Genomic DNA, 57,671 nt, shown 5'->3' with positions numbered 1-57,671 from the left:
GGGACTTGGGTTTTTGACGCCCAACAGAAAAAAGCCGATCAGGGCAAAGCCAATTCCGGCACCGATCAATGCCCACTTAGCGAGTGAAGCCGGATTCAGCGGTGGCTGAAGTTCGTTTTGTTTTTGCATCTTTTTTTGCGTTTTAAAGATCCTGAAATCGTAGTTTGGCTGAATCACTGCCAGCGTGAACCAACCCCTGTAAAAGTAACAATCATACTTATCACCAAAAGAACTTTGTATTTCAAAGTAAAAGGCAATTTTTGAAACTTTCAAGAGCCCGTTTAAAAAAATTATTGGGTGGTTACGGTTATCAGGACTGCTGTCCAGGAGAACCCTGTCCAGGAAGCAAATCACAGCTTATGAGTACGTTAATACGTGTTGATATGCGCTTTCGACCGGTCGAAATACGTGAAGCTGCTCACCATGCCGTCGGGCGTTACTTTCCGAATGCAATTGTTTTTGCTATCGGCAATATAAAGGTTGCCTTTGCTGTCGAAAGCCAGTCCTTTCGGGAAATTAAACAGCGCCAGACTGGCCTTGCCATCTTTGTGGCCTTCCTGAGCTCGACCGCCAATATTCTGCCCGCAGGGATCAATCTTGTTGTTTCCCGCTATGGTGCTCACCACGCCGTTGGCTATTCGGGTAATGCGGTGGTTGCGGTTATCGGAATAAACGATCGCGCCTTTTTTGTCCAGCTGGATAAAACCGGGATCGAACAATTCGGCTTTGCTCGTGTCGCCGGGGGTATAAACCGGACACCATTCGCGTTTATAGGGTTTCCCGGCAACGGTCTGCACCTGAAACGTTTTCACATTGAATTTCCGGATGGCCCGGCTAAAACCGCCCCCGCCATACAGAATATCTCCGCTGTTAGCCACCGCCATGCCACTCAGGTTGTTGAACAGGACATACTGGTCATTCGCATTCATTAACGAACGAACGCCATTTTTACTGACGCGCCGGATGTAACACCAGTAGTCGGATTTTCGGTATCTGGTCGGCACATTGGGTTCCGTCCAGGTTTTGCCGCTGTTGGTGCCCAGTTTGCTGATCAGGCGGGTGGCGTTGTCGGCCACGTAGAGTTCATCGTTTTGATCGAAATAAAGCGCCCTTATTTTGTAAAAATAGGCAGCTTGCAAATCGCCGTCTCCTGCCCCATCGTAATCGATATTCCCGGCGTAGAATTCGACTTTACACGCATCATTTTGATCGATGATCAGTTTCCGAATGCTGGAATTTCCGGCCAGGTAAATATTGTCTTTGCTGTCGATGGCGATCAACCCGCCCCCGGAAGTGGTGAGGATTTTGGAGCGGCCATCCGGGCTGATCCGCGCTATACCACCCTGAAACACGACGTAGAGATTATCCTTGCTGTCGATGGCAATGTGCTCAGGATTCTGCAGGAAACTGGAAGCGTCTTGCGCCAAAACAGCCGGTACCTGCAGCAGGAAAAGAAATAGTGCACTGAACCTGTTTCTCATTGATTCGATCATGATTAGTCAGCCTGGATTACTCACTGGATTTGCCATTAAAAAACGTTGGCAGACTCCCGTCTATATTCCCTAAAGCAGCCGCATCCCTTTTTCTACACATTACCTCGCCCGGCTATACCGGAAAAGGTTCTCCCAAGCCCAAAATCCGGAGTTGATTCTGGATCCGCCCTTCTGCATACAGCTTTTTCAACACGGGTGCCTAGCCAATCCGGCAGCAAGGTTGGTAAGGCCGGATTGGACGTATAGCGCTTGATGGTCGGAGCTTCTCTCTTAGAGAAAAACCGTTTGAGGAGTATGAGGAGAGCAGTCAGCATAGCTCTTAGAAATAAACAGGCGCTATTCTGGTCATCAGCTTTGGTCAGTGGCTTCCCGATTTTCCGATCAGGGCGGAGGGCGCATACCCAAACTGTTTTTTAAACGCATACGAAAAGTGCGACAGGTTTTCAAAACCGACTTCGTAGCAGACGTCGATGGGCTTTTTCTGCTTTTCGATGAACTGATAGTGCGCTAGTTCCAGGCGTTTTTTGGTGAGCCAGCGTTGGGGCGTGGTGTTGAAGGCTTTCCCAAAATCCCGTTTGAACGTAGTCAGGCTGCGCCCCGTCAGGTAGCCGAATTTTTCCAGCGGCAGATTGAACATGAAGTTCTTTTCCATGTAGCTGACCAGATCAATTTTCCCGGGCTCTTCAAAGTTGGCCAATATCGGATCGATGCTTTTGTCAATAGCCCGGAGGATGGTGATGGCTTCGGTAATCTTCAACGAAGCAATAGCATCGGGGAGGTCCGTCATGTCAAAATACGGAACCAGCGATGCCAGACAGCTTTCCAGCAGCGGGTGGTTGCTGAACGAATAGATTTTCGGTGATTCCAGCACCCTGGTTTGAATCGAACGGTTGGCGTAAAAAGCCCGGAGCCTCGTTTCGGACAAATGCATGACCACGGTTTTATGGGGCTGTCCGTTTTTCGGATAATTGATGATCGTAGCCAGCTGATTGCGGGGAATTAAAAAAATATCGCCCTGCTTGAAAAAGTACGTCGCATCGGCCTGCACAATTTTGGTTTCCCCCGATAGAAACCAGATCAGCATGTGGTGCTCGAACATAATGTCCGACTTGAAAAACTTGTCCTCGTAACAGGAGAGTTTGATATCCTCCGTGATGTATTTTGCCTGGTATTCCATAGTATTACCGACTTCATAAACCCATTAAACGCTGGACACTCAACCGTTTTGAACGAATGGCGAGCTTAGATCGACTGGCCGCCATCGATCAGGAAATTGGTTCCGGTGATAAACGAAGCACTGTCGCCCGCCAAATAGGCGATTAAATCAGCCACCTCGTTCGCCCGGCCCATCCGGGCCAGTGGAATGCTGTTGATCATTTGCTCCTCCACCGTATGATCCAACCCGAGTTTGTTCATAATTTCCGTTCCCACTGGCCCCGGACTGACGGCGTTGACCCGGATTTTACGGGGAGCCAGTTCCAGAGCCGCAATTTTCGTCACGGCATTGAGCGCGGCTTTGCTGGCCGCATAAACCGAGGCCCCCGGCGGAGAAATCGTGGCCGACGTAGACGACAACAGCAGCACGGACGCGTGGTCATTAAGAACCGGTTTTCCGTCATCTGCTCGATGGAAGCAAACGCCGTAATGCCCGCATTGATGAGCAAGATATCGATTTTGCCGACTTGTTCGGACACGTCCGTTGCCAACCGATCAATGTCGGTCAGGCTGGACTGATCGGCCAGCAAACCGGTTACCTGCAAGTCTGTGGCCGCTTTTTCGACGGCTTCTTTTCGTCGGCCGGTGATGATGACGGTGGCCCCCATGTCGCGGAGTACTTTCGCAGTGGCATACCCGATGCCGCTGTTGCCGCCCGTGATGACGGCAACTTTCCCTTTTAAACTTTTCATTGGTTAGCTGATTTTAAGGAGGTTACTCACTCAGGAAAGAAATACCGGTTGCTTCCTCGCTCCATTTCCACAGGCGTTTGGCACTGGCTTCGTCCAGGGAATACGGTTTTACGCCCGTTGAATGGGCCGTATCATCCGCCAGTTCGGCCACGTCGGCATCTTCGCAATACACCCCACCCAACGCATTGAGCAAGGGGCTGGTGGCGCACCAAACCGTGGTGGCTGCCCCCTGGGGGACGGTTTTCAGGGCTGCGGCTACTTCCGGCAGCAAATTGCCCTCGGCATCGCAGAAACCCATCTGCTGAAACAGTTCCAGGGGCGCTTCCCGGCCCAATTCCGTTCCGCCGATCGAACCGGGGTGCAACGAGTAGGCTCTCACTTTCCGGTCGCTGGCCCGGTTGTCGAGTTCCAGGGCGAATAAATTGCTGGCGGTTTTCGATTGCCCGTAGGCCTGGAGCGTTTCGTAGGCCCGGTTCTGAAAATTGGGGTCGTCGAAATTGAACGGCGCAAAGTGATGTCCGTGCGAGGAAACGTTGATCACCCGGGCGCCGTCGGCTTGCAGAAGGGCGGGCCAAAGCCGGGCGGTGAGTTGAAACTGCGCCAGGTAGTTGGTGGCCAGTTGCGATTCGATGCCCCGGTGGTCTTTGCGCAGCGGCACCCACATGATACCGGCATTGTTGATCAGCAGATGCAGCGAACGCCCCGACGCTCGGAATTTTTCGACGAAAGCATCAATTGAAGCCGGGTCCATCAAATCCAGGGCTTCCAGTTCAACCCCGGCGATGCCGTCCAGATTTCGCTTTGCTTTTTCGGTATCCCGGGCCCCCACGAGGACCGTCGCCCCGGCGGCTGCCAGTGTTTTGGTGGTTTCCAGACCGATGCCGGTGTTGCCTCCCGTTACGATGGCGATTTTTCCGGTGAGGTCGATACCCTTGATGACGTCGCTTGCCGTGGAGGTAGCGTTGAAGCCGGAGCCGATGGGGTGCTGCAAGGCCCCCTGATTATTCGTTTGTCCCATTTTTTAAACTGTTATGAGTTTGACTGGGACAAAGGTAGATTGGGGGCCGGGGAGCGGCTTTGTTCAAACGTCCGAATATGCTTTGTTTAAAAGGTCACTTTCTGACCCATTTCGGTTGACACAAAAAAGAAAGGCAGAGGGGCTATAAACCGCCTTCTGCCTTGCCATTCACTCCTTCGGCCCAAAGGCTGCATCGTCTTAAAGTTGGTATCCCAATTCCCAGGTATGCCCAAAAGGGTCCTGCAATTTCCCGATTCGCCAATCGTCTTCCGTGGTCATGGGGCAGATCTCGGTGGCCCCCTGTTGGAGTGCCCGGGCAAATAAATCGTCGGCTTTTTCCGTTTCCAGAATGATTCGGACAGCGTTCGCGGTTGTTGCGTCCGGGCTTACATTGCCGAATTGCGGCTCTTCGTCCGCAACATAAAACAAGGCCCCATCTACCCTGATTCGGGACGAAATCTTGTCATCGGGCAGCTCATACCGCGCTATTTCCTGCGCATCAAACGCCGACACATAAAAAGCGACCGCCTTTCGCGCGTCGCTCACCGTCAGAAAGGGAGTCAGAGTGGTTTTGGTACCGTTTGCCATGCGCTGTTTTCGTTAGTGAATTGCAGGTTCCGTCCCGTTTTCCAGAAGAACCTTTAAATTGTTTCCCAGCAGCATCTCCCATCCCCATTCAAACCGCTCCCGGTTGAAATGCGGATGTGGGGGAAAGCTTTCCAGATTGGTTTGCGTGACCCGCAACCGGGTTTGGTCGTTTTCCGGAACTAACTCAAACAGCACCTCCGACTTCCCCGCGTACCCTTTGTAAGCCCAGCTGTGGGCGAAGGTACGACCTTCGGTCACGGAAGTCACCACCCATTCCTTCCGGTATTCGGCACCGGCATCGTCAAATTGAAAGACAAAGCCGACCACCGGTTCAAATCGCCGAAGTTGCGGAAAATACCACTGCTTCATTTGCTCCGGCTCCGTTAGCGCCCGCCAAACCTGCTCACGGGGCACCTTATAATGAAACTCTTTAATAAGCGGATTCTTCATCGCATTTTATGTTGCTTCAACAGGGCAAAAAATCATTTGTAATACGGGTTTAATCTCATACCGTTCTAAATTGGCCATCTTGATTTCAGCTCGTTTTGTTCAAGGGCCCACCCTACTAGCTGCCTGTCTTTTGTTCGCTGAATCCTTCTTCAACCAATCCATAATATGTTGCTCCAGGAGGTTCAGTGGAACTGTTCCCTGATCCAGACATTTGTCGTGGAAGGTTTTGATACCAAAGCTTTTGCCCAATGCGGTTTGAGCTTTGCTCCGCAATTTTAAGAAAAGACTTTCACCAACGCCGTAGGTAGTCATCTGTCCCGGCCAGATTGCAATGCGGTCCACGTAGGATTCGGCCATTTGCCGGGTGTAGGTGGGCAGTTTTTCCAGGACGTACGAAATCGCCTGCGCCCTCGTCCATTTTTTCAGGTGAATGCCCGGATCGACGACCATGCCAATCGGTAAGCGCCCATAAGTCGCCAATCGATTGCGGTCGGAGCTGTATAAATTCATCTCATCCGCGAATGTTTCGGTATACCGCGCCCAGCCTTCCGCAAAACCGCTATTTATGACATATTTGACAATGGGATGAGATTGCACCAGCTCTCTGGCAATGGCTAACTGAAGATGATGACCGGGATAGGCTTCGTGAAAAGCCGTCGTCTCCACATCGCCCCGATCCTGTTTATCAAACTGATACAACTGGATGTAATAAGTGGCCGGGTGGCTGCCGTCATCCGGAACCGGATTGTAGTAGGAATACCCGGCCTTTTGATAATCCGCCATCGGCTTAATCTCCAGGCTGGCCGTCGGAATCAGGTTGAAATAAAGCGGTATTTTTTTCTTTGCCCGGCCAATCGCAGCGTTGGAGAAATCGATCAGTTCTTCTTTGGACGCAAACCGGTTGGTCGTATCGAGCCGCATTCGTTCCTTAATTTTTCCCAGGTCGGCGGTGCTGTACACCTTGCTTCCGATTTTTTTCATTTTCGCTTCCCGCTGCGCCACCGCTTTCAGGCCATCGGTATAGACAACTTCCGGCGAAACCGACAAGGTTGTGTTGCTTCTCAAAAGTGCTTTATAACAAGCGGCTCCGTTCGGCATTGCGCTCACAGACAGTTCCTCACGAGCTTTCTGAATGTACATATTGGTCAGAAAATCCCGGTACGCAGCCAGTTGGGGATAGATTTGCTCTTCAATGATTTGGTGCAATTCGCTGGCAAAGGAGGACGTGGAATCTTTTCGGGCGGGGGTGTAAAAATAGGATTGGTTAACGGGCTGTTTCAAAATATCATTCATCTGGTCAATAACCAGTCTGACATTTTGTTTGGGTGCGGTATATTTGATTTTCAATCCTTCCTTCAAATTGGCAATTTCGTTCTGAATATAGGGAGCCATCTGCCGCCATCGTGCCAACGTATTCGTTTGGTTTACGGTTGTTCCCACCGGTTGAATGTCGGCTAAATCGCTGAACATTACCTGCCACCCTCCCATTTGGTCGACGGCCCAAAGTTCCTTTTTACAGACTTCACAGCCCACATCACCTTCTACTTTCTCCCGCAGGATTTCGTACGTAATCACATCCCTTTTGCTCAGCCGGTTTTTATCAATTGTCTTTAGTCGGGCTACCAAGGAGTCCTCAAAAGCTTGCCATTTCTTTATCCCCTTGATTGAATTATCGGAAAGTGACGCATTATCAGCCTTTGCAATTCCGAAAAACGTGCCATACTCCGGATACTGGGCGAAATACCGGGTGATGTACAAATCTGCCAAGGTATTGACGTTGCCCAACCGGTCGTCTTGCGCAATCGAAGGAAGCGTTAAAAGCAAAAAGGGAAGCAGTAAATAAAGTTTGACGGGTTGCATGCAGGATAAAGGATTTCAGCAAATAGTTTGGGCTTGTTATGGGATGTGGATAGGATATTACATATTGTGCCTTTGGAGTTTATCTTCCCATTATAATAAAAAAGGAGCCCAATTCCTTGAGCTCCCGAATATTACAAAAATTCCTCCTTACTTTCCAGCCTCCGGCTGGCCGTATTTCTCGCGGTACATGTGAAACAGCCGCTTGTGCTTGTCATCGAGGTTGATATGACGGCCCTGGATATACGCGTGTTCGATCACGTTAGTGCGCATGTCCAGCAAATCGCCTTTTGAGACCACCAGCGTCGCGTGTTTGCCTTTTTCGAGTGTGCCTACCACGTTGTCAATGCCCATGATCCGGGCGGTGTTCGAGGTGAGCATTTTCAGCGCTTCTTCCTTGTCGATGCCCCCAAAACCGGCGGCTGTTCCGGCCTGGAACGGCAGGTTGCGGGTGCGCCACCATTCACCGTCGTAGCTCAGACTCACCATAATTCCGGCTTTTTGCAGGATGCCCGGCAGTTTGTACGGCATGTACACGTCCTCGTCTTCCCGCGTCGGCAGGCGGTGCATCGGCCCCAGAATCACCGGCACGTTGTTTTCCTTCAGAAAATCGACCACCCGACCCGCGTCCTCGGCCCCCACGAGCACCGGATTGCGGACACCCAGTTGTTTGGCAAACTTGACGGCTTCGATGATGTCCTTGCCGTAGTTGGCCCGGATGTACAGGCAACGCGTCCCGTCAAACAGCCCTTTCATGGCTTCCAGTTTGAGGTTTTTCGGGGCCGGATTCTTCAGATTCGCATAGGCTCGGGCGTCGGAGAACGTGGCGACCAACGCATTGATGGCATCCTGCCGCTGCTCGTTCTTTTTCAGACTGACCGCAAAGGTTTCGTAATCGAAACTCCGGGCAAAATACCCCGGCCAGCTCATCCACAAACCGTCGTCGGCTTTCAAAACCGCATCTTCCCAGTTCCAGCCGTCCGTTTGCATCACCGACGAACTCCCGGCAATGACGCCCCCATCGGGCACGGCCTGGGTCAGCAGCAACCCGTTGTTTCGAATCGTCGGAATGACTTCCGAATCGGTGTTGTAGGCAATCAACGACCGCACGTTCGGATTTAGCGAACCGACTTCCCGGTAATCGAGCGTAGCACGCACTGACGCAAATTCCTGCAAACCGACCGTGGCCGCCGGGGATATGAGCCCCGGATAAATGTGTTTGCCACTGGCGTTGATCACTTCCGCACCGTTCGTCGGAACACTGCCGTCACCCACGGCGGTAATCACACCCTTATCAAAAACGATGGTGCCGCTGGTAATCACCTGGCCATTGCCAACGTGGATGGTTGCGCCAGTCAGGGCTACGGCCCGCATCTGCGGGCCTGCCGGAGCCGGGTTTTGAGCCAACCCATTCAGCGATGCCAGGAGTAATATCGATAGTGTTATTTTTTTCATTTTGATTAGATTTTAGAGATGAGACAAGAGAGTAGGGACTTTCTTCGGGTTCGCATCTTGTCTTTATTCTCTTGTCTTACTTCTCATTTCTCTTGTCCAGACTCTTCTTCGCCTTCGGCCATAACGCCTTCCACGTCTTCGCAATGCCACATCCGCTGCCGCCGGAACGTGGGTCGCTGGGTCGAAGCGCCAGTAGCTTTTACCGTCAACATCTTCTGAATCAGCCGGGCGCGCTCCTTTTGCAGCTCGTCGCGTTTGCGATCGTCTTCCTGGGCATCGAAATAAACCGTACCGTCGATGATTGTCTTTTCGGGCCGGGCATACACTGCCAGCGGGTTGTTGTTCCAGAGCACCAGATCGGCGTCTTTCCCCGCCCGGATGCTACCCAGCTTACTATCGAGGTGGAGCAGCTTGGCCGGGTTGAGCGTCACCATTTTCCAGGCCTCTTCTTCCGAAATACCCCCGTATTCCACCGCTTTAGCTGCTTCCTGATTCAGTCGGCGGGCCATTTCGGCATCATCGGAGTTGATGGAAACCACCACGCCCGCCCGCGCCATGATCGCGGCATTGTACGGAATGGCGTCTTTTACCTCCATTTTGTAGGCCCACCAGTCGGCAAAGGTCGAGCCGCCCACCCCGTGTTTCGCCATCTTATCGGCCACTTTATACCCTTCCAGGATGTGCGTAAAGGTATTGACTTTAAAGCCCAGCGAATCGGCCACCTTTATCAGCATGTTGATTTCCGATTGTACGTAGCTGTGGCAGGTGATAAACCGCTTTTTGTTCAGGATTTCGGCCAGCGCGTCCAGTTCAATGTCCCGGCGGGGTGCTACGGTTTTCGCTTTCTCTTTAGCACTCATCGAGTTGTACGCTTTCCAGGCGTTGTCGTATTCGCGGGCGCGGGTAAAATGATCGAAGTAAACCTGCTCCACGCCCATTCGGGTTTGCGGGAACCGAATCCGAACCGCGTCGCCCCAGTTGGCCTGCTTGACGTTTTCACCGAGGGCAAACTTGATAAAACCGTCGGCCCCTTTCACCATCAGTTCCTGCGGAGCCTCGCCCCACTTCAACTTCACAATCGCCGACTGCCCGCCAATCGAGTTGGCCGAACCGTGGAGCAGTTGCGAGGTGGTGACGCCCCCGGCCAATTGGCGGTAAATATTAATATCTTCGGAATTGACCACATCGCTCATCCGCACCTCCGCCGAGCTGGATTGTCCGCCCTCGTTGATTGAATACAGCGCAATGTGCGAGTGTTCGTCGATAATGCCATTGGTCAGGTGCTTGCCCGTTCCATCAATGACCAGCCCCCCCGCCGGAGCCGCCAGACTTTTGCCTACTTTTACAATTTTTCCGTTCTGTACCAGCACGTCCGAACTCGCCAAAATACCGTCTTTTTCGTTGGTCCAGACCGTCGCGTTCCGAATCAGCAGCGTCTGCGCCTTCGGTTTTTCCGGATTGCCCATCCCGACAAACGGATACAGCAGTTTGCCAAATTCCGGGGCGGTTTTCTTCGCACGGTCCGTCGCTACGGTGTCCGGTTTGGCTGCCGAACCAGTAAACGGTTGCGCCAACGTCGCCGACCATTTGACGATTTTTCCGTCCGGCAATTCGCCTTCACCTTTCAAAGTCGTTGCTTCACGATAACCCGTTAGCCGAGTGGTACCTGCCTGTTTTTTATTGAGTTGAATTTGCAGCGAAACCAGGTCGTTCGTCAGCGATACTTTGGGAGTAATTTTGACGGTATCGGCCAGAATCTGGTACTCCAGCTTACCCGGTTTTCCGGTGATGTTCAGCTTCAGATTGCTCCGGTCACCGATGGTCAGGTTGTACGTGCCGCGCCAGTCGGGCGCATTTTTGTCCAGATAGACGTATTGTTTACCCCGCACCCAGTTTTCCAGGATCACATTGTCGGCGCTGAACAGGTTGTCGGATGTGATCAGAAAGTTGGCCAGCAAACCCGGCTTCAGACTGCCGACTTCGTTGTCGATTTTGAGCAGTTGCGCCGGTGTGGTGGTCAGGGCAGTGAGTGCCTGCTGCTCGGTCAAACCGTATTCGATGGCTTTGCGCAGGTTGGCCCAGAAATCGGTTTTGTTGCGCAGGTTGGCGGTTGTCAGCGCAAACGGCACCCCGGCTTTGGCGAGCAGGGCTGGATTGGCGGGTGCCATTTCCCAGTGCTTCATCTCAGCCAGCGTCACATTGTCGGCATCCCAGGCATCTTCCACGTCAAAAGGTTGCGGGTAGTTGAGGGGTACGATCAGCGACGCCCCCGTGGCTTTCACCTCATCCAGGCGCTGGTATTCGTCACCGGCGCTTTTGATAATGTATTGAATTCCAAACTCTTCTCCAATTTTATCCGCCCGCAGTACACCCAATTTGTCTGGCACCTCAAAAACCGAGGGCAGACTTTGCAGTTGGTTGAAGGCCTCGAGCGACAGGTTGGCCTCAACGGTTTTTCCGGCTTTTTTGTACCAGTCGGCGTCGTAATAGGTTTGCCGTAGCAGGGCCACTGCGCCCATCGGCGAGTTCGGGTAGGTTTGGGTGGATGTCCCTTTGCTGAATGAGTAGTGCGCCGAAACCCGGTTGCGGATCACCACGTTGTTTTCGCGGTCGTCGGCCAGCGTCACCAGCACCGAATTGCCACGCGCAATGCCGTCGTGCGGGTGTGTTACCACCGCGCCGAAGCCCAGCCGCCGGAGTTCGTTGGCCTGCGCTACATTGGCTTTGAAAATCGTTCCGGCATCAGCTTCCGGCTGGATGGCCTGGTTCCAGTTGTAGGCCCCTTTTTTATTGGAATCGTACTGCGGGGCTCCGCGCCCACCGCCGGGTGCGTTTCGTTGCAGAGCAGGCATTCCGTAATCCGATTCAATATCGACCAGAGCCGGATAAATCCGGCGACCGTTCAGATCCGCGACGACCGTTCCGGCCGGAATTGAAACGGTTTTGCCTACGGCTTCGATCCGACCGTCGCGGATCAATAGCGTAGCGCCCTTGAGGGTGGTTTTAGGATCAATGATGATGGTGGCATTGGTGAAGGCATACAACCCCGGTCGTTCGTCGTAGACGCCGTTCCGGGGAAACGTAACCTGCGACCAGCTAACCTGGGCGAGTCCCCAGGCCAGTACGCCGGTCAGGAAAAGTTTCCGCATGTAGGAAGTTAGTTAGGTGATGATTCCGCAAATTTACAAAAGGAGCCTCTTTATTGGCCTAGCAACCAAATTCTATTTTGTTACCCTGCAGTTTGTACATCTAAAAATTTTAATTTTAGCAAGAATTTAACCATGTTTCTTTAACAACATCCTATGAGAACGATGAATCCTATCTACCACTTCTGCCGCCTGGCGGTTTTTGCCGCCTTTGTTTTTCTTTCTACCCGGGCCACAGCCCAGCTTCCTAACGTAACCCGGGATGCGCTGCTCCAGAACGCGCATTTCACCGCATCCAACTTCGACATTATACCGATTTACACGATGGCGGGGCCGGAAGGACAAATTCTGGGGTATCCGTACCTGGATACGGCTTTTGCCAAAACCACCGTTGCGTTTTATCAGAACATGGCCAGTCCCGGCCATAAACCGCTGCTGGAAATCATCGATGCGCCGGTTCGGTTTAACCTGCAGGCGAATACGCTGGAGTTTCTGGTACAGCCCAAAATCGTGAAAGCCGTCGATGGCGAACGGGTAAAGCAATTTAAAATGGAGCGGGGTGGAAAAACCATGCAGTTCATCAACGCCACCGAAGCGGGGGCACCAGCGACCATGCGTGGCTTTTTCGAACAAGTAACCGATGGAAAGCTGAAGTTATTGGTTCGTCACCAGATTTACGTCAAGAAGCCAAACTACAACCCGGCACTCAGCGTCGGTTCTAAAGACACGGAGTTGATCAAAGAAGCAGTATGGTACACCAGCGATGGCAAAACCCTGACCAAATTCTCCCCCAGCAAAAAAGGACTCTTGGGCGTGATGAAGGATAAGGAGGAGCCGATCAACGCCTATCTCAAGGAAAGAAAGCCGGATCTGAAAAACCGGGCCGCTCTGCAAGACCTGTTCACGTATTACAACTCGCTGTAAAAACCGGTAGGTTTTGACCAAACTTTGCACGTAAATTGCAACGGTTTTGTCATACAACTCTCCTCATCAACAAGATTTGCCTTTATGAAAAGTCGGCGCTCGTTTCTCCGCTTAAGCTCGTTTTCCCTGCCCTTTTTTGGTCTGAATCAATGGTCCGCATTAGCCGAAAACCGGCTAGCCGGAAAACCCATTGTTGTTTCCACCTGGGACAGCGGCACCATTGCCAACGGAGCAGCCTGGCCCGTACTTCAGCGGGGTGGAAAGGCTATTGACGCCGTCGAACAAGCGGGTATTGCCATTGAAAATGACATCAATTGCTGCGTAGGCCTGGGCGGCAATCCCGACCGGGATGGGCGCGTGACGCTCGACTCCTGCATCATGGACGAAAAGTTCAACTGTGGTTCGGTAGCGTTTCTGGAACGAATCAAGCACCCGGTTTCCGTTGCCCGGAAAATCATGGACACTACGCCCCACGTTATGCTGGTGGGCGAAGGAGCCCAGCAGTTTGCGCTGGCCAACGGTTTTGTGCTCGAATCCGGAAAGCTGTCGGGCGATGCGGAGAAAACGTACCGGAAGTGGCTGGAAAAATCGGAATACAAACCGATCATTAATGTTGAATTGAATCAGAAAAAACCGTCTCAAAAAGAGAAAGGACCTTTCGCGCCCAATACCTTCGACGATGGTACGCCCAACCACGACACAATGGGAACCGTGGCACTCGATGCGTCGGGTAATCTGTCGGGGATGTGCACCACCAGCGGCATGGGTTTCAAAATGCGGGGCCGCGTGGGCGACTCACCAATCATTGGGGCTGGTTTATATGTCGACAACGAAGTCGGGGCGGTTACCTGTTCGGGCCAGGGCGAAGAAGTTATTCGCATGTGCGGCTCGCACCTGGTCGTGGAGTTCATGCGCCAGGGTTTATCGCCCAAGGAAGCCTGCCGCCGGGCCGTGGAACGCATCGTCAAACGCGATCCGGCCCGCGCCAAAGACTTTCAGGTGGGCTTCATTGCGCTGAATCGTCAGGGCGAGATCGGAGCATTTGCGGTTCAGAAAGGATTCAACTATACGGTTACTTCAGCATCGATCCAGCAGAAGATTTACGACGCGGAACATTACTTATAATCGTGTATTTCCGCACTAAAACGGGGTTACCCCGCAATTCGGAACAGGGCTGATCGAGACCGGGCGGTAGTTCCGCCCGGTCTCGATCAGCCTACTATCCAATACACCAACCACCGGCCATTCCGGGTAAAATTTACCTGATTTAAAGATTCCCCCCATTTGATCATCAGAAACGGCGAACTGAGTCCATTTTTATTTAGTAGCTTTGCGCTTTCAAATTCTGACTCGATTCACAGTGTCTTCTATTCTTCGAATTGCAATACAAAAGTCCGGTCGGCTCAGCGAGGATTCGTACCAATTGTTCAAAGAGTGCGGCATTCGCTTCGATTACGGCACCGGCAAGCTGAAATCCGTTTCATCGAATTTCCCCGCCGAGTTTCTCTTCCTGCGCGACGATGATATCCCGGGTTACGTCGAAGACGGCGTGGCCGATCTGGGCATTGTTGGCGAAAACGTGGCTGTCGAATCCCGGCATCAGGTCGAAACCGTTCATCGGCTCGGTTTTTCGAAATGCCGGTTGTCACTGGCGATTCCGCGCGGCACAGACTGGAACGGTATTCAGGATCTGGACGGAAAAAGCATTGCCACCTCCTACCCACGGATTCTGGGCAACTACTTGCAGGAACAGCAGGTGTCGGCCGCGATTCACGAAATCAGCGGGTCGGTCGAAATTGCGCCGGGTATCGGTCTGGCCGAAGCCATTTGTGACATCGTCAGTTCAGGAAGCACTTTGTTGAGCAACGGTTTGAAGGAGGTGGAAGTTATTTTCCGCTCCGAAGCCATTCTGATTTCCCGGGCCACGCTGGAGGATGAAAAACACACCCTGCTCGAGAAATTGCTGTTTCGCATCAAAGCCGTTCAGGCCGCTAAAAACAACAAGTACATTGTGCTGAACGCGCCCAACAGCGCGCTGGATCAAATCATGTCGCTCCTGCCGGGCATGAAAAGCCCTACGGTTACGCCCCTGGCCTCGGAAGGCTGGAGTTCGGTCCATTCGGTGATCAACGAAAACGATTTCTGGGAAAACATCGAAGCCATCCGCTCCGCTGGTGCGCAGGGCATTCTGGTGATTCCGATTGAAAAAATGATTTATTGATTTTTCGAAGAAGAGAGGGTAGACAAGAGAAAAGATTTCAACCGTTGCTGATCCTGTCTGTACTCTCTTGTCTTTTCTCTTTTGTCTAGCAATGCAAATTCTTTCCTTTCCTTCCCGCTCGGAATGGCCCCGGCTACTGGCCCGGCCCGTGCAATCGACCCAAACGATTGAAAAAGCCGTTGCGCCCATTCTGGAACAGGTTCGTCACGAAGGTGATCAGGCACTGGCTGCCTTCTCGAAAAAATTTGACCAAATTGAGTATACGGGCGCGCCCTTTCAGGCATCTGATTTTGAAGCCGCCGAAAAACAGCTTTCAGGTGAGTTGAAAGCCGCCATCCAGCAAGCCTATCAAAATATCCGTACCTTTCACGAAGCACAGCGCCAACCCGTCGAAAAGATTGAAACGATGCCGGGCGTGACGTGCTGGCGTCGGAGCGTGGGCATCGAGAAAGTGGGCCTGTACATTCCGGGTGGCACGGCACCGCTGTTCAGCACGGTATTGATGCTGGGGATTCCGGCGCAGCTGGCGGGTTGTAAAGAAATCATCCTCTGTACGCCCAGCGATCACCCCGCCATTCTGTATGCAGCTCAACTCGTGGGCGTTACGAGCGCCTTCCGGGTGGGTGGTGCCCAAGCCATCGCGGCTCTGGCGTACGGAACTCAGTCGATCCCCAACGTTTACAAAATATTCGGCCCCGGCAACCAATACGTTACAGCCGCTAAAATGCTGGTGGCCAAAGAAGGAATTGCCATCGACATGCCCGCCGGTCCGTCGGAAGTAGCCATTTACGCCGACAAAACCGCCATTCCGTCTTTTGTGGCGGCCGATCTGCTGTCGCAGGCCGAACACGGCGCCGACAGCCAGGTGCTGCTGGTTTCTACGGACAAGCACGTTGTCACGACGGTTCATCTGGCCCTGATGTCCCAACTGGAGCGTTTGCCCCGGCATGAGCTGGCCGCCAAAGCCATTGCCAACAGCAAAGCCATCCTGGTGGAGTCGGACGAAGATGCCGTTGAGCTGCTGAACGCCTACGCGGCCGAACACCTTATCCTGAGCATTGAAAACCCAGAAGCCGTGGCCGAACGGATTACCAACGCTGGCTCCATTTTCCTCGGAAACTATACCCCCGAATCGGCGGGCGACTACGCTTCGGGAACGAACCACACCTTACCGACCAACGGTTTTGCCCGGGCCTACAGTGGCGTTTCGCTGGACAGCTTCGTCAAGAAAATCACGGTTCAATCCATCACGGCGGACGGTATCAAAGCCCTGGGGCCAACGATTGAAGCCATGGCCGAAGCCGAATCGCTGGAAGCGCACAGACACGCGGTGAGCATACGCCTGGCGAGTTTGCAAGGATGAGAGCACCCAATTTGTTATCTTGCTAAAAGTCAACCGTGGCGTGAAATCGATTCGCAAGATTGGAATAAAACCGATTGCGGCTCAGAACGTAGGGCTGTTGCGAAAGCGTTTACCGGGCGACTCGATCATTGCCGCAACGGTTTTGTTTCATCATTTACCGTCACATACCAATAATACAGCCGATTTCGAAGATTTCCCGGGCTTGCGGGTTGTATCTTTGCCGTCGATTTCATAAGCATTTGATTTTATGTTTGACCTCACGACCATCCTTCGCCCCCATATTCTGACGCTGACCCCCTACTCGTCGGCCCGTGACGAATATACCGGGAAAGAGGGCATTTTTCTGGATGCCAATGAAAATCCGTTCGGCTCGACGCTCGACGGTTCGGCACCCCAGTCCGCTAGCCAGAACTCATTCAACCGCTACCCTGACCCGCACCAACTGGCCATCAAGGAGCAACTGGCTCCCATCAAAAACGTGCGGGCCACCCAGATTTTTATCGGTAACGGTTCCGACGAGCCGATCGATCTGCTCGTGCGGGCGACCTGTGTGCCGGGTCGGGATTCGATCCTGATCCTGCCACCGACCTACGGCATGTACGAAGTAAGCGCGGCCATCAACGACGTTGAATTGATCAAAGTCCCGCTGACCCCGGATTTTCAGCTGGATATTCCGGCCATTCTGGCAGCTATTCAGCCGCATACCAAACTCCTGTTTGTCTGCTCGCCCAACAACCCGACCGGTAATCTCGTTGATCCGCAGGATGTGGTCACGCTGTTAACAAATTTCAAGGGGCTGGTCGTGGTTGACGAAGCGTACATTGACTTTGCCCATTCGCCTTCTTTTACCCAGCTGCTCGACCAATACCCAAATCTGGTGGTTCTGCAAACCTTCTCAAAGGCCTGGGGGCTGGCGGCTCTGCGCTCCGGTATGTGTTTTGCGTCGGAAGCGCTGATCGAGGTGTTGAACAAAATCAAACCTCCCTACAACGTCAGCGGACCAACCCAGCAGTTGCTGCTGAATGCCCTGCAAAACGTTGCGGCCAAGGACGAAATGGTAGACCGAATTCTAAACCAGCGCGAACAATTAATTCAAAAATTGCTCAATTTACCGCTGGTTCGGCACGTTTACCCTTCAGACGCCAACTTTATTCTGGTCAAATTTGACGATCCAAAGACAGTTTTCAACTACCTGATCGATCAGCAAATCATCGTCCGCGACCGTCATCGGGTTAAGCTTTGTGAAGGCTGTCTGCGAATTACAGTCGGTACGGAAGCGGAAAATGATCAGTTGCTGTTCACGTTGAGGCAATACGCCAACCAACTAACCACAACCATTTAACAGTGCCTGTTTTTATGAAAAAAGCGCTCTCGCTGTTGCTTTTCTTAGGGATTAGCCTTGCCATTAATCACCAAACCCACGCGCAAACCAACAACTGGGCCATCGGTTTTCGCATTGGGGAACCTTCGGGTGTCAATATTCGCAAGTACTTTGGCGACAACCACGCCTTTGACCTGAATGTGGGAAGCTACGGCGGTATCTATGGCAACCGGCGCAGTTACCGCAAGGGGGTTTACAAGAGTGTCGGGCTGAGTGTTCAGGGGCACTACCTCTGGCACGGTGCCATTGCCAAATCACAAAGCCTGCACTACTATTATGGCTTCGGGGGGCAAGTGAACAGCCGACGGTATTATCCGGATATGTTCAGTACGGTCAATGCCTGGGACAACACCATTTCGGTGGGCGGATCGGGGGTTGCGGGTCTCGAGTATTTTCCGCCCAATAAATCGTTTTCCATCTTCCTGGAAACCGGTGCCTACGTGGAGGTGATCCCGGCCCCGTTTTTTCTCGGCCTTCAGTCGGGTTTGGGAATTCGGTTGAATTTATAACCGCGGAGGGAACGGGAACGTTCGGCTTCACTTCCCTCCCTCCTTTTTTCTTCGCGTTTCAAATGTTCAAGATTTTCAGTTCATCCGCCGGTTCGGGAAAAACGTACACCCTGACCAAAGAGTACCTTAAACTGGCGCTACGGGACCGGACCGACCTGCAAAAAACGTTTGAAACCCACCAGTTTAAGCACATTCTGGCCGTTACGTTTACCAACGCAGCCGCCCGTGATATGAAAGACCGGATTCTGGAACAACTTCAGAAAATTGCGTCCGGCGATCCCAACTCCCAATTAGCGATTCTGGTCAAAGAATTGAAAATTGAAGCGCCCGAACTGCAAAACCGGGCCCGGCAAACGTTCCACGCCATTCTGCACGATTACTCCGCCTTTTCGGTTCTGACCATCGACAGCTTCGTTCAGCGCGTCGTCACGGCCTTTACCGACGACCTGGAGTTGCCATACAGCTTTGAAGTAGAAATGGATACCGAGGGGGTGCTGCAAACGGCCATTGACCGGCTGATTGAAAAAGCCGGACAGGAAGACCACCCGTACCTGTCGGAAGCGCTGGAAGAGTTCTACCTGGAGAATGCCTCTGACGGCAAAAGCTGGCACGGTTTGGCCGGAACCCTCGCCGATTTTTCCAAAGGCCAGTTGGGCGACCGAAACTATGAATTTGTTCAGAAACTGAAAGAACTCAATCCCGACCATTTCCGGACCATCCGGCGTAACCTGCGGACCAAAAACCGGGAAGTTGAACAGTTGATCGAACAGCTGGCTCAGAACGGCTACCGAATCATCCGGGAAGCTGGTATCAGCGATAAAGCCTTTTATTACGGCGACAAAGGGGTTGGGACGTACTTCAAAAAACGGACATCGCTTGACGGTTTTCCGGAAGATCCCAATTCGTACGTCCGAAAGGCCATTGACGACGACATCTGGCATTCCGGCAAGAAAAACCTGACGCCCGAGCAGCTCCAGATCGAAGCAATCAAAGAGTCCTTGCGGCACTACATCGAACAGATTGAAGCCATCCGGCAGGAGCACCGGCAACGGTATCAGACGTTCGATGCCATTGAGCAGCATTTGCAGAAAGTAGCCCTGCTGAAACAAATCAAGCAGGAATGTGACGAATTGCTCCGCGAGCAAAACCGTATTCACATCTCGGAATTCAACCGCTTGATTTTGAAAGTGGTGACGGGCGAACCCGTGCCGTTCATTTATGAACGGCTGGGTGAAAAGTTTCACCACATCCTGATCGACGAGTTTCAGGATACCTCCAAACTCCAATTCACCAACCTGTTGCCACTCATTGACAACAACCTGGCCTACGAACGGTTTAACCTGGCCGTGGGCGATGCCAAGCAGGCCATTTATCGGTTTCGCGGGGGTGACATGGACCAGATTGTGGCCCTTCACAGTGGCAAGCTCGACCCGCTGCTGACGGCCCACGAAACAAGTGAAATCACCCAGGAACGCCTGGCCGGTTTGCAATACCACCTGCGCCCCGACCGGCTAGCAACCAACTGGCGCAGCGCCGAATCCATCGTTGAGTTCAACAACCGCTTTTTTCGGTTTATGGCTGATTTTTACGCCGATACCGAATTTGAGAAAGTAACGGAAGTCTTTGACGAGCAGTTTCGGCAGGCATCGGCCAAAGCAGGTGTTCAGGGGCATGTCCAGATCGATTTTATTGAGAAACCTGACCGGTTTTCGGCTAAAACTGAGGGGGAAGACGTGCCGGATTTCAATGCACAGATGGTAGAACGGACCCTCTCCCTGATTCGGAAAGCCGTGGCCGATGGGTACCAATACGGTGATATTGCGGTTTTGTGCCGGTTTAAAAAAAATGCCCGGCGCATTGCAGACTTTCTGGAAGACAACAACATTCCGCTGACGTCGGAAGATTCCCTGACCCTCCAGTCGTCGGAGCGGGTACGCTTTCTCGTCTCCCTGCTGCAATTGTTGCATCAGCCCGAAAACCGGATGGTGCGCTACGACATGTTGTTTCTGTACCACCGGCTCATCAACCCCAATCTGCCCAATGCCGACTGGATGGAGTTCATGGACAAGATGGCCAAAGCCGAAGACGAGGGTGATATTTTTGGTCTGATTTCTAAAATCGACAAAGCCCCGCTTGATCCGGAAGCCCTGCAACAGCTTAGTATCTATGAATTAGCCGAAAAATTGGCGGATTACTTCGATCTCTACGATCACGACAGCGCGTATCTGTTCCGATTCATGGATGAAGTGCTGTCCTACAGCAGTCGCTACAGCAGCCATCTTTCAGATTTTCTGACGTATTGGGAAACCGCGCAGGAAAAAGTGTCGGTGACAGCCCCCCCGGATCAGGATGCCGTGACGATTCAGACGATTCACAAATCGAAAGGGCTGGAATACCCCGTTGTGATCATTCCGTACGCGGATTGGTCGCACAAACCCCGCACCAACGAAACCATGTGGGCCGAACTGGACTCGCTCGGCGAACTGGAAGAGCTGGCGATTCCGGGTATTGGCGCGCAGGAAATCCGGCGGTTGCAAACCGCAACCATTACCCTGCGGAAAGACCTGGCCGACACCCCCCTGGCGAATCAATACCAGGACGAGCTATACCGTACGTTTGTCGAATGCATGAACCTGGTTTATGTGGCCTTTACCCGCCCCACCGACCGGCTTTACATCCTGGCCGCCAAGCAGGACTTCTCACCCGCTAAAGACGGCGGTTTTAAAAACGCCGGCGGCATCGACTTCTGGCTCTACACGTACCTCACCGATTTGCGGGGGGACTGCCGATGGGACGAAAACCAACTCAGCTATTCGTTGCATGATTGTTCGACGCAGCCCCAACAGCGTCAATCCCTGATTCACACGCCATTTTCGGTAACGGTTGGCAATCGGGAAGGAACGCAACCCCTGCGGCTCCGGCGCATCGAGCGCACCCTTGACGCAACGACTTTTGAAAAGAATCGGGCGTGGTGGCAAAAAGTCAGTACCGCCCTACTACTGATCCAGACACCCAACGATACAGAGCAGGCCATTCGGCGCCTGGTAGCGGATGGCCTCTTGCGGGCTTCGGAGCAGGAACCCATGCGGGCAACGCTGCAAACGTTACTGGCCCATCCGGAAATCAGCCCGTTTTTTATGCCCGGTCAACGGGTCGAAAACAACCGGCGTATTCTGGCCAGTCGTGGAAAACCGCAACGAAACGGTCCGAACCGGGTGATTTATTTTCCGGAAAAAACCGTCCTGGTCAATTACCTGGCCGAAACGCCGGACGAAAGCCAGTATACTAAAATGCGGTCTTTCTTAACCCTCTATCAACAAATGGGTTACAACTCCGTTGAAGGCCGGTTGATTGTTCTGGACGGTCCCGAAGTCCTTTCGTGCTGACCCGATTTCCAGAGGCTGCGCCAGCCGATCTTCACTTTTTCGATCCAACATATCCGCCACCTGGACGTTTTATCAATAACCTATTGGTATCAATCCATCTTGCTATCCTATGCTTCGTTTTATCTGGTTTGCAACCCTCTTTTGTTTTTCTCAAATCAGTTTTGCGCAGGAATACCCCATCACCGCCGTTCCGCTTTCCAGCGTAAAAATACCGTCGGGCTTCTGGTACGACCGGATGGAAACCGCCCGGATTACCAGCCTGCCGCACGCTTTTCACAAACTGGAAGAAACCGGCAAATTCGAGAACTTTGCCGTGGCGGGTGGCCTAAAAAAAGGAACCTTCAATGGCATCCGGTTTGACGAATCCGATGTGTATAAAATTGTGGAAGGGGCCGCTTATACGCTTCAGAACAGGTATGACGCCAAACTGGATCGTTATCTGGACAGTCTGATCACCCTATTTGCGGCCGCTCAGGAACCCGACGGCTACCTGTACACCATCCGGACCATTTTCAAGGACAGTACGGGCCTGAAAGACTGGATTGCCGGACCAACGCGGTATTCGTTTGAAAACGGCAGCCACGAACTCTACAACGTCGGCCACCTGTACGAAGCCGCTATTGCCCACTTTCAGGCAACCGGCAAACGTAACTTTCTGGACATAGCCATCAAAAATGCCAATCACCTGGTGAAGACAATCGGCCCCAAACCGGGGCAGATGATTGTGGTTCCGGGTCATGAGGAAACCGAAATTGCCCTCGTCAAACTTTACCGCGTTACCGGTACCAAAAGCTACCTCGATCTGGCCCGCTTTTTTGTTGACATGCGCGGACGCGGAGACAAACGGCCACTTTTTCAGGATGCCCATAACCTGGGACCGGCCTATTTTCAGGACCACAAACCTGTCGTGCAACAAACAGAAGCCGTGGGTCACGCCGTCAGAGCCCAATACCTCTATGCCGGAATGACGGATTTAGCCGCCATCCAGCACGACCAGGCCCTGATGGATGCGGTGCTCAAAATCTGGAACGATGCCACCACGCGCAAGCAATACGTAACGGGGGGCGTTGGAGCCCGCGAAAACGGGGAAGCCTTCGATGACCCGTACGTGCTCCCCAATGATGCCGCTTATGCCGAGACCTGCGCGGCTGTGGCCAACCTGCTCTGGAATCATCGGCTCTTTCTGCTGACGGGCAACGCCAAATACATGGATGTTTTTGAACGGGTTTTGTACAACGGTTTTCTCGGTGGTGTTTCGTTGGAAGGAAATAAGTTTTTCTACGTTAACCCGATGGCGTCGAACGCCAAAACCCTCAGCAACGGTTTGCCCGCCGAGCGTTCGCCCTGGTTTGGTATCAACTGTTGCCCCAGCAACGTTGTGCGGTTTTTACCTCAGCTGCCGGCTTACATCTATGCCCTGCGTAACAACGAGCTGTTTGTCAACCTGTTTACCGACAGCCAGGCCGACGTAACCGTTCATGAAACCGCCGTCAAGATTCAGCAACAGACCAATTATCCGTGGGATGGCGCAGTCAAACTGACGGTTTCTCCCAAGAAAGCGATTGCCTTTCCGCTGCTGATTCGCATTCCGGGCTGGACCAACAACCAGCCTATGCCGGGCGATTTATACCGGTACATCACTCAACAACCGCCGATGACTAAGCTGACCGTCAATGGCAAAGCGGTTTCAGTGACACCCGAGAACGGTTATGTCAAATTATACCGGACCTGGAAGCCCGGTGATGTCGTTACGCTGACCTTTGCCATGCCCGTGCGGGAGGTAGTCGCCCACGAGAACGTAAAAGCCAATAAGGGTCGAACAGCCATTGAACGGGGGCCCATCGTTTATTGCGCCGAGGGAGTCGATAACAACGGGCAAGCTCTGACCATCACTCAGCCGCTGCACCAAAAATACGAACCGACTTTCCGGAAAGATTTGCTCGGCGGTCTTACGGTTTTGAAAACCGCTGGCCCAAAGCCGGTCACGCTAATTCCGTATTATGCCTGGAACAACCGGGGTATGTCCGAAATGGCAATCTGGTTTGGCACCGCTCCAAAATAACCGAGATGAAAAATAGTTGAACAATTTTTCAATCATTTACAAAAAATTACTTAGACGTACCGTGGTTTAAAAAGTCACTTTATGAACGGTATTTTTTCTCAACCCTGGGAAGTCTTCCAACCCTCCCAGGTTTTTTTGTTGACGAACTTTTTCAGTGTAAAGTGACTTACGCTAACGTGATGCAGTTGATCGTTCAGGAGCCGCCCGATTCGCTCCGTTTGTTCGTCGATAAACTCTGGTACATTTCAGCCGATCATTTTGATCAGCAGGATCTTGGTTTGCCGATTTTGCAGCATGAACTTATCTTCAATACATCGGATCACTTTTCGGTTTATCAGGATCAGGAAAGCAACACTCCTGTGATTGAAAACAAGCCTAACTGGATCAGCGGGTTATATACAAAACCGCAACGCAGTAGTACCTGGGGACGGCACGAAACATTCGGGGCTTTTCTCAAACCGTGGGCATTGCAGGCCTTAACCCGAATCCCCGCATCAGAGCTGACCAATCAGGTAGTTCCGGGCGATACGGTTTTCCGGCGGACTATGGTGACCATCGACGAGCAGGTACGGAACGAGACCAGCCCAGTTGCCAAGCTGAAGCTCCTCGAACGGTTTTTAAGCAACCGGTTTGCCGATCAGGATATTCCGGCGTACGTTATCTACGCCGTTGAGTATTTACTGCAACGGCACTGGCACGACGGCATGATCCGCGATTTAACCCGTGAACTCCGAATCAGCCCCAAATCCCTGACGGCGGCTTTCAACAAGCACATTGGCATATCGCCCGGGCGCTTCCTGCGTATCCATTTGCTCCACAACATCGTCACCGATCTAGCGCAGCATCCAAACCAGTCGTTAACTAGCCTGGCCCATCGCCATCATTTCTTCGACCAGGCCCATTTCAACCACCATTTTAAAACCCTTACCAACCTGACACCCGGCGAATACCGTAACCAGGTGTTGGCCGGCTGCATCGACCCCGCTAGTCCGTGTTACATTCGCGCCGATGGCTTATAGGGTAATTTTTATACAATTTTTCACCTCAGGCGACAAGTATTTTTGCCAAAAATGGCTTATAGGGTAATTTTTATACAATTTTTCACCTCAGGCGACAAGTATTTTTGCCAAAAACCGACCACATGAGAAACGTAAAATTGTTTATCGCTACCAGTTTGGATGGCTACATTGCGGGGCCGAATGGAGAAATAGATTGGCTGTATACCGACGGCGATTTTGGGTATAAAGCCTTCATGGAAACCGTAGATACAACCTTGATGGGCAACGAAACGTATAAATTAATTGAAGGTTTCGGCGATTTTCCGTACAAGGCTCAGACTAATTACGTCTTTACCCGCACCCCAAAAGCCCAGCAAGCACCCTATGTAGAATTTATTTCAACCGACCCAGCAGCTTTTGTCAGTCAGTTGAAGCAACAGGATGGGAAGGCCATTTTTCTGGTCGGCGGAGGACAAATCAATGCGCTTTTACTCGAAGCAGGTCTGATCGATGAATTGCAGGTGTTTATCCACCCCATTACACTAGGCAGGGGCATTCCCCTCTTTCAGCCCACGGAAAAACCGCATTACTGGCAATTTGTGGAAAGCCGGTCGTTTGAGCGGGGCCTGACCGAATTGCACTACCAAAAGGCCTGATTTGGGTCAGCTACCCGTGACTACAAGCGGGTAGCTGACTGTTCGGTAGCGACTATACGGCTCGCTTTGCCTTCTGTTCCAGTTGTTCCTTCTCCTTGGCGGCTTCCAGACGGAGTCGGTGATTCTGCTTCTCAAAAACCTGGAACAAAACCATAAAATACGACAGCAGCAACGGCCCGATCACCAGTCCGAGAATACCAAAAACGGGTACGCCGAGCACAATACCAGTTAATGTGATAAAGGGGTGAACGTCGCCCATGCGCTTGGCGAGCACCACCCGCAACAGGTTGTCCACGTTGATGATGACCACCGCTCCCACCAACAGAATCCCGATACCGCTTCCGGTTTCGCCCTGCGAAAGCATAATAATTCCCGCTGGTGCCCATACGATGGGCGTACCCAGAATCGGAATAAAGGCGAAAAAGAACGCAACCGTACCCCAGAAAGCCGCATCCGGAACGCCAAAAATCCAGAGAGTCAGCCCCGTCAGAACCGCCTGCACCAACGACACCAGCGCCTGCCCTAAGATGTTGGCATTCACCATATTTTTCAAATCTTCACCCAGCTGGTCCAGCGTGTCATTTTCAAAAGGAAGGTATTTACGCAGTCCTTTCAGAAATTTTTCTTCTTCCATGAAGATGAAGTACAACCCCACGTACAACAAGCCCAGCGAGATCACCACGTCCAGCGTACCACTCATGATAGACGGAAATTGCTTGCTGGCAAAACCGGCCCCCTGCTGCACCAGATTTTTGACATTGGCCTGATCCGTAAGCTGGATACCGGTGGCTTTCTCCAGCTTCTCAATGAGTTGAAGAATCTGGTCAGTATTCTTGCTATAATATTGTATCCGGTTGATTAGCAACAGGCTGAGCGCCAGAAACGGCATAATGATCACGACGACCGAAAACAGAATTAACAGGATGGTAACCAGCAGCCGATTCCATTTTTTCTGATGAACCAGTTTGTCAAACCACGGTCGGAAGATAACGTAAATAATACCCGATCCCAGCAGGGCGATGGTGTACTGCCGCAGCCCGACCAGGATAAAACCGGCAATAATGATTAGGCTGACAATGAGGAGGATTCGTTGTTGTTTGGGAGTATAGATGGTGGCCATAATGCACTTTACACATAAATTTGCCTACTTAACACGACAGCTTATGCCTTTTGTTTTGACATTCTCAGTAAACGAATCATTCAGTCCGGTTTCAGGCAAAAAAAAAGTTACGAACCGTACGGTTCGTAACTTTTAATTCATTTTCCGTTGCACCATTACGCCAGGCGGTTGATGCAATTCAGGTCTTCGAAAGCAACTTTTAACCGTGCAATCACGCTTTCTTCGCCTTTCCGCAGCCATACCCGCGGATCGTAGTATTTTTTGTTCGGCGAGTCGGCACCCGATGGGTTACCGAGTTGTCCTTGCAGGAAGTCCTTGTTCGCTTCGTAATAATTCTTGATGCCTTCCCAGGTGGCCCACTGAATATCGGTATCGATGTTCATTTTGATAGCGCCGTACCGGATAGCTTCCCGGATTTCGTCCCGGCTGGATCCTGAACCACCGTGGAATACAAAATTCACCGGCAACGACCCGGTTCCGAATTTTTCCTGGATGTAGTCCTGAGAATTCTTCAGAATGATGGGCGACAGTTTTACGTTCCCTGGTTTGTATACTCCATGAACGTTTCCGAAAGCCGCAGCAATCGTAAAGTTCGGAGAAATTTTGGAGAGTTCTTCGTAAGCATAAGCCACTTCAGACGGCTGCGTATAGAGCTTCGAATCGTCAACATCCGTGTTGTCAACACCGTCTTCCTCACCCCCCGTTACACCGAGTTCGATTTCAAGCGTCATGCCAATTTTCGCCATCCGCTCAAAGTATTTGGCGCAGATTTCGATGTTCTCTTCAATGGGTTCTTCCGACAGGTCAAGCATGTGAGAGCTGAACAGGGGCTTACCCGTCTGATCAAAATGCTTCTCTCCGGCTTCGAGCAAACCGTCAATCCACGGCAACAATTTTTTGGCGCAGTGGTCGGTATGCAGAATAACCGGGACACCGTATAATTCGGCAATGTTATGAATGTGCAGCGCACCGGAAACAGATCCGGCAATTGCGGCTTGCTGATTGGTATTCGACAGGCTTTTGCCAGCGTAAAAAATACCACCACCATTCGAGAATTGAATAATCACCGGCGAATTAACGACTTTGGCAGTTTCCAGAACGGCGTTGATGGAGTTGGTACCAACAACGTTGACCGCCGGAAGGGCGTAATCGTTTTCATTGGCGTGACGGAAAATTTCGGTGACGCCCTCGCCCGTTACGACACCGGGCTTGAATCGGGTGGCTACTTCGCTCATAGTCAATAGGAATAAATAGATTATCTCAAGATAAAACTAGACCAAATCCGGAATGGTCATTGACCATTGGATTCGGTTCGCAAATTACAATTTATTTTAAGGTTATTGCACAGAATCTGTCACCAACCCGGCATTCGGACTAACCAACCAAGACGGTTTTTTGTCGGCATCAGCCACGGGAGTCATTTACTCCAACGGACCTTCATAACCTTCTTCGGCCAGCTCCTGCTTAATCTGTTTGATGCGCTCGTTGAAGTTCAGATGATGAAAATCGACCTCTTTCAGCGAAATGGTGCGCAAAAACTCCATCACCTCAGGATCGTGCGGAATACGACGACCCGTGACGACACTAACGTACTTGGAAGTCATCCAGAGTACGTTTTTCAATTGCTTGCGCGAATCGTCGGTCATAAAATATTCCGTCACCATCGTGTCCTCATCGAAATAGATAATTCGCGACACAATGCGTATCCATTCACTCACTGTGGCGGGCCGGACATAAGCGATTTGATGCTGATAAACCACCCAACTGGTTTTGTAATCGCGAAACAACTGCAACAGACTAAAGTTATACTGGGTAGCAACCTGATCTTCCCGCGCGTTGAAGTAATAATCAAAGTATTTTGAATTGTTTAGATGCTGCAACGGATCACAGTCCTGAAACCGAACGATGGTCCGGGATTCGGTTTCAACCGGATAGGTTTTGGAAGGATCAAGTTTTATCATAGTTCACTCATTTTTTCGTTAAATACTGTAATATTAATCAACGGAATCCATCAACAACTTAAAAACCGATGAAATCGTTTCTTGTAATTGCGGTTATTTCCCTGCTCATCAACCCCTTAATTGCTTCTTCGCCCCAGTCAAATCCCGACGCTGTAGTCGGTACCTGGTTGAACGGTACCAAACGGGGTCACATTCAAATCTACAAAAAGGGCGACAAGTACTACGGCAAAATCGTATGGCTGAAAGAACCCAACGACCCGGCCACCGGAAAACCGCGTACCGATGCCAAAAACAGCCAGGCTCCCCTGCGTACACGTCCCCTGATTGGGATGGATGTCATGCAAAGTTTTACCTACGATGGCGGTAAAGTATGGGAAGATGGCACCATTTATAATCCGGAAGATGGCAAGGAATACAGCTGCAAATTAACCCTGAAAGACCCGAACACCCTGGATGTCAGAGGCTACGTTGGCATCTCCCTCCTTGGCAAAACGCAGACCTGGACGCGCATCAATTAACCGTTTTCCTAAAAATCATAACTTATTCAAAACAATTGTAGGAGGAGCCTGGTTATTATAGTACAATTCATCGGAATTGTATCACTATACTTCACACTAAATGATTTTCAATCATGAATGAGACAACCATCAAAGGAAACTGGAACGAACTGAAAGGTAAAATCAAACAAGCCTACGGCGATCTGACGGACGATGATTTGACTTACGCGGAAGGTAAAGAAGATGAGATGTGGGGAAAACTCCAGCAGAAGACAGGTAAGACGAAAGACGAAATCAAAAAAGCGGTTGCTGATTTGTAAGTAAGCAGACATATATCTCGTATGAGATAGCCAAACCGCCGGAAGCTGATCGCTTCCGGCGGTTTGTTTTTTTATGCTTTCCCAGAATGAATTTCAGACAAGTTGCCATCTGTCAGGGCGTTGAACTACTGGGATAAACAGCCACAACATTACGTCTGGCAATTAAAAAAAATGACGGTTGTTTCAAGGGGATCTTAGCCGCCTGCCTTGTCAAGCTAATTATTTAGCAGACTCGCTCGACTCTCTGTTACTTTTCGAGGCTTTCTGTATCTAAATGAATAATCTGCGGCTTGGTTTCATTTTTTGCCAGCAGGCTCATCTGTTCTACTGGAATCCAACTGATCCTTGAATGTGTAACTACCAAAGTCTTGATCCAATTGTCCGATTAAACCGTTTGTTACCGGAATGGGGACAAGCTGTCGACGAAATTTATCAGAATTATCACTTTTTAAACCTGGCGCTCAACCAAATCGACAATCGGTTACTTCCTGAAGACGCCATCCAGCAATTAACGAATGTAAGGGACTCCCTGACCAGTACCCTTGTCCAGCTGCTTCAGGATTTGCCCTCAGCTACCCACCGGATTTCCAACCACCAGGGCGAATCCATCCATCGATTCAGCTTTCACATTAAAACCCTACAGGAAATCAATCGCCAAACCGATGCTTTTTTTGAGCAACTGCTGCAACAATACCCTCCCCTGAAGAGCTGGTTTGATTCGATTACCAACGAGTAAACAAATTGCAACTACCAAACTTCTTACACTATGAATGATACCGTATACGTTCACGAACTCTTCTGCCGGTTAAAGACCTCACCTGACCCAACCCTGTTCGACTCACTGTACATAATGTACATCTACCGCTATCGTCAGGTGTTCGATAACACGCTTCGCTTCACAGTCACCGAAAAGGTGCCGTTTTCGGTATTTACCACTCCAACTTATAACTAATGCATCAGCGGTTACCGTCATTGGTAAGTTTTTGAAAAAGTATAACCCTTTGTAGTTGAACAGACACTGTTTTTGCTACATATGATTGAATTTATTATTATTCATTAATGAACTTTGCATTGTTTATTTGAGGAACTCAAAGGGCTTACTTTCCGATGAGGAGCTGAATGGCATCCTACACCTTATCGGCGAAGGAACTGGAAACTATTACCCAGCTAGGCGCAAAACAGGTTGGTCACTACTCCACTGGCAACTGCGAAGCGAAACAGAAAAGTCTAGTGCCGGGATTGATTCAACTCTTCTACACTACGAACTTGCGCCACTGAGCCTGACGGTTTTGATTGATGAAACGGAAGTTTCTAAAGTCCATTGGAAGACTGGGTTAAACCCTCAGCAGCAAATTCAAAAACCGGCTGAACGGCATTATCCAGCAGCTCCTTGCCGAGCTGGACGCCAGCCTGTACAACAGCAAGCTGGATGACTTCTCAACGCCGAAAACCGTACTTTTTCTCTAATTCGCAAAGAATTACCAAACCGTCCACACGTCCATCCACGGTCGCGTCTGTCGGAACCGTCTGTAGACGTACGCCAAAAAAACCAGTGTAGTAGCCACAGCACTAATCGGCCAGGATATCTCCTAGCGATTGGGGCTTCTATGTATTATTAAAATTCATCACTTCCATTAAAAAATATTAAGGATCAGTACTGGAAATAATTCTATTTCTTTGTTGTTGTTCAGGTAGCAGCAAACCGTAATGCAATGGATCCGGCACTTGGTAAAAGAATTCAGTCTCCCCGTTTAACCTTATGGCTAGCCCTGGCTTCCGTGTATGTTTTGTGGGGGTCGACCTATCTGTTTATTCACTTCATGGTCGAAAAGATGCCGCCCCTTTACATGGCTTCTTTGCGGTTGAGCACGGCGGGCCTGATTCTTTACCTGTATGCCCGGATTTCCGGCACGCCGGCTCCCAAACTAAAGGAATGGTTTTCGGCCGGCATCATTGGCGTATTGCTGCTCACGATCGCCAATGGCAGTATGTCGGCTGCCCTGCAATACATTCCAACGAGCATTGCTGCGCTGCTGGCCGCTACGGTTCCTTTATTCATTATCCTGCTGAACTGGATTAGCTTTAACCACATTCGCCCCACCAATCTGTCGCTGGCCGGGCTGGCTATTGGGCTGGTTGGTGTTTCATTACTGGTCAAACCAACCGGTTTTGGTGTTTCCTCGCCCGAGACCATCTGGCTGGGAATCGGCTTGATTATGATGGCCAATATCTCCTGGGCCGTTGGAACGCTGCTTTCTGGCAAACTGACCCTTCCTTCTCAACTGATTTCCAGCGCTATTCAAATGCTGGTTGGTGGCTTGGTGCTACTCCTCTTTAGCATGCTGACCGAAAATGTCAGCCTGACCAGTATTGGAGATGCTCCTACGAAAGCCATTGGTGCCCTTTTTTACCTGATCATCTTTGGTTCCATCATCGGTTTTTCGTCCTTTGCGTGGCTGGCCCGAAATGCCCCTCCCCAACTGGTCTCTACCTATGCCTATGTCAATCCGGTTGTTGCCATGGTGCTGGGTTGGGCATTTGCCGGCGAATCCTTAACGATCAATTCCATCCTGGCCGCCCTGATTATTTTAGTGGGCGTTGTTCTGATTTCGTTCGGCAAAAAATAAACAGTCTATGCAGGCGGAGGGCTGACAGCCGTCCAGCCGCCATCCACAATGAGGCTCTGGCCGGTAATGTGCCGCGATTGGGGCGATACCAGAAAAAGTGCTGCGTTGGCGATATCTTCCACGGTGGCCGGTCGGCCCATGGGCGTAATCCGCGACCAGACGGGCACATACGAAGGATCGTCGAGGGTCCGTTCGGTTTGGGTGGCACCCGGAGCAACCGCATTGATGTTAATACCGCAGGGAGACAAATCCAGTACGAGGGTTTTCGCCAGCATCTCCAGAGCGGCTTTCGTCATGCCGTAAGCGGCCAGTCCCGGGTGGGCCTGGTGACCGGTTACCGATGACATCAGCAGAATGCTGCCGCCTTCGTTCTGCTGCCGCATCTGACGCGCGGCCAATTGGGTAAGGAAAAAGCTACCCCGAAGGTTCAGGTCGACCACTTTTTGGAAGTTATCCACCTGGTAATCAAAAAAATCACCAAAAATGGTAATTCCTGCGTTGGCCACCGCAATGGTCAGTTTCCCGAATTCAGTAACGGTTTTGTCAATCATCGCCTGGATAAAACTCACCTCGGAAACATCACCGGGATAGGCTACGCACCGGCCGCCTTCCTGACGAATGGTGGCAGCGGCCTGATGGGCCAACTTTTCATCGAGATCGTTGAGTAAAACAGCGGCACCCTGGCGGGCCAGATTGCGGGCAATGGCAAAGCCAATACCAATTCCCGCACCGGTAACAATAGCAGTCTGGGATTGAAAATTCATGAAATAGCGGGCTAAAGGCAAAAATGAATGGCTGCAAAGATGCCCCAATTTTGACGAAGAAATCAATAAACGACCAGCACAAACTTATTTTCCGCCTGGATTGATGATCAAAAATCATCCAACTGATCGCATGCTGCTCCCACCGATTTATACCGGATAGGTAAGCAGCACCCGAACCGTTACCAGTAGTTGCCCGATGTGCCGTTGTGTATGCTCTGCGGCATGAAACAACAGCCCCAAGACCGTAGAAGGCAGTTGAGCCCGCCCGATCCCCCGAAAATCCGTCAGTGTGCTTTCATCAGTCAGTGCCAATTGACGCAGAGCCCGGTCTACCTGCTGACTAAACCGTTCGACCAGCTCCCGAACGGGGTCATCCGACGCGAACGACTTCCCTTCCGCCGTGAGCCAATCGCGCTGAACAGCCGAAAGTGGTTCGCCCCTGGCGTACGTAAAAATCCGGTCCAGAACGCCGGTAAGGTGTTGTAAATGGAATCCGACGGAAGCAACGCCCGCCGGTTTTTGCCAGAGATGACGAACCGGAAAACCGTTCATCAACTCCGTCACGTCTTCGCGGGCCTGCAACAAGGCATGGGCAACGGGTTGTAACAACGCCGGGATGCCGGGAACGGATCCGCGTTGCCAGACTTCAGGTTTGGGAGTGGACATAAAAATGGGTACTCAAATTGGACGGTTATGTTATTTTAAGGACGCCAGCACGCGTTTAATCAATTCGTCGGGATTGCCATCGTGCCATCGCCACACGATCACCAGGTCATGTTCCGAATCAATCCAGATGGTGTTCGACCCTGCCCCGATCGCTGCAAAGCTCGTAGCTGGCGCACTCGGCCACGCTTTTCGTTCGGTGTTCAACCACCAGAGGTAACCGTAGTCGGGTCCAACAGCTCCACGCTTTACAGACTCCTTCAACCAGTTGGCGGAGATCAGTTGTTTATCCTGCCAGCGGCCATTTCGCAGCACCAGATAACCAAACCGGGCTTCATCACGGGTGTTGATCCAGAGGCCACCGCCCCAGCGGGTTCCTCCACTGACCGACGACATCATTTTGCCGTCAATCTTTACCCGGGCATTCGGATAGCCAACGTATTGCCAGGTATTGGAAGCACCAATCGGGTCCATAATCTCATCTTTCAGCACAGTAGGCAACGGTTTTTTCCACAACCGCAACAGCGACAAAGCCAGCCGGTTCACCCGAACATCATTGTATTCATAAAACGTACCGGGTTGCTGCAAAGCCCGGGGCTTTCGCTCCCCGCGCCCGTAAGCGGCCGTTCCTACAAAGTCGTGTTTTTTATTCCAGAGTTCACCTTCCCATTCACTCGTCTGACGAAGATGGTGCTCCCAGGTGACTGTCCGGTTTTGCTCCGATTGATAACCACCGTCCTGAACGTAGTTCGCCACCCGGTCGTACACGTCTTTGACCATGCCCCGATCAATGGTTAGGCCCGTCAGGACCGACAGAAAACTTTTCGCGACACTATACGTAGGGTCCGGGCGGCTCGTTTCGCCCCATTCGGCTACAATATAACCGTGCCGTAGAATCAGCCCGTTGGTTTGGGCCCGACTCGATGGCACCGGCCCCAGCAGCGAGCCAAAGATTTCTTCCTGCGTCGAAAAATCGGGCGGCATTTGGGTGGTTTCCTTCTGTTGTGCAAACGCAACCGCCTGTTGCAGCAAACCGGCGTCCATTCCCACCTGCCCGGGCGAACGGGTTTCCCAGGCATCACCCGCTGCGGGGTAATAGAGAGTGGACTGCGTAACCGGTTTTTGAACCGGGCGCTGGCAGGTTGCAAACAGTAGCAAAACCGCTACGGCCTTGACGTAAAAACGAATCATGAATGAATAATCAAATAATGATGAAAACTAAGCAAAATAAGCGAATCAAAGGGAAAGAAGAAGGGTCGTACAGGAGGAAATCGACCTGTTCTTACCCAGACCAACTAAGGACTATAGGATTGGTCTGCCCGCTTCCCACGGTGCCCGGCCAATCCGCCAACCCATTGATGGGAATCTGAATGATAACATCCTTGAGCATAATTTGCTTTCCTGCGTACAATGTTGTTATTTGACCAAAATCAAAAAACACAGGATTCAAACTTGAAATTCTCAGACTTTGGCTTCGATGACCGCTTGATGGAAGGAATCGACGCCATGAATTACGATACCCCCACACTTGTACAGGAACAAGTTATCCCGCTTATACTGGCCGGCAAGGATCTGATTGTCTCGGCGCAAACCGGTACGGGCAAAACCGCGTCGTACCTGTTGCCAATCTTAGATAAAATTACGACTGCGGGTCCCGATGACAACATCAAGGCGCTGGTGATTGTGCCTACCCGTGAGCTGGCAATTCAGATTGCTCAGAACCTGGAAGGTTTTTCCTACTTTACGTCGGTGAGTTCCATTGCGGTATACGGCGGTGGCGATGGGGCGTCTTACAGCACCGAACGACAGGCGTTATCAGTTGGCGCCGACATTGTGATCTGTACGCCGGGCCGGATGATCAGCCACCTGAACATGGGGTACGCCAAAATCGACCAGTTGCAGTACCTCGTACTGGATGAGGCCGACCGAATGCTGGACATGGGTTTTTACGGCGACATCATTAAGATTATCTCCTTCCTGCCCACCAACCGGCAAAGTCTGCTGCTGTCGGCAACCATGCCCCCCAAGATTCGGGAGCTGGCCCGAAAAATTCTGAAGGCGCCGGAAGAAATTACGCTGTCGCTGTCCAAACCGCCCGCCAAGATTGTGCAGGAAGCGTTTGTTCTTTACCAGAAGCAGAAAATTGCGCTCGTCAAGTATTTGCTGAAAGAACACAACTTCCCGTCGGTCCTCATTTTCTGCTCCCGGAAAGAAAACGTCAAGCAACTGACCCGCGAGCTCAAACAGGCTGGTTTTTCGGCGGAGGCTATCCATTCGGACCTCGAACAGGCCGAACGGGAGCAAGCTTTGCAGGCTTTCCGCAGCCGCAAGCTGAATATTTTGGTGGCAACCGATATTCTGTCCCGGGGTATTGACATTGACAACATTGATCTGGTAATCAATTATGATGTACCCCATGACGGAGAAGACTACGTTCACCGAATCGGACGAACGGCCCGCGCCGAAACCACCGGCATTGCCTACACCTTCGTCAGCGAAACCGAACAGCGGAAATTTGCCGCTATCGAACGCTTGATCGGCACCCCCGTAACCAAAGTTTCGTTGCCCGCTCATCTGGGCGAAACCCTGGAATACAATCCGGGAAAAGGCGGGGCTTACCCTCAACGGAAGCGCCGAATGAACGCCAAGAAAAGCCCGTCGCGCCGAAAAAAGGGAACGGGAAATACCGATCGGCCCGCCAAATAATCGTAGTATTTCGCCAACGCTGTCTTTCAAAAGCAGGAATCGATCGGATTTCTGCTTTTTTTATACCGCTTCGCTCCTATCACCAACTTTGGCTCACTTTTCCGTTCATGCAGCATCGCTATACCGCTTGCTGATTTTGCTCGATCATTACCCAAAACCGTATTCCAAAACCATAACCCATTAACAAACTATTTTGTACCTTTCTGTCTAAACCCTAAAACCGATGGATCAGCGCATTATCAATCTGTTCGATAAGTATACGCACAAACCGCTGAAGCGGGATGTTTTCCTGCAACGCTTAGCCCGGCTAACGGGCGGAATGTCGGCGGCTCTGGCGGTATTGTCTACCCTTGAAGTTAATTACGCCCACGCCCAGACCGTTTCCAGTCAGGACGAACGGATCATCACCGAGCGCATTACCTATCCCGGAGTCGACACCACCATGAAAGGTTACCTGGCCCGCCCCAAAGCCAATGGCAAGTACGGTTCGGTGGTCGTTATTCACGAAAACCGGGGGCTGAATCCGCATATCGAAGACGTAACCCGGCGGCTGGCCGTTGCCGGGTTTCTGGCGATGGCCCCCGACGCCCTGTCGGTTGCCGGAGGAACGCCCCCGGACGAAACGCAGATGCGGGAATTGTTCGGAAAATTAGACGCTGAAAAAACAAAACAGAATTTCCTGAAAGGGCTGGATTACCTGAAAAGTCGGCCCGACAGCAACGGCAAACTCGGCTGCGTCGGTTTCTGCTGGGGAGGTGCCATGGCCAACCAATTGGCGGTTAACTACCCGGACCTGAAAGCCGCTGTCCCTTTCTATGGTCGCCAGCCGGATGTAGCTGATGTACCCAAAATAAAAGCAACGGTTCAGTTGCATTACGGCGGACTGGACGAACGGATCAACGCGGGAATCCCGGCCTACGAAGAAGCGCTGAAAAAAGCGAAGGTGCCATACCAGTTGTATGTATACGAAGGAACTCAGCACGCTTTTCATAACGACACCGCCGGGCCCCGCTACAATGAAGCGGCCGCCAAACTGGCCTGGGAACGAACCCTCTCGCTTCTTAAGGAAAAACTGGTGTAACAGGCTACGCACACAAGCGAAGCATTACCGCAACAACACCTGACAGCTCTGGGCGACAACGCTTTAAAGAGCTGTCAGGTGTTGTTGTTTTACAGAAAACATTGTTTCCATTTTGCTGGCGGTTTTCCACAGCTTTGCCTACCTTTATCGGATGAGAATGGCTCCAATGCTTTAAAAATCCCTCCTGATGTCGCTCCGACAATCGGCCTTTTCACAAGGCCTGGATTTTTATTGGCTACTTAAAATACACATTCTCATGCCAGAAGGACTTAATAAATCCCAAATCGAACAATTCATTCAGGACGGTTTTGTTCGCATCGATAACGCATTCTCTTCCACCATCGCTCAGGAGGCCAGAACGATTCTCTGGCAGGATATAGACGGAAGTCCGGATGATCCATCCACCTGGACCCAGCCCGTTGTGCGGCTGGGCATGTACACTCAAAAACCGTTTATCCAGGCGGCCAACACCGAAATTCTCCACCGGGCTTTCGATCAACTGGTCGGCCCCGACCGGTGGGTTCCCTGCCAGAGTATGGGAACCTTTCCGGTGCGGTTTCCGTCGAATGCCGATCCCGGCGACGCAGGCTGGCACGTCGATGCCAGTTTTCCGGGAGCTGATCCTGCTAATTATTTTGACTGGCGCGTCAATGTACGCTCGAAAGGGCGAGCGTTGCTGATGCTGTTCCTTTTTTCGGATGTAAACGAAAACGACGCCCCTACCCGAATTCGGATCGGTTCACACCATGATGTAGCCCGGGTGCTGCAAGAAGTCGGGGAGCCGGGGCTGAGCTTCATGGAACTGGCCATGAAATTGCCGGAATTGCCGGAACGACCGCAAGCCGTTGCCACTGGAAAAGCCGGAACAGTTTACCTCTGTCATCCATTTCTGGCGCACGCAGCCCAGCCCCACCACGGCACCGAACCCCGGTTTCTGGCGCAGCCTCCACTGTTGCTTCGGCAGGAGTTGTTCATTGAAAACGCGGAAAAAGGCTACTGGCCGGTGGAAAAAGCAATTCGCCTGAGTCTTGGGTTGACGGATTAACGCAAATCCCCGTTCCTGGGATGATCATCAGAATGCCAGCTCAAGCGTTGCGTTTGGATCATCCCAGGTTTTCTGGATTTCGTTTGTCTCAGGCGGTTTCCGGGGCCATAAGAGGCAATGCCACCGTAAAATACGTGCTGTCGGCGGTAACAATGGGATCACTCTGGGAAAGCAGCCGGTATTTGGCCACGATATTGGTCAGCCCAACCTGATTGGAGGGCACCCGTCCGTTTTTTTGCTGTAAGTTGTTGCGAACCACCAACCGGCCAACCTGGGTGGTTTTTATTTCGATCAGCAACGGTTTGTTGGGATGAATGACATTGTGTTTGACGGCATTTTCAACCAGCATCTGCAACGTGAGCGGAGGCAATAGATAGGTGCTATAAGGCTCGGCAATTTTCACATCCATCTGGATACCAGCTCCATACCGGGTTTTTAGTAAATGAAAATACGATTGAATAAATGCCAGTTCGGTTTCCAGCGTCGTCAGTTCACCTTCGTTGGTCTGAAGCAGATAGCGGTAGACTTTCGACATTTCATCCACAAACTCTTCGGCCCGGTCGGGTTCATCGGCAATCAGCGACGACAGCGAGTTCAGGCTATTGAACAAAAAGTGCGGATTAACCTGACTTTTCAGGCTTTCGTACTGCCGTTGCAGATTTACCTTTTTCAACTGCTCCTTCTCGAGTGTATTTTCCCGCCAGCGCTTCAGTGAATACGCCCCTTCGTCGATACCGACTGACACCAGGTTGGCCGCCAGATTCAGCAGCAGAATTTGCCCCGTCATCTCCGGATCGTGGTGATACCCAAACAAATGGAAGGTATCATAGATAAAAATGGGGCCAATGATAAACAGGGGTGTAACCAGCACAAACACCAGCAACAACCGCCACACCCGCTGCCAAGTCTGCCCCAGGTTCGGATACTGGTTAACAACAATCTGCGTCAATTGATCAAGCGTAAAAAGGCAAGTGCTGGCAATGGTCAGGTTCAAAACCGTGGCTGCAACAAACGTCCACACGTCCATAAAATACCGTTCGCCCACCACCCAGTACGAAATGAGCGGAATAAACCACGGAAACAACAGCAGAAAATGCCATTGGCTCTGTTTCCGAAGGCGCGGCAGCCGATGATGTAAACGGACTAAAAACGATCTCATAGGATGATTAATATCCTGAAACTACGAGCTGAACGAATACGGAGCACGAACTTACGGCTTAAACTGTAACAAACTTTTGCTGAATTGACAAAAGCAGCCTTTGAAATGGGACTATTTTCGTATTGAATTCATCAAAAACAATACGACCGCTGGTTCCGTCAACTTCCCCAGCGCCAATCACGACTTGACTGACTGAGCCGCCAGCAGCGGAAGCAATACTTCGAAATGGGTATCCGAAACAAGCACCTGGACTTCTCCCCGATTCATTTGCCGGTATTTATCCATCAGCGTAGCGAGCTTTGCCTGCGAAAGATCCATTTTAACCGCCTTGCGCTGGAGGTTATTCCGGACCATCAGGCGCCCCGTCGGAGTCGTCTGAATGTCAATGAACAAGGGACGGCTGGCGCTCATTACGTTGTGTTTAATGGCGTTATCGATGAGAATCTGAAGCGTCAACGGGGGCAGCAGATGGTCCAGCAACATGGCATCGGTAGCCTGATCGATCCGCAGACTGGCGGGATAACGGGTCTGGAGCAGGTTGGCATAATTACCGACAAACTCCAGCTCGGTTTGCAGGTTAACCAGTTCGCGGGTGTTGGCCTGGAGCAGATAGCGGTAGACTTTCGAAAGCTGATCAACAAATTTTTCGGCCAGTTCCTGATCTTCGCCGATCAGCGACGACAACGAGGTCAGGCTATTGAACAGAAAATGCGGGTTGATTTTCATCTTCAGCGTATCGAGCTGATGCTGAAGCGTGGCCTGCCGGAGCTGTTCGTTTTCGGTTTGGTCACGGTGCCACTGGTTGTAGGTGTAAAATACGTTCAGCGCTACGCAGAAACAGAGATCAAAAATAAGCCCCAGAATCAGGATAGGTCGTACCGCCGACCAGCTAAACCGGACACCCAGACTCGGAAAAAGGCTGTATGCAAAAACATCCAGAAGCGCCAGCCCTATCGTAAGTCCGCCCACCATGAAGAGCATGACCAGCGTGCGGTGGGTCGATCGATGCGCGTCCGGGTAGCGGTTGATTACCCAGCGAACCGCCACCGTTAGGGTAAAAACCGACAGCCAGTACAGCAAAAAGATAATTGCAGTACCGATGCCAAACACCCGCCAATCGCTAAAATACCGGGGCCCAATGAAATAATAGTTGCCGATCGGAAATAGAATTGGCATCATCAGGATATGATACCAAAACTCCCAGCGGGAGAAAAAGGAGGTGAATCGCCGGAAGAATGCCTGAATCATTCGCAAGTAGCTGTCGGACCGTATAACGCACTCAAAAATCCTACTAAGGTACTATTTTCAAAGGAAATTTTGAGCAACCGTCTTGGCCAGACCAGGCGATACCTGTTTTCACCGATTGAGGTACACCTTTTTATTTTTTGAAGCCCGACTGAAAGACGCGGTCCCACAAATCGGAGCTAACGCCATATCCGTGCGCCGGATCGGAATAATGGTGCAGCATGTGGTGCTTCTTGACGCTTTTCATCAGGTTGCTTTTAAAATTATAGTGATGAATCGCGTAGTGCATCATATCATACGCCAGGTATCCGCTGATAAAGCCCGTAAAAAAACCGTAGTTATACGTTGCCGGCAACAGCCAATTGAACAGAAAATAAAACGCAGCCGCGAGCGGAATACTCGCCGAGGGAGGCATCACCAACCGTTTGGCATCATTGGGGTAATCGTGGTGTACACCGTGAAAAATGAAATGGAGACGCTGGCCAATTTTGTTCCGGGGTTCATAATGGAATACAAACCGGTGCAGTACGTATTCTGTGAGGGTCCAGATGAACAGACCAGCCGCAAAAAGTACCAGAAACCGCCAGCCTAGCCCGACGACGAACAACCCCTGGTAAGCCAGAAAGAATATAAAGGGTACATAAATAACCAGTGGCACCCAGAAATGAACTTTTGAGAAAACTTCCAGGAAATCACTTTTAAACATCCGGGTCGATTCCTGTGAATTGGAGACATAATTTTTAGCCATGTCAGGAAGGTTTTATGCGTTGAACAACGGTTTTTCCCGTAGCTGGATTGACGCCCTTCAGCTCAATATACAGCACATTGGGCGACCAGAATGTACCGCCGTCAATGCGAATAAATATTCGATTTAAAATGCACTCTTTCTTATCAATCGCCACATAAACGTGGTACTGATCCTTGTCATCTTTCCGCAAATACAACGGTATTTTGGAATACGCCACCGAACGCAATTCGTAACTGTCGTTGCCGATGGATTTGGAATTGATGCCGTAAGCAAATTTGCGCTGAATAAAGTTCAGGTCTTTTCGCATTCCTCCTTCCGGGTACCGAATCCAGTAACCGTGAATCGGGTTGTTTTTTTCGAGATTCCCCTTCTTATCCAGATTCAGTTCGTAACAGATTGTGTTGGTGTTCGGATCGCGCTGGATGTAAAACATAAAACCGGCGTTTTTTTTCGGAACCGGAAACGTGTCCGGATTGCTCAACGGCGTTCGGGGGCGCGGATCGTCTTTTTGGGCAATCGCCAAATCCCCGTTGAACATCACCAGCAGACACGTTAGTAATAAAATGAGTATTCCCGCGTTTTTCATCGTTCCGGTTCTGTAGCGTCTTTCAATGACAGGATGATACCTTCGACGCCTTTTTGTTTTTGGCATTGTCTGCCCGGCGGTTCTTCAGGACGTCATTTACCGTTTCAGCCGATCCGGAAAAAGGGCCGGACGATTCGATTTTGAGCGTCGCCATAGCCGCCCCAAATTCACCGCACTCCTGCACCGATGCCCCTTTTACTTTTTTCCAGAGATAACCCGCCATGTACGTATCCCCGCAACCGGTGGCATCCACAATGGCCGATGGTTCGAACGCCGGAATACGGTGAAACTCATTTCCCGTGTAAACGATCGAACCCTTGCTACCGAGCGTTATAATCACCTCCCGAACGCCCAGATCAGCCAGGTATCGAGCGCCTTCATACGGGTCTTCCTTGCCGGTAATGACCTCCATTTCGTGCTCGTTGGCCTTCAGAATTCCAATGAAGGGCAATGCTTCGCGCTTGTCAATCCAGTCGCGGTAAAGCACTTTTTTATTGCTCACATACCGCAGATATCCCTGAACATCCAGCGACACCAGGCCTTTTTGCGCCAGCGCTTTCGCCAGTTCTACCGAAATATCATCCGCGAGCAACGGCCCCAAGTGATAAATCGTAGCGTCGATGGCGGGCATGCCATCCAGCTCAAAGGAAGCGGCCGTGTGGTGGACATTCTGCTCCCGATAATCCTGATCAAGGCTGTAAATGTTCTCAAAAAAAACCGTATGCTCGCTGGGCAAAACGCTAACGTCGATGCCATCCCGGCGTATATCGTCCACAATGTAGCTCTCTTTGGTAGCCAGGGCCGTGATCAATTTGTAGTTTACCTCAAACTGCCGCAGCGCTTTGGTAAAATAAAAGGAGGTTCCGCCCGGCATAAAATTGACCACCTGGCCGGTCACCACCTTGTCCAGCGTAATGTGTCCAATGGTGCAGATATCGTACATACTTCTTTCAGGTTTGTGTCGCATTTCTTATGTATTTCGTTACCGGCTTACCGGCATTTTCCACTGGGCAAGCAGCCCGGGGAGTTGAGCAAAATCCGCTATTTCGGCATCGGCTTCCCCAACCGTTGCAGCCCCAGGCGTGTCCTCCCAACCGGCTACGTTCATCCAGATGGTTCGGCAACCGAGCTGCTGGGCCGGACGCATATCTTTGGTATACGAATCGCCGATCACCGCCGTTTTTTCGGCCGGTAGTTGCAGATCATCCAGGCCCAGCTGGTAAATGGCCGGATCCGGTTTCCGAACCCCTACCACGGCGGACTCAATCACGGTTTTAAAACAGGAACGAATCCCAAACTCCTCCAGAACCGTATTTAGATTTCCGTAAAAATTAGAAACCAGCACCAACGGATACTGTTCGGCCAGGGCCGTTAAAACAGGTTTAGCCTCCGCAACGGTTTGGCGCGCAAACTGGTTACAGTCGGCCGCAATCTCTTCAACTGCGCTTGCATCAACCGCAAAACCGTTAGCGGTCAGGTAACTGAATTGCTGCTTGGTTTTGAGCAACAACACCTCATAAAACGAATGGTTCGGTTGTACGATGGGGTTGATCGCCAGCGACCGTTCGCCAAAGGCGTAGGCTTTCTTGAACGTCGCCTGATCGACCGGCACACCGTATTGCTGATACCGCGTCCAGATCACCCCGCCCCAATGCAGGCCATTCGTGTCGATGGTACCGCCGTAATCAAATAACAATCCTTTTATCATGGTTTCAGTGGGTCATTCATTCGTTGGTAATGAGTTCGGCGGGTTCGGGTACGGTTTTAGGCCGAACGGTTTTCAGCAAGGCCAGGCCAATCAGAATCCAGACAAATTCCCGGATGCGCATCACCACACCGATAAAAACACCGCTTGCTGCCGGTAAGCCAATGGACCGCAGGGCCAGCGCCAGACCACCCTCCCGCGTGCCGAGCTGCATGGGGAAAAAGAAAATCAGGTTGGCAAACAACGACGACCCCGAACTGACAATCAGTGATTCAACGACTGACATATCGAGGTTCATGGCCCGGGCAATGAAATAAATTTCCAGACAGCCCACCACCCGGCCCGCAAACTCCAGCCACAACGAAGCGTAGAAGCGCGGTTTGCGGTCGGCGTACAAAATCCGGATTTGGTGGTCGATCTCCTGGAGGGTTTCCGCTTTGTCCTGCGCCATCGCCTGCACCTTCTTGCCCAGGATCGGCAGCTTTTCGAGCAACCGAACCGTGCTGACGGTAAACCCTTTCTGATACACCCGAATGAACCAGTAGCCCAACCCCAATCCGACCGTCAGCAAAATTCCGCAGCCCCAGAGCATCACGTCTGTCAAGGGCAGAAAAGCAACGATCAGCACTATGGAAACCAGCCAGAAAACAATGTGCGAAAACATGTGCATCAGGCTGTAGAGAATGACCGACGAACTCGCCTTGCGCACACCCAGCGCGGGTTTTAATTCCATGATCCGGTACGGTTCGCCCCCCAATGCCACGAAGGGCGTGATGTAATTGATGGCATAACCGGCGATGGTGATGCGCAGCACTTGCCCGAACGGCAGGTTGGTCTCCGGCCGGTGTGGCTCCTGAATGATGGCGTTGAAAGCCAGTGCATTTAGCACATAAATCACGAGCCAGCTGCCCACCACCGGCAAAAACCAGATTCCGGTTTGGGTGATATTAAGCCAGATGACGCCAAACCCCATGACGTACATCATGTAGATCAGCGTACCGATGCCGATCGCAAAAAACAGGGCTTTATATAGTTTTGTACTCATCCTCCCGAGTGGTTTGAAGCTGCTGGTAAAAATGACGGCTGACACTCTCCTGCTTCACGCACATGTAAATCAGAATGGGGTTCAGAATAAAAATGTCAAAAAAGAAATAAATCCAGGCCTGGTCGATAAACAGCCACAGAAACAGGAACAACACCCGCGTATTGAATTGCACAATATTCGTGTATTTCATCAGTGGACGGTTCTGCGCCCGGAAATCAACCACCAGCTTCGGCGGCAAGCCGTTCGGGAATTTCTGCCGAATAACGGCCAGCAGCTTCTGCAAATTGGGCGAAAACCGTTCCTGCAACTTGGTATAATTGAGGTAATTGCGAGCTACCAATTTCATTCCGAAGTTTCGACTCCACGAGAGCTGGTCGTATTCTTTTTGCAACTCACGGCTGTTGTCCAGTTCGCTGCCCGACGTTCCTTTAATAAAAAACAGGTGGACGTTTCGGTAATAATCCGCCATCGCCGACTGCACCACGTGCGACACGCCCGCCAATACCCCCGGCACCCAGATCAGCACCGACCAGCCTTCGTTCATGCTCCGCAGGCAGATGGCTACGTGGATGGAAATGAACCAGAAGTCGCCAGCGACCCCATCCAGAATCCGGCCCAGACGGCTTTTGTTGTTGGTCATCCGGGCAAGCTGGCCGTCGGTACTATCGAGCATATTGGCAAACACCAGCGATAGCATCCCGATTACGTTCACCGCCAGCGACTGGTCGTAAAACAGAATTCCGGCGGCAACTCCGAAAAAGATACTGATGATGGTCACCGCATTCGGCGTAATGCCCAACCAGGCACAAAACCGGGCCAGCTGAAAGCCAATGGGCCGGTAAAACCAGATGTCGATGGTTTCTTCGGTATCCGACGACTTCAGGGAGTTTTGAAAGGCGTTATTCGTGGCCTCTTCGGGTACAGCGGTTTTCTTGCTCAGGGAATTCATAACACGGATTGAGTAAATTTCTGATTCAATACATCCGCAATGGCGTTGGCAGCCTCCTGGCGGCAGGGCGCAAAACTGGGCCAATCGTTCAGATCAATGATATGAAATGAACCGTCTTTGCCCACGATCGCGTCACCGCCGTAAATGGAAACGCCCAACGCGGCTGCCGAAGCCGTTGCTACTTTCTGCAAGTCCGCTTCATCGAACAAATGGTGGTGTGATTTACCGTTTATTGCCTCATATTCAACATACTTATGGTGATTATGTTCGTACGGATAAAACCAGAAGAAGAAATCGGTCCCGCGAACGCCGTAAAACTTGACCAGATCGCCCGCCAAGTGTTCGGAAATCAACACTTCCGGAATGTCACGCCGGGCGTATTCGCGCAGCATTTCCCGCCCTTCCTGAAGGCTTCTGACAAACGTTACATCTTCCCGGTGTATGGCGTGGAAATCGCCCCGCTTGATCCAGAATCCTTTATTTGGCCATTGGTCCAGTTGCTCATAGTCGACCGGCGAGGTCGACACGATAATACTGCGGGGAACGGGTATCTGGCTTGCTTCCAGCGCCTTGTGCATGTTGATCCGAAAACAGTTTTCGATGCCAAATCCGGAGTTGACGACCACGGTTCCGGCCGTTTCAATAGCCTGTAACTTCTGCACCACGGTTTTTTGCCGGGCCATCGTGAAAATGTACGATTCCGATACGGTGTGCTGCTCCAGAAAATCGTCTTCACTGAAAATTCGAACCTGGTTTCCCAATTTTTCGAGTGCCTGAGCAGTCAATGAAAAAATCGCGTCATCATTTCCAATGTGATTCGGTGAAAACTTCTGGTTTCGGTATATTCCAAGTAACTTCAACGTCTTAGGTAGTAATCAATGATAAATTGTATGAATCAGTTGGCTTCGCTCAAAAAGAGCTCCGCCGTTCGGATGTCCTGCACATGGTCGACATCCACTATTTTGGAGAACGGAAAGGCGCGGACCGTCAAGTCCTTTTCCAGTAAATACCGCTGATAATTCCGCATCCGGCTGGTCCCGCTTTCGATCACCTCGTCAACCGCTTCGAGCGCTTTCCGACGCAGGCAGTAAAGGCCGCCGGACACGAACCGGCTTTGCGGAGTTTGCGCGTCGGTAAAACCCGTAATCAGCTGATCTGGTGTCGTGGAAATAAACAACGGACTTTCGTCGTCGACAAACGAGGTGACGGCCATCAGCGCGTCGAGTTCGGGATGATTTTCAAATTCGTTGACAAATGCCCCAAACTCGTCTTCCCGGAAAACCGTGTCGGTTGTTGCCAGACACACCGCTTCCAGATCGGGAGCGTTTTTTAACAGGGCGTGAAAACTGTGTAAAGAACTCGGGGTAGATTGTCGGACAACGTCAAGCGGAAATTGTTCGCGCAGGGCCGCCAAATGGTCGTCCAGCAACGGCGACTGCTCGTTGATAATCACCCGAATGGTTTCCGGACGGTTTTGGTTGAAAATCCCAATCAACCGGTCAATCAATCGCTCTCCGTGCAGACTGACCATCGGTTTGGGCAACGGAAATCCTTCCTGAGCCAGCCGTGATCCTTCACCAGCGGCAATTATCGCGTAATTCATCCTCTTACTATTTGGCGTCTTCGACCTGATTAACAGACCGTTAAAAATCAAACTTAAACCGTGCCCGAATACCCCATTCCGAAACGCCGGGGTGATCGAGGTACGTAAAACGCTTCACCAGATCGACCCGCAGCAGTTTGAAAATGTTCGCAATTCCGACACTTCCCTCAATGTACGGCTGTCTCCCCAGTGTATAGCTGATAGAGCGCCCCTGCTCATCGACGGGAAAGCGGTAGACGTCGGTGGCTTTGTCCGGATGGTTTTCATCACGCAACCCGCCCGCCAGCGCCTTGAAACTGAAAACCTCCCGGAGCTTCAACTGTTTGAGCAACGGTATTTTATTAAACAGAAAACCGTTCAGGTAGTACTGCACATTGACGCTGGCGTAATGATCACTGACAAACTCCAGAAAGTTCATCAGGTTGTACGAATTCAGCTGGTAGGCATACGTCTGGTTTGCCCGGTGAACCGTCAGCAACGGAAACGGAATGTTTTTCCCCAGAATATACCCGCCTTCGGCCGTCAGATCCATGTAGCCAAACTGAGATAGGTAGGCGCGTTTGAAGACGTTCGCCGAAAAGTTGTGGTACTCGTTGGTTCCTCCCAGTACCCGCAGCCCCGCGCCGTAGCGGAAGGTAAAAATCGGGTATTTATTGACAATGGGAACCCGGTATAATTTCCCCTGATAAAACTGTTCCTGGGGGGCATACCGGAGTTCAAGATTGACTTCGGAATTGGTCAGCTTCTGACTTTGCAGCACATTCTCCCCCTGATTCACCGGAATGTATTCGAGAATGCCCGCCGGGGTTTGGGCCCATTGGTTAAAGCCAACTTTGTACGAAAAGTGATTTTCCAGTTCCCGAATGTATTCCATCCGGTATACGTCGTTGTAAAGCCAACGGTTGTTATCTCCCCGTTTGAACGACAGCAAGAAGTTGTCTTCCTGCACAAACTGCAGGTCCTGACCCGGAATTTTGGTGTCTCGTTGAAAACTGGCCCGGACATAGTGCAGGGGAAAGGCATAAACCGACTGGTTGTTGATCGAGTAGGTCCCGCTCAGAAAATATTTCCACTTTTCATCCTTGAACCCGTATGCTGCGTACGTTTCCAGGTACATGCGCTTGCTAAAATCCGTCGTCGTCCGTCCGCCAAACCGGAGTCGGAACCCTTCGACGGGATTGAAGCTATAAAAGGTATTCACCGGTCCGATTTCCACAGGACCGACCGGCTTGAAACCCGCAATAAACATGGTTGCGTAGCTCATTGTCCGACGAAACGAAGGAATCGTTTGCAGCGTATCGATGTTGCGGTAAATCCGGATTTCGCTTTTCTCCAGCGGTACCGGGCGGATTGTGTCCCAGAAAGCTTCGCTGGAATTGGCGTTCGGCAAAGTCGCCAGATTTTCTAACGATTCACTATATACGTCATCCGGACGTTCCTGATTGATCTGATACTGTGCATAGTTGACCACCCGCCGTCCGAATACGCCCGGGGTGTTGCTCCCCAGCGAAAACTCCATGGCCAACGTAGCCTTGCTCGGGTGATACCGTCCGTCCGGGCTTTTCTCAAATTCCAGGAACGCTTCCAGATCCTGCAAATAATTGAGATTAATCTCCTTATTGACCGTCAAATACGCATTCTGAACGCCATAATTGCCATCCAGGGTAACAAAAAGTTTCCCTTCAAACAGCAGGTCCGACTTGTTGCGAGGCACAAAGCCGAGTTCCACCAGCCAAGGGGTTTGGGTTTTCACCGTATCGCGGATGAAGAACTTATAGAACGTGGGTGCGTTGTTGGCAATGGGGCTCAGCAACAGGTTCGTAGCAACAGAAATATTGTTATCGTAAATGTTGATGTCTTCGTAAAGCCGGTTAAAGTATTTACTCAATCCTTTGTTATCGACGAAACGAGGGTCGAATTCAGCCCGGCGGTGAGCTTTTATCAGCTGTTTTCGAGCGGCCGGTGCCTTGCGAAAATACACCTGCGAAAGTTTCTCTTCCAGGTAAGCCGGCAAGCGGTTTTTGCCATCGTTGGCCGCCGAATCAGCTTCGGTAAACAGGAATTGGTAGTTGCGGAAGATCCGGCGATTCCGGAAGCGTTCAGAGAGATTGCTCAGCGCCAGCGATATTTTTTCGTACTGCTCGTATTCCACGTAGTCGTAATTGCCCCGCTGGTTCTTTTCTTTGTTGGCAATAACCTGCCGGATCAGCTGCACGGCCGGGTTATCCCGATTCCGGTAGTGGGCCTTTCCTTTTACCGTCACCTCTTTCAGCAGCGTGGCATCCACGGCCAGCTTGATGTTGACGACCTGAGTTGCGCCCGGGGTAACGGTTTTTTCCTGACTGATGTATCCAACATACGTGAACTTAATCCGTTTCTGGTTGCTCGGCACGGTCAGGCTGTAGTTTCCGTCGGCATCGGCGGATGTCCCGATGGTGGTACCGGGTATCAAGACACTGACAAAAGGCAGGCCTTCTCCGGTTCGGGCGTCGGTAATGACACCTTTCACCACGGTTGTCTGAGCCGTTGCTATTCCGGTAAAAAAGAGGAAAAGTCCGAAAAGTAAGGCTCCATTTTTAGTAATTGATTGTAACATTTTAGTACTGATTACGGCAGTGGCCATGGCCAGTCACTTCCAGTTGTATTCATTGAGTTATTAAAGCCATCGGTTGGCCCGGTACCACCGCAATGTCTCATCCAGCCCCAGCTTCAAATCATAATCCGGGCGGTAATTCAGATCCCGGCGCGCGGCCTCGATGCTACAGATCCAGTTGGGAGCGGTCAACTCCCGAAGTTTTTCCGGGTTCAATACCGGTGTTGTTCTTGAAAATTTGTAACCTACATCCAGGATACTGGCAACTAATTTCATCAGCCCTACGGGCAAATGGAAACGAAAGGACCGGGCACCGCTCACCTTCCGAAACAAATCGGCCAGGGCGTACCGGCTGTACGACTCGCCATCGGAAATGTTGTACACCCGGTTTTCGGTATGGTTCTGTTCCAGTGCCGTCAAAGTCACCCTGACCAGATCTTTCACATACACAAAACTGAGCCGCTGCGGACGACGCCCGATGTACAGATCCAGCCCTTTAGACAACGTCTTAAACAGGATAAACAAATCTTTTTCGCGGGGGCCGTATACCGCCGTCGGGCGGATGATGGTGATGGGTAAATCCGTCACATCGGCCAGGTATTTTTCGGCCAGCAGCTTGCTCTTGCCGTAACTGGTGAGCGGTATGGGCAATGTCGTTTCGGTGATGGGTTGTTCTTCCGTGTACGACAAGGGTCCCAACGCTGCCAGGCTGCTCATGAAAACAAACCGCTTTGGCGGTACCGAAACCATCCGGGCCGCCTGCGCCAGCCGAAGGGTATACTCCGCATTGATCTCGTTGTACGTTTTTTCGTCTTTCGCACGGGTTGCCCCGGCGGCATGGATGATGTGCGTATACTGCCCTTCTTCCAGAAGCGTCAGCAACGACTCTTTCGACCGGAAATCAGGATATACCAGCGTTGGGTTGAGTCCCTTCAACTGCGTTACATCACTCGATTTCCGCACCGCAGCATGCACCTCCATCCCGGCCTTTTTTGCGGCTTCCACCAGGTGATACCCGATAAAACCGTTTGCCCCCGTAATCAAGACCCGCTTGTTCATACCTCCTTCTCGTATAACCGATACCGTTTGTACAGCACCCCGTTGATCTGTTCTATGGCGTGGTTCATCAGGTAATTATCTTCCAGCATCCACGAACATTCACCGCCCGTTATTTTCGTCCCGTAGGTGTTTTTGATCACCGACGCGTACAGACAGGCTTCAATACCCAGTTTGCGGTAGCCTTCCAGCACGCCCAACGTCAGCACCCGAATGCGGGTGATTGATTTGCGTTGTGTCAGCAACCGGAAAATTCCTAGTGGAAACAACCGTCCTCGTTTATTCTTAATCAAAATCTGGTTGATATCCGGAATACCCAGAATAAACCCGACTACCTGCCCTTCCTTTTCGGCCACCAGACAAAAGTTCGGATCCAGGATCATTTTGAGGTCTTTCGCTAGGTAATCGAATTCGCTGTCCGTCATGGGCACAAACCCCAGGTTTTTGTCCCAGGCTTTGTTGTACACCTCCCGTATTTTGGGCACCTCGTTTTTGAAATCGCTCAGATTCACCTTTCGAATCACAATTCCGCTGCGCTTCAGGCGATTCTGTAACGTATCCAGTAGTTTCAGCGATCGCTCGTTGGCCGAGGCCACGTTTAGCTCATACGCCAGCAAATCCGTTTTTTTCCGCAGTCCCGCGTTCAACAAAAGTGTCCCGTAATAAGGTGCATTGTACGGCATCATGGCGATCGGCGGCCGATCGAACCCCTCGACCAGCACCCCACACACATCGTTGGTTGTCGGGTTTGTGGGGCCAACCATGCGGGAGAGCCCTTTTTGCTTCAGCCAATCTGCTGCGGTTTTAAGCAACAAATCGGCCGTTTCCTGGTCGTCAATGCAATCGAAAAAGCCAAAAAAACCGTCATTTTGCTCCGTGAACGCATTATGATTCCGGTTATGAATAGCGGCAATTCGTCCGACAATCCGTTGGTCGTCAAACGCCAGAAACAACTGAGCTGTTGAGTGCTCGTAAAAAGGGTGCTTTCCCGGGGTCAACAGATCCCGCTGCCCAATAAAAATCTCCGGTACATAGTTTTTATCATGTTCGTATAAGCTATGCGGAAAATCAATAAACTGTGTTAACTCCTTTTTTGACTGAACGGGCACAATGCGCTTCATACACTCTCGGGGATGAAGGCCTGCTTAACTTCCCGGTAGGCCCGGGCCAGTTTGTCAACAGCTTCTTCAATCTGGGCAAATGTATGGGTAGCCATAATGGAGAAGCGAATCAACGAATCCTGCGGAGGTACTGCGGGCGAGACCACGGGATTGACGAAAACACCCTGATCCTGCAATATCCTGGTAATCAAAAAGGTATGTTCATTATTCCGAACATAAACCGGCATAATCGGACTTTCCGTAGGGCCCAGATCAAACCCATTTCCAAGAAGTAAATCCTTGGCATATTGCGTATTGGCCCACAACCGTTCGATGTGTTCGGGTTCTGATACAATCAATTCCAGAGCCGCCAGGGTACTGGCCACGGCCGCCGGGGTCATACTGGCGCTGAAAATCAACGACCGTGCCCGGTGCCGCAGGTAGTTAATCGTTTCGGCATCACTAGCAATAAAACCGCCCAGCGACGCCAGCGATTTGCTGAATGTACCCATGATGATATCCGTGGTATCCGTCAACCCGAAGTGGGAAGCCGTGCCAGCTCCCTGCCGACCGATGACACCCAGGCTGTGCGCATCGTCGACCAGAACCGTCGCGTCAAATTCCGTGGCGATCTGATTGAGCAATGGCAATTTGACGATATCGCCCTCCATACTGAAAATCCCGTCGGTTGCAATCAGCTTGATGCCCTCTTCCGGCAACTGGCTGAGCTTTTTCCAGAGATCGTCCATGTCGTTGTGGGCGTATTTGATCACCTTGGAAAAAGACAATCGGCTGCCATCGATGATGGATGCGTGGTTGCTTTCATCCAGAATCAGGTAATCGTTCCGGCCCGTCAGGCACGACAACGCCCCCAGATTAGCCTGGTAACCCGTGCTGAAAAGAACCGCAGCCTCTTTTCCGGTAAAAGTGGCCAGCCGACTTTCCAGCTCTTCGTGAATATCGAGCGTTCCGTTCAGGAATCGGGAGCCCGCGCACCCGGTTCCGTATTTCTCCGTTGCTTTTTTAGCGGCTTCCACCACCACCGGATGGTTGGTTAAACCCAGATACGAGTTGGATCCAAACATCAGAACCCGTTTCCCGTTTATAAGTACTTCGGTGTCCTGACCCGATTCGATGGGTCTGAAATAAGGATAGATTCCTTTTGCTTTAGCCACAGCTACGTCCTGATAGGCCGCAACTTTGTTGTGCAATTTTTTTCTCATGAATTCATTGGTGTCATAATATGGGGCGATCTTCCTCTGTTACCTGGCAAGTATCGTTTATGTTAATAAAGTTACGCAACGGCTCTTGGACTCACCGTTCCGCCGGTTACTGTCAGGTTATCAGAACAATCCTTTCAAAACCATTTCCCCAACGTTACTGGTCGAAAGGTAATCGGCAACTCACTTTTTTCACCTTATTATTTGCTGAACCGGCGATTCTGTACCGCCAAGCCCCTAATTTTCCGGATCAGTGGCAATCTGTTTTATACAGGTACGAAAGGATCATCTCCAGAAACACTTTCTTGTTCTCCAGTGAATGGGCCACGAAGCCCGCTTCATCCAGGTTAAATACATGCTTGTACAATGTTTTACCAGCAATGGATTGTTTGATAAAGGAAAATACCATGGAAAGCAGGAGGAGCGGATTGACCGGGCGTATTTCCTGGTGCTCCACGGCTTCTTCCACCTGCTTGAAAAAATACGATTCGTACAACCCGGGTGAAACGCACATTCTTTGAATCAGCGATTCGGGGTCACGCTGGGATTCGTTGATCAGAAAGAGGATGATACCGGGGTTTTGTTGGTGAAACTCGAACTGAGTCTCGACCAGTTCGACAATTTTTTCTTTTAACCCCACAGGTTTGTCCAGGGTGGTCCGGACAGCCTCCATCCAAACCCGCAACAAATCTTCAAATATCCGCCAGAACAACTTTTCCTTGCTCCGGAAATAATAATGGGTTAGTGCGCTGTTCATACCGGCCGCATTGGCAATATCCTTCATGGTAGCACCATCGAACCCTTTTTCCAGAAAGACCTCCTTAGCCGCTTCCTTGATTTTCTCTTCAGTTCCTATGTCACTTGCATTGCTTCCCATGCTGCAAATGTGTTACAGGAAATTGTAACAAACAAGTAATTAACCAATAAATTTAATCGTTTAATTAAACTATTTAGCTAAACCAGAAATAAATGGTTTTATTCAACATTATTGTATCAATTCAGCAATAATTATTTGCAAAATACTAATCCAAAAAGATAAATCTATCCCAGCTGGGTTATTCAAAAATGGATCACTGAATTGAAATAAGGCAGGAAATTGGGTTAGAAATGACAAAGGGACCCCTGATCAGAGGTGTGGTTCCTTTTCTATATGCAGCCGGGCAGCCAGACGAAGAAACCGTACTTTTCCGCGCTATGCCAGCGAAGTCATCTGCTCTGTTTATGCTTACCGGGGAGAAGGATAATTTATAGACAGCCGGATACGGTAAAAAATGAATTATTTTGCTTTACTACCTGAGTGAGCGAACCTATCAATTCTACTCCATCGATTCTTAAACCTTATGAAATCCAACCCTAGCCGTCGTCGATTTCTGGGAACCTCCGTTGCCTTAGCCACCGGGACCTTCCTCAAAACCAGTAACCTGTTTGGTACTCCGGCCCTGATCCGGAATCTCAACAAACCAAATTCCCTGATCAATGGCGTACAGGTGGGGGTCATTACCTATTCCTTCCGCGATATGCCCGATCAAAGCGCCGAAGCTACGCTGAAGTACATTCTGGACAGCGGAATCAGCGCCGTGGAATTGATGGGAGGCCCCGCAGAGTCGTTTGCAGGAGCACCCAAAAATACGGTCGATATGCGGTCGTTAGCTCCACTCATGCGAAAACGCCGGGAAAAGCAGACCCTGACCGATGACGAACAAAAGACCCTGGCCGAAGCCGATGCGCAGATAAAGGCGTACCGGACCGAGCTGGCCAACTGGCGGCAACAAGCTCCGATGGCCAAGTTTGAGCAGGTTCGGAAACTATTCAACCAGGCTGGCGTGCGTATCTACGGTTTCAAACCCGACGCTTTTGGCTTACAGGCCTCCGACGCAGAAATTGATTACGGCATGCGGGCCGCCAAGGTATTAGGAGCCAATCAGGTTACCCTCGAACACCCAGCCAATGATGCCCATACGCTCAAACTGGGTCAGAGCGCTCAGAAACACGGTTTGCGGGTTGGCTACCACGGCCATGAACAGCAGACCCCAACATTCTGGGACACCGCCCTCAATCAATCGCCGGGAAACGCCATGAATTTCGACCTGGGGCACTACGTAGCCGCCGGACAGCCCGACCCACTGGGATTGATCCGGCAAAAACACGACCGAATTTCAAGTATGCACATTAAAGACCGTCAGACTCCGGCCAACGGTAAAGGGAATCTACCGTGGGGTCAGGGCAATACTCCGCTAACGGAAGTACTGGGACTGATGCGAAGCAACAAATACCGTTTTCCGGCCACCATCGAGCTGGAGTATCAGGTTCCACCGGGTTCCAGCTCAGTCGCCGAGGTAAGCAAGTGCCTTGAATTTTGCCGAAAAATTTTGAGCTAATACAACTTCCTGATCAATCGGAAATCTAGCCTGTTGTGTGATGGTTTTCCGATTGATCACGGTATAAACTGATCGAAGTTGCCTCGCCTTATTGGTTCGTTCAGAAAAAGCCCCTCTGTACGTACGGTGCAAAACAGCAGGCCTGGCAGCCGTCGTGCGCCCCTTGCTAACCCATCCCCCCATTCGAAACGAGCTTTTTTTGAAAAAAGGCCTATGGCTTGCCGCGTTCCTGGAGAATGCTACGGTTTTGATCGGGTTGTTATTTTACCCGGGTTTGTCCATGTTGATGAGCCTTCCTCCGCCTTTTATACAAACGGTGTCCATCATTTTCCTGCTTTACGCGCTAACCTCCTTATTAGCCATTCAAAAGCCGACTTTCATCTCCCCTTACGCCAATTGTGGTGAGTAACTAAGCCCAGGTAGAAACAGATGACGAAGCACTAACCGGTTGGTACGCATCAACCGATTTGAACCAAAAGACCCCGCCGGTCGGCGGGGTCTTTTGGGCTTACACCAGATACGTCTTTATGCACTAGCAGACTATTACTTGAGGTTGGCCTGAATAAATCCATACGTTCCCCAGATATAGGTTGGTAAACTCGTCTGGTGATCCCCACCTGGAATTGAAATCAACTGAACGGGCACATCCATCCCTCTGGCTTTCATGGCTTCATAAGCACGCAGTGAATTGAGGTAGAAGACCTGCGGGTCAGCCATTCCGTGGTAAAGCTGCAAAGGCTTGGCCGGCTTCCAGTCATACACATCATTATCCGCCAAAGCGGCCAGAAATTTCGTATCAGAGCCGTTAAGAACACCCGCTTTGAATTCCGGTTTAAAAATTTGATCGAAACTTACGTTCAGCTCCGCTCCCAATCCCTTGGTTTTGATCTCCGTCAGATAGGGTTCAACAAAGTACTCTTCCGGTGCCCGGTTGAGCCCGTAAAGCCGGTCATAGGTCAGCAGCACCCACAAATACGTGCGGTTGTAATACGCAATTCCGTGAGATGGCTTGCTCAGCAAATCCTTGGTGAAACTGGTTTTATCATAAGCCCCTGCCCCTGCCGTTACGGCTTTCAGGTTGAACTCAGCTGGTACCTCATCCTGCATCTTTTTATACAGGGACATGGTAGCAAAACCACCTTCAGAATAACCCGTCAAAAACAAACGACTGTCCCAGTTGATGTTCTTGGATTGAACAAACTCTCGAGATGCCCGAAGCATGTCCAGACTAGCCTGGGCAAGACTGGAACGGTGTTCATAAGTATGCAGCAACAGATTAAGCGGGTTTTTAGGATCGCCCGAAACGCCAAAGCCCAGGTAATCAGGGCAAGCCATGATAAACCCATTGGCCGCAAATATCGAAGCGGCCCGGTAAGCCTCACTGGCCGGTTTGTAGTTGGAAGGAGCCTCCTCATTCGTGAAAATGGTACCGTGTTGCTGGCTGATCATAGGAATTGGCAATTGGGCGGGCGTTTTCGGAACGATCAGCGCGCCAGAAGCCATTACTTCCTGTCCAAGCAGGTTTCTTGTTCTGTAAACCAGTTTATAAACACTTATATCGAAGAGCAGCACCGATCCGGCCCCTACTTGCGGTTGCTGAAGAAGCTGCGGTGGTAGTCCTAAAGCCGCCAATCGGGGAGCCAGTTCTTCTTTGGTCACTTCAGTCACCAATTCGCTGCTAACCAGATACGTGATGGGATCAGGGCGATGGTCCAGTACAGTACAACTACCCAGGAAACCGAGAATGAAGCAGGTCGTCAGGAAGGATTTAAGGAGACGAAGGCCTGGAGGTAGATAATTTGATTTCATAAAAGGTAAGATTTACAAAAGGAATTTAAACAGCTCAAACTCGAGATAAAGCGATTTAAAATCAAGCAGTTACCCCTGATAACTTACTAGATGGAGTAATAATTTATTAGATGGCAATAATTAGTTCGCGGAGGATGGTAAACAGTTACATTAACTGTAGTGGTTCAATAGATACGCTACAGTTGGAAAGGGAAGAAAAGTAGGATAAAACTACGTTTTGGCCCCTTTCCGAAATTTCTTAAGCTGCTTGTCTCGTTTGTACGATTGTACTCGAATG

At 51.1% G+C, this 57,671-nt stretch carries 55 protein-coding genes (1 of these 55 running past the window's edge); 22 read left to right on the top strand and 33 right to left on the bottom strand.

Features of this window, described 5'->3' with window-relative positions:
* From ACYVH9_RS23855 to ACYVH9_RS23805, 11 genes are all read right to left on the bottom strand, one after another.
* A protein-coding gene (locus ACYVH9_RS23855; RefSeq protein ID WP_460638929.1) for a potassium transporter KefB crosses the window boundary here: on the bottom strand, nt 1–129 show its 5' portion. The gene continues 207 nt to the left of window position 1, outside the view; 129 of the gene's 336 nt are visible here — the first part of the coding sequence; the start codon lies at nt 127–129; its stop codon lies off the left edge, out of view.
* A 239-nt stretch (nt 130–368) separates the two neighbouring features.
* Nucleotides 369–1,481: an NHL repeat-containing protein gene (locus tag ACYVH9_RS23850; protein WP_460638928.1), complete on the bottom strand. Its 1,113-nt coding sequence runs from the start codon at nt 1,479–1,481 to the stop codon at nt 369–371.
* 370 nt (nt 1,482–1,851) lie between these two features.
* Nucleotides 1,852–2,670: an AraC family transcriptional regulator gene (locus ACYVH9_RS23845; protein WP_460638927.1), complete on the bottom strand. Its 819-nt coding sequence runs from the start codon at nt 2,668–2,670 to the stop codon at nt 1,852–1,854.
* Between the two features lie 65 nt (nt 2,671–2,735).
* Nucleotides 2,736–3,077, bottom strand: a complete 342-nt coding sequence (locus ACYVH9_RS23840) for an SDR family NAD(P)-dependent oxidoreductase (protein WP_460638926.1) — start codon at nt 3,075–3,077, stop codon at nt 2,736–2,738.
* A complete protein-coding gene (locus ACYVH9_RS23835) occupies nt 2,990–3,400 on the bottom strand; it encodes an SDR family NAD(P)-dependent oxidoreductase (protein WP_460638925.1) in 411 nt (136 codons plus the stop codon). Before ACYVH9_RS23835 ends, ACYVH9_RS23840 begins: the two co-directional genes overlap by 88 nt.
* A gap of 22 nt (nt 3,401–3,422) precedes the next feature.
* On the bottom strand, nt 3,423–4,418 hold the full coding sequence (locus tag ACYVH9_RS23830) for an SDR family NAD(P)-dependent oxidoreductase (RefSeq protein ID WP_460638924.1): 996 nt from the start codon (nt 4,416–4,418) through the stop codon (nt 3,423–3,425).
* 198 nt (nt 4,419–4,616) lie between these two features.
* Nucleotides 4,617–5,006: a VOC family protein gene (locus ACYVH9_RS23825; RefSeq protein WP_460638923.1), complete on the bottom strand. Its 390-nt coding sequence runs from the start codon at nt 5,004–5,006 to the stop codon at nt 4,617–4,619.
* Nucleotides 5,007–5,018: 12 nt separating this feature from the next.
* Nucleotides 5,019–5,456, bottom strand: coding sequence for an SRPBCC family protein (locus tag ACYVH9_RS23820; RefSeq protein ID WP_460638922.1), 438 nt, complete (start codon nt 5,454–5,456; stop codon nt 5,019–5,021).
* A gap of 99 nt (nt 5,457–5,555) precedes the next feature.
* Nucleotides 5,556–7,316, bottom strand: coding sequence for a DUF885 domain-containing protein (locus tag ACYVH9_RS23815; protein WP_460638921.1), 1,761 nt, complete (start codon nt 7,314–7,316; stop codon nt 5,556–5,558).
* A gap of 147 nt (nt 7,317–7,463) precedes the next feature.
* Nucleotides 7,464–8,768, bottom strand: coding sequence for an amidohydrolase family protein (locus ACYVH9_RS23810; protein ID WP_460638920.1), 1,305 nt, complete (start codon nt 8,766–8,768; stop codon nt 7,464–7,466).
* Between the two features lie 83 nt (nt 8,769–8,851).
* A complete protein-coding gene (locus ACYVH9_RS23805) occupies nt 8,852–11,917 on the bottom strand; it encodes an amidohydrolase family protein (protein ID WP_460638919.1) in 3,066 nt (1,021 codons plus the stop codon).
* Between the two features lie 153 nt (nt 11,918–12,070).
* Here ACYVH9_RS23805 and ACYVH9_RS23800 point away from each other — a divergent pair, with 153 nt between their 5' ends.
* The 11 genes from ACYVH9_RS23800 to ACYVH9_RS23750 all read left to right on the top strand — a co-directional run bounded on the left by ACYVH9_RS23800 (nt 12,071) and on the right by ACYVH9_RS23750 (nt 25,414).
* Nucleotides 12,071–12,838, top strand: coding sequence for a hypothetical protein (locus ACYVH9_RS23800; protein WP_460638918.1), 768 nt, complete (start codon nt 12,071–12,073; stop codon nt 12,836–12,838).
* An 84-nt stretch (nt 12,839–12,922) separates the two neighbouring features.
* Nucleotides 12,923–13,963 (top strand): isoaspartyl peptidase/L-asparaginase family protein, encoded by a 1,041-nt coding sequence (locus tag ACYVH9_RS23795; RefSeq protein ID WP_460638917.1) that lies wholly within the window; start codon nt 12,923–12,925, stop codon nt 13,961–13,963.
* 235 nt (nt 13,964–14,198) lie between these two features.
* Complete coding sequence (gene hisG / locus ACYVH9_RS23790; RefSeq protein WP_460638916.1) at nt 14,199–15,059, top strand: ATP phosphoribosyltransferase; 861 nt, start codon at nt 14,199–14,201, stop codon at nt 15,057–15,059.
* Nucleotides 15,060–15,150: 91 nt separating this feature from the next.
* A complete protein-coding gene (gene hisD / locus ACYVH9_RS23785; RefSeq protein ID WP_460638915.1) occupies nt 15,151–16,422 on the top strand; it encodes a histidinol dehydrogenase in 1,272 nt (423 codons plus the stop codon).
* Between the two features lie 40 nt (nt 16,423–16,462).
* On the top strand, nt 16,463–16,657 hold the full coding sequence (locus tag ACYVH9_RS23780; protein WP_460638914.1) for a PIN domain-containing protein: 195 nt from the start codon (nt 16,463–16,465) through the stop codon (nt 16,655–16,657).
* A gap of 12 nt (nt 16,658–16,669) precedes the next feature.
* A complete protein-coding gene (gene hisC / locus ACYVH9_RS23775) occupies nt 16,670–17,764 on the top strand; it encodes a histidinol-phosphate transaminase (protein WP_460638913.1) in 1,095 nt (364 codons plus the stop codon).
* A 14-nt stretch (nt 17,765–17,778) separates the two neighbouring features.
* Nucleotides 17,779–18,312 (top strand): hypothetical protein, encoded by a 534-nt coding sequence (locus ACYVH9_RS23770; RefSeq protein WP_460638912.1) that lies wholly within the window; start codon nt 17,779–17,781, stop codon nt 18,310–18,312.
* A 62-nt stretch (nt 18,313–18,374) separates the two neighbouring features.
* A complete protein-coding gene (locus ACYVH9_RS23765; protein ID WP_460638911.1) occupies nt 18,375–21,698 on the top strand; it encodes a UvrD-helicase domain-containing protein in 3,324 nt (1,107 codons plus the stop codon).
* Nucleotides 21,699–21,807: 109 nt separating this feature from the next.
* Nucleotides 21,808–23,760, top strand: a complete 1,953-nt coding sequence (locus ACYVH9_RS23760) for a glycoside hydrolase family 127 protein (RefSeq protein WP_460638910.1) — start codon at nt 21,808–21,810, stop codon at nt 23,758–23,760.
* 161 nt (nt 23,761–23,921) lie between these two features.
* Complete coding sequence (locus ACYVH9_RS23755; protein WP_460638909.1) at nt 23,922–24,779, top strand: helix-turn-helix domain-containing protein; 858 nt, start codon at nt 23,922–23,924, stop codon at nt 24,777–24,779.
* 122 nt (nt 24,780–24,901) lie between these two features.
* Nucleotides 24,902–25,414: a dihydrofolate reductase family protein gene (locus ACYVH9_RS23750; RefSeq protein WP_460638908.1), complete on the top strand. Its 513-nt coding sequence runs from the start codon at nt 24,902–24,904 to the stop codon at nt 25,412–25,414.
* A gap of 52 nt (nt 25,415–25,466) precedes the next feature.
* On the opposite strand, the gene ACYVH9_RS23745 is transcribed toward ACYVH9_RS23750, so the two are convergent.
* The 3 genes from ACYVH9_RS23745 to ACYVH9_RS23735 form a co-directional block, all read right to left on the bottom strand.
* On the bottom strand, nt 25,467–26,534 hold the full coding sequence (locus tag ACYVH9_RS23745) for an AI-2E family transporter (RefSeq protein WP_460638907.1): 1,068 nt from the start codon (nt 26,532–26,534) through the stop codon (nt 25,467–25,469).
* Between the two features lie 155 nt (nt 26,535–26,689).
* Nucleotides 26,690–27,769 carry a class II fructose-bisphosphate aldolase gene (fbaA, locus tag ACYVH9_RS23740; protein WP_460638906.1) on the bottom strand — a complete coding sequence of 360 codons (1,080 nt, stop codon included), beginning with the start codon at nt 27,767–27,769 and terminating at the stop codon, nt 26,690–26,692.
* Between the two features lie 186 nt (nt 27,770–27,955).
* Nucleotides 27,956–28,495 carry an acyl-CoA thioesterase gene (locus ACYVH9_RS23735; protein ID WP_460638905.1) on the bottom strand — a complete coding sequence of 180 codons (540 nt, stop codon included), beginning with the start codon at nt 28,493–28,495 and terminating at the stop codon, nt 27,956–27,958.
* A gap of 68 nt (nt 28,496–28,563) precedes the next feature.
* On the opposite strand from ACYVH9_RS23735, the gene ACYVH9_RS23730 reads away from it, so the two are divergent.
* From ACYVH9_RS23730 to ACYVH9_RS23705, 6 genes are all read left to right on the top strand, one after another.
* Complete coding sequence (locus ACYVH9_RS23730; protein WP_460638904.1) at nt 28,564–29,013, top strand: DUF2147 domain-containing protein; 450 nt, start codon at nt 28,564–28,566, stop codon at nt 29,011–29,013.
* Between the two features lie 113 nt (nt 29,014–29,126).
* Entirely contained in the window at nt 29,127–29,312 is a 186-nt protein-coding gene (locus ACYVH9_RS23725; protein ID WP_460638903.1) for a CsbD family protein, read from the top strand.
* A gap of 349 nt (nt 29,313–29,661) precedes the next feature.
* Entirely contained in the window at nt 29,662–30,048 is a 387-nt protein-coding gene (locus ACYVH9_RS23720; protein ID WP_460638902.1) for a hypothetical protein, read from the top strand.
* A 30-nt stretch (nt 30,049–30,078) separates the two neighbouring features.
* Nucleotides 30,079–30,264 (top strand): hypothetical protein, encoded by a 186-nt coding sequence (locus tag ACYVH9_RS23715; RefSeq protein WP_460638901.1) that lies wholly within the window; start codon nt 30,079–30,081, stop codon nt 30,262–30,264.
* Between the two features lie 85 nt (nt 30,265–30,349).
* Nucleotides 30,350–30,745, top strand: coding sequence for a hypothetical protein (locus tag ACYVH9_RS23710; protein WP_460638900.1), 396 nt, complete (start codon nt 30,350–30,352; stop codon nt 30,743–30,745).
* Between the two features lie 279 nt (nt 30,746–31,024).
* Complete coding sequence (locus ACYVH9_RS23705) at nt 31,025–31,939, top strand: EamA family transporter (protein ID WP_460638899.1); 915 nt, start codon at nt 31,025–31,027, stop codon at nt 31,937–31,939.
* A gap of 5 nt (nt 31,940–31,944) precedes the next feature.
* On the opposite strand, the gene ACYVH9_RS23700 is transcribed toward ACYVH9_RS23705, so the two are convergent.
* The 3 genes from ACYVH9_RS23700 to ACYVH9_RS23690 all read right to left on the bottom strand — a co-directional run bounded on the left by ACYVH9_RS23700 (nt 31,945) and on the right by ACYVH9_RS23690 (nt 34,557).
* The gene (locus tag ACYVH9_RS23700) at nt 31,945–32,703 is read right to left on the bottom strand and encodes an SDR family NAD(P)-dependent oxidoreductase (protein WP_460638898.1); all 759 of its coding nucleotides are present in this window, start codon (nt 32,701–32,703) and stop codon (nt 31,945–31,947) included.
* Between the two features lie 147 nt (nt 32,704–32,850).
* A complete protein-coding gene (locus tag ACYVH9_RS23695) occupies nt 32,851–33,369 on the bottom strand; it encodes a DinB family protein (RefSeq protein WP_460638897.1) in 519 nt (172 codons plus the stop codon).
* 30 nt (nt 33,370–33,399) lie between these two features.
* Complete coding sequence (locus tag ACYVH9_RS23690) at nt 33,400–34,557, bottom strand: serine hydrolase domain-containing protein (protein ID WP_460638896.1); 1,158 nt, start codon at nt 34,555–34,557, stop codon at nt 33,400–33,402.
* A 261-nt stretch (nt 34,558–34,818) separates the two neighbouring features.
* On the opposite strand from ACYVH9_RS23690, the gene ACYVH9_RS23685 reads away from it, so the two are divergent.
* From ACYVH9_RS23685 to ACYVH9_RS23675, 3 genes are all read left to right on the top strand, one after another.
* On the top strand, nt 34,819–36,072 hold the full coding sequence (locus ACYVH9_RS23685; RefSeq protein WP_460638895.1) for a DEAD/DEAH box helicase: 1,254 nt from the start codon (nt 34,819–34,821) through the stop codon (nt 36,070–36,072).
* 223 nt (nt 36,073–36,295) lie between these two features.
* A complete protein-coding gene (locus ACYVH9_RS23680) occupies nt 36,296–37,153 on the top strand; it encodes a dienelactone hydrolase family protein (RefSeq protein WP_460638894.1) in 858 nt (285 codons plus the stop codon).
* A 256-nt stretch (nt 37,154–37,409) separates the two neighbouring features.
* Nucleotides 37,410–38,198: a phytanoyl-CoA dioxygenase family protein gene (locus ACYVH9_RS23675; RefSeq protein ID WP_460638893.1), complete on the top strand. Its 789-nt coding sequence runs from the start codon at nt 37,410–37,412 to the stop codon at nt 38,196–38,198.
* 88 nt (nt 38,199–38,286) lie between these two features.
* On the opposite strand, the gene ACYVH9_RS23670 is transcribed toward ACYVH9_RS23675, so the two are convergent.
* The 15 genes from ACYVH9_RS23670 to ACYVH9_RS23600 all read right to left on the bottom strand — a co-directional run bounded on the left by ACYVH9_RS23670 (nt 38,287) and on the right by ACYVH9_RS23600 (nt 54,084).
* On the bottom strand, nt 38,287–39,357 hold the full coding sequence (locus ACYVH9_RS23670; RefSeq protein WP_460638892.1) for a sensor histidine kinase: 1,071 nt from the start codon (nt 39,355–39,357) through the stop codon (nt 38,287–38,289).
* Between the two features lie 177 nt (nt 39,358–39,534).
* On the bottom strand, nt 39,535–40,605 hold the full coding sequence (locus ACYVH9_RS23665; RefSeq protein WP_460638891.1) for a sensor histidine kinase: 1,071 nt from the start codon (nt 40,603–40,605) through the stop codon (nt 39,535–39,537).
* Nucleotides 40,606–40,735: 130 nt separating this feature from the next.
* On the bottom strand, nt 40,736–41,350 hold the full coding sequence (locus ACYVH9_RS23660) for a sterol desaturase family protein (RefSeq protein ID WP_460638890.1): 615 nt from the start codon (nt 41,348–41,350) through the stop codon (nt 40,736–40,738).
* 1 nt (nt 41,351) lies between these two features.
* Entirely contained in the window at nt 41,352–41,936 is a 585-nt protein-coding gene (locus ACYVH9_RS23655) for a DUF4833 domain-containing protein (RefSeq protein ID WP_460638889.1), read from the bottom strand.
* Between the two features lie 22 nt (nt 41,937–41,958).
* Nucleotides 41,959–42,879 carry a PfkB family carbohydrate kinase gene (locus ACYVH9_RS23650; protein ID WP_460638888.1) on the bottom strand — a complete coding sequence of 307 codons (921 nt, stop codon included), beginning with the start codon at nt 42,877–42,879 and terminating at the stop codon, nt 41,959–41,961.
* Nucleotides 42,880–42,918: 39 nt separating this feature from the next.
* On the bottom strand, nt 42,919–43,644 hold the full coding sequence (locus ACYVH9_RS23645) for an HAD family hydrolase (protein WP_460638887.1): 726 nt from the start codon (nt 43,642–43,644) through the stop codon (nt 42,919–42,921).
* Between the two features lie 16 nt (nt 43,645–43,660).
* Nucleotides 43,661–44,686: a lysylphosphatidylglycerol synthase transmembrane domain-containing protein gene (locus ACYVH9_RS23640; RefSeq protein WP_460638886.1), complete on the bottom strand. Its 1,026-nt coding sequence runs from the start codon at nt 44,684–44,686 to the stop codon at nt 43,661–43,663.
* Complete coding sequence (locus ACYVH9_RS23635) at nt 44,667–45,635, bottom strand: CDP-alcohol phosphatidyltransferase family protein (RefSeq protein ID WP_460638885.1); 969 nt, start codon at nt 45,633–45,635, stop codon at nt 44,667–44,669. Before ACYVH9_RS23635 ends, ACYVH9_RS23640 begins: the two co-directional genes overlap by 20 nt.
* Entirely contained in the window at nt 45,632–46,495 is an 864-nt protein-coding gene (locus tag ACYVH9_RS23630) for an ATP-grasp domain-containing protein (RefSeq protein WP_460638884.1), read from the bottom strand. Before ACYVH9_RS23630 ends, ACYVH9_RS23635 begins: the two co-directional genes overlap by 4 nt.
* 35 nt (nt 46,496–46,530) lie before the next feature.
* Nucleotides 46,531–47,238: an NTP transferase domain-containing protein gene (locus ACYVH9_RS23625; protein WP_460638883.1), complete on the bottom strand. Its 708-nt coding sequence runs from the start codon at nt 47,236–47,238 to the stop codon at nt 46,531–46,533.
* A 40-nt stretch (nt 47,239–47,278) separates the two neighbouring features.
* Nucleotides 47,279–49,834 carry a DUF5686 and carboxypeptidase-like regulatory domain-containing protein gene (locus ACYVH9_RS23620; protein ID WP_460638882.1) on the bottom strand — a complete coding sequence of 852 codons (2,556 nt, stop codon included), beginning with the start codon at nt 49,832–49,834 and terminating at the stop codon, nt 47,279–47,281.
* A gap of 60 nt (nt 49,835–49,894) precedes the next feature.
* On the bottom strand, nt 49,895–50,890 hold the full coding sequence (locus ACYVH9_RS23615; protein ID WP_460638881.1) for an NAD-dependent epimerase/dehydratase family protein: 996 nt from the start codon (nt 50,888–50,890) through the stop codon (nt 49,895–49,897).
* Nucleotides 50,887–52,008: a hypothetical protein gene (locus ACYVH9_RS23610; RefSeq protein WP_460638880.1), complete on the bottom strand. Its 1,122-nt coding sequence runs from the start codon at nt 52,006–52,008 to the stop codon at nt 50,887–50,889. Before ACYVH9_RS23610 ends, ACYVH9_RS23615 begins: the two co-directional genes overlap by 4 nt.
* Nucleotides 52,005–53,210, bottom strand: coding sequence for a serine palmitoyltransferase (gene spt, locus ACYVH9_RS23605; protein WP_460638879.1), 1,206 nt, complete (start codon nt 53,208–53,210; stop codon nt 52,005–52,007). Before spt ends, ACYVH9_RS23610 begins: the two co-directional genes overlap by 4 nt.
* A gap of 247 nt (nt 53,211–53,457) precedes the next feature.
* Nucleotides 53,458–54,084: a TetR/AcrR family transcriptional regulator gene (locus ACYVH9_RS23600; protein WP_460638878.1), complete on the bottom strand. Its 627-nt coding sequence runs from the start codon at nt 54,082–54,084 to the stop codon at nt 53,458–53,460.
* Nucleotides 54,085–54,547: 463 nt separating this feature from the next.
* Here ACYVH9_RS23600 and ACYVH9_RS23595 point away from each other — a divergent pair, with 463 nt between their 5' ends.
* Nucleotides 54,548–55,585: a sugar phosphate isomerase/epimerase family protein gene (locus ACYVH9_RS23595; RefSeq protein WP_460638877.1), complete on the top strand. Its 1,038-nt coding sequence runs from the start codon at nt 54,548–54,550 to the stop codon at nt 55,583–55,585.
* 199 nt (nt 55,586–55,784) lie between these two features.
* Nucleotides 55,785–55,994, top strand: coding sequence for a hypothetical protein (locus tag ACYVH9_RS23590; protein WP_460638876.1), 210 nt, complete (start codon nt 55,785–55,787; stop codon nt 55,992–55,994).
* A gap of 134 nt (nt 55,995–56,128) precedes the next feature.
* Here ACYVH9_RS23590 and ACYVH9_RS23585 read toward each other — a convergent pair whose 3' ends face one another.
* Nucleotides 56,129–57,394 carry an alpha/beta hydrolase family protein gene (locus ACYVH9_RS23585; RefSeq protein WP_460638875.1) on the bottom strand — a complete coding sequence of 422 codons (1,266 nt, stop codon included), beginning with the start codon at nt 57,392–57,394 and terminating at the stop codon, nt 56,129–56,131.
* Nucleotides 57,395–57,671 lie beyond the last annotated feature (277 nt).

This window comes from Larkinella harenae, assembly GCF_054780515.1.
The sequence above is the reverse complement of the archived record's forward strand: the minus strand, read 5'-3'. Positions and strand labels throughout refer to the sequence as shown.

Excerpts from the sequence above, each read along its gene's own strand:
- ACYVH9_RS23850 (WP_460638928.1), bottom strand. The coding sequence starts at position 1,481 with ATGAGAAACAGGTTCAGTGCACTATTTCTTTTCCTGCTGCAGGTACCG.
- ACYVH9_RS23845 (WP_460638927.1), bottom strand. The coding sequence starts at position 2,670 with ATGGAATACCAGGCAAAATACATCACGGAGGATATCAAACTCTCCTGT.
- ACYVH9_RS23835 (WP_460638925.1), bottom strand. The coding sequence starts at position 3,400 with ATGAAAAGTTTAAAAGGGAAAGTTGCCGTCATCACGGGCGGCAACAGC.
- ACYVH9_RS23830 (WP_460638924.1), bottom strand. The coding sequence starts at position 4,418 with ATGGGACAAACGAATAATCAGGGGGCCTTGCAGCACCCCATCGGCTCC.
- ACYVH9_RS23825 (WP_460638923.1), bottom strand. The coding sequence starts at position 5,006 with ATGGCAAACGGTACCAAAACCACTCTGACTCCCTTTCTGACGGTGAGC.
- ACYVH9_RS23820 (WP_460638922.1), bottom strand. The coding sequence starts at position 5,456 with ATGAAGAATCCGCTTATTAAAGAGTTTCATTATAAGGTGCCCCGTGAG.
- ACYVH9_RS23815 (WP_460638921.1), bottom strand. The coding sequence starts at position 7,316 with ATGCAACCCGTCAAACTTTATTTACTGCTTCCCTTTTTGCTTTTAACG.
- ACYVH9_RS23810 (WP_460638920.1), bottom strand. The coding sequence starts at position 8,768 with ATGAAAAAAATAACACTATCGATATTACTCCTGGCATCGCTGAATGGG.
- ACYVH9_RS23805 (WP_460638919.1), bottom strand. The coding sequence starts at position 11,917 with ATGCGGAAACTTTTCCTGACCGGCGTACTGGCCTGGGGACTCGCCCAG.
- ACYVH9_RS23800 (WP_460638918.1), top strand. The coding sequence starts at position 12,071 with ATGAGAACGATGAATCCTATCTACCACTTCTGCCGCCTGGCGGTTTTT.
- ACYVH9_RS23795 (WP_460638917.1), top strand. The coding sequence starts at position 12,923 with ATGAAAAGTCGGCGCTCGTTTCTCCGCTTAAGCTCGTTTTCCCTGCCC.
- hisD (WP_460638915.1), top strand. The coding sequence starts at position 15,151 with ATGCAAATTCTTTCCTTTCCTTCCCGCTCGGAATGGCCCCGGCTACTG.
- hisC (WP_460638913.1), top strand. The coding sequence starts at position 16,670 with ATGTTTGACCTCACGACCATCCTTCGCCCCCATATTCTGACGCTGACC.
- ACYVH9_RS23770 (WP_460638912.1), top strand. The coding sequence starts at position 17,779 with ATGAAAAAAGCGCTCTCGCTGTTGCTTTTCTTAGGGATTAGCCTTGCC.
- ACYVH9_RS23765 (WP_460638911.1), top strand. The coding sequence starts at position 18,375 with ATGTTCAAGATTTTCAGTTCATCCGCCGGTTCGGGAAAAACGTACACC.
- ACYVH9_RS23760 (WP_460638910.1), top strand. The coding sequence starts at position 21,808 with ATGCTTCGTTTTATCTGGTTTGCAACCCTCTTTTGTTTTTCTCAAATC.
- ACYVH9_RS23750 (WP_460638908.1), top strand. The coding sequence starts at position 24,902 with ATGAGAAACGTAAAATTGTTTATCGCTACCAGTTTGGATGGCTACATT.
- ACYVH9_RS23745 (WP_460638907.1), bottom strand. The coding sequence starts at position 26,534 with ATGGCCACCATCTATACTCCCAAACAACAACGAATCCTCCTCATTGTC.
- fbaA (WP_460638906.1), bottom strand. The coding sequence starts at position 27,769 with ATGAGCGAAGTAGCCACCCGATTCAAGCCCGGTGTCGTAACGGGCGAG.
- ACYVH9_RS23735 (WP_460638905.1), bottom strand. The coding sequence starts at position 28,495 with ATGATAAAACTTGATCCTTCCAAAACCTATCCGGTTGAAACCGAATCC.
- ACYVH9_RS23730 (WP_460638904.1), top strand. The coding sequence starts at position 28,564 with ATGAAATCGTTTCTTGTAATTGCGGTTATTTCCCTGCTCATCAACCCC.
- ACYVH9_RS23725 (WP_460638903.1), top strand. The coding sequence starts at position 29,127 with ATGAATGAGACAACCATCAAAGGAAACTGGAACGAACTGAAAGGTAAA.
- ACYVH9_RS23720 (WP_460638902.1), top strand. The coding sequence starts at position 29,662 with ATGTGTAACTACCAAAGTCTTGATCCAATTGTCCGATTAAACCGTTTG.
- ACYVH9_RS23715 (WP_460638901.1), top strand. The coding sequence starts at position 30,079 with ATGAATGATACCGTATACGTTCACGAACTCTTCTGCCGGTTAAAGACC.
- ACYVH9_RS23705 (WP_460638899.1), top strand. The coding sequence starts at position 31,025 with ATGGATCCGGCACTTGGTAAAAGAATTCAGTCTCCCCGTTTAACCTTA.
- ACYVH9_RS23700 (WP_460638898.1), bottom strand. The coding sequence starts at position 32,703 with ATGAATTTTCAATCCCAGACTGCTATTGTTACCGGTGCGGGAATTGGT.
- ACYVH9_RS23695 (WP_460638897.1), bottom strand. The coding sequence starts at position 33,369 with ATGTCCACTCCCAAACCTGAAGTCTGGCAACGCGGATCCGTTCCCGGC.
- ACYVH9_RS23690 (WP_460638896.1), bottom strand. The coding sequence starts at position 34,557 with ATGATTCGTTTTTACGTCAAGGCCGTAGCGGTTTTGCTACTGTTTGCA.
- ACYVH9_RS23680 (WP_460638894.1), top strand. The coding sequence starts at position 36,296 with ATGGATCAGCGCATTATCAATCTGTTCGATAAGTATACGCACAAACCG.
- ACYVH9_RS23675 (WP_460638893.1), top strand. The coding sequence starts at position 37,410 with ATGCCAGAAGGACTTAATAAATCCCAAATCGAACAATTCATTCAGGAC.
- ACYVH9_RS23670 (WP_460638892.1), bottom strand. The coding sequence starts at position 39,357 with ATGAGATCGTTTTTAGTCCGTTTACATCATCGGCTGCCGCGCCTTCGG.
- ACYVH9_RS23665 (WP_460638891.1), bottom strand. The coding sequence starts at position 40,605 with ATGATTCAGGCATTCTTCCGGCGATTCACCTCCTTTTTCTCCCGCTGG.
- ACYVH9_RS23660 (WP_460638890.1), bottom strand. The coding sequence starts at position 41,350 with ATGGCTAAAAATTATGTCTCCAATTCACAGGAATCGACCCGGATGTTT.
- ACYVH9_RS23655 (WP_460638889.1), bottom strand. The coding sequence starts at position 41,936 with ATGAAAAACGCGGGAATACTCATTTTATTACTAACGTGTCTGCTGGTG.
- ACYVH9_RS23650 (WP_460638888.1), bottom strand. The coding sequence starts at position 42,879 with ATGTACGATATCTGCACCATTGGACACATTACGCTGGACAAGGTGGTG.
- ACYVH9_RS23645 (WP_460638887.1), bottom strand. The coding sequence starts at position 43,644 with ATGATAAAAGGATTGTTATTTGATTACGGCGGTACCATCGACACGAAT.
- ACYVH9_RS23640 (WP_460638886.1), bottom strand. The coding sequence starts at position 44,686 with ATGAGTACAAAACTATATAAAGCCCTGTTTTTTGCGATCGGCATCGGT.
- ACYVH9_RS23635 (WP_460638885.1), bottom strand. The coding sequence starts at position 45,635 with ATGAATTCCCTGAGCAAGAAAACCGCTGTACCCGAAGAGGCCACGAAT.
- ACYVH9_RS23625 (WP_460638883.1), bottom strand. The coding sequence starts at position 47,238 with ATGAATTACGCGATAATTGCCGCTGGTGAAGGATCACGGCTGGCTCAG.
- ACYVH9_RS23620 (WP_460638882.1), bottom strand. The coding sequence starts at position 49,834 with ATGTTACAATCAATTACTAAAAATGGAGCCTTACTTTTCGGACTTTTC.
- ACYVH9_RS23615 (WP_460638881.1), bottom strand. The coding sequence starts at position 50,890 with ATGAACAAGCGGGTCTTGATTACGGGGGCAAACGGTTTTATCGGGTAT.
- ACYVH9_RS23610 (WP_460638880.1), bottom strand. The coding sequence starts at position 52,008 with ATGAAGCGCATTGTGCCCGTTCAGTCAAAAAAGGAGTTAACACAGTTT.
- spt (WP_460638879.1), bottom strand. The coding sequence starts at position 53,210 with ATGAGAAAAAAATTGCACAACAAAGTTGCGGCCTATCAGGACGTAGCT.
- ACYVH9_RS23600 (WP_460638878.1), bottom strand. The coding sequence starts at position 54,084 with ATGGGAAGCAATGCAAGTGACATAGGAACTGAAGAGAAAATCAAGGAA.
- ACYVH9_RS23595 (WP_460638877.1), top strand. The coding sequence starts at position 54,548 with ATGAAATCCAACCCTAGCCGTCGTCGATTTCTGGGAACCTCCGTTGCC.
- ACYVH9_RS23585 (WP_460638875.1), bottom strand. The coding sequence starts at position 57,394 with ATGAAATCAAATTATCTACCTCCAGGCCTTCGTCTCCTTAAATCCTTC.